Annotated in this window: 62 protein-coding genes (2 of these 62 cut by a window edge); 13 read left to right on the top strand and 49 right to left on the bottom strand. The window is 54.6% G+C overall.

Annotated elements, in window-relative coordinates; all coding sequences use genetic code 11:
* Positions 1-3,032 carry the 3' portion of an efflux RND transporter permease subunit gene (locus ACMGGQ_RS08290; protein WP_420289838.1) on the top strand. The gene continues 46 nt to the left of window position 1, outside the view, so the window shows 3,032 of its 3,078 coding nt (coding positions 47-3,078); the start codon falls outside the window, past its left edge; its stop codon occupies positions 3,030-3,032.
* 18 nt (positions 3,033-3,050) lie between these two features.
* Here the strand turns inward: ACMGGQ_RS08290 and ACMGGQ_RS08285 are convergent, their stop codons facing one another.
* The gene (locus ACMGGQ_RS08285; RefSeq protein WP_196352371.1) at positions 3,051-3,818 is read right to left on the bottom strand and encodes an arylamine N-acetyltransferase family protein; all 768 of its coding nucleotides are present in this window, start codon (positions 3,816-3,818) and stop codon (positions 3,051-3,053) included.
* 36 nt (positions 3,819-3,854) lie between these two features.
* Between ACMGGQ_RS08285 and ACMGGQ_RS08280 the strand changes: the two genes are divergently transcribed.
* Complete coding sequence (locus tag ACMGGQ_RS08280) at positions 3,855-5,369, top strand: PLP-dependent aminotransferase family protein (protein WP_420289837.1); 1,515 nt, start codon at positions 3,855-3,857, stop codon at positions 5,367-5,369.
* On the opposite strand, the gene ACMGGQ_RS08275 is transcribed toward ACMGGQ_RS08280, so the two are convergent.
* On the bottom strand, positions 5,341-6,225 hold the full coding sequence (locus ACMGGQ_RS08275) for a LysR family transcriptional regulator (protein ID WP_252077261.1): 885 nt from the start codon (positions 6,223-6,225) through the stop codon (positions 5,341-5,343). The two genes, ACMGGQ_RS08280 and ACMGGQ_RS08275, sit on opposite strands and share 29 nt — an antisense overlap.
* Before the next feature lie 134 nt (positions 6,226-6,359).
* Between ACMGGQ_RS08275 and ACMGGQ_RS08270 the strand changes: the two genes are divergently transcribed.
* Positions 6,360-7,340 (top strand): NAD(P)H-dependent flavin oxidoreductase, encoded by a 981-nt coding sequence (locus tag ACMGGQ_RS08270; RefSeq protein ID WP_196352374.1) that lies wholly within the window; start codon positions 6,360-6,362, stop codon positions 7,338-7,340.
* A 66-nt stretch (positions 7,341-7,406) separates the two neighbouring features.
* Here ACMGGQ_RS08270 and ACMGGQ_RS08265 read toward each other — a convergent pair whose 3' ends face one another.
* Positions 7,407-7,853, bottom strand: coding sequence for a hypothetical protein (locus ACMGGQ_RS08265; RefSeq protein WP_196352375.1), 447 nt, complete (start codon positions 7,851-7,853; stop codon positions 7,407-7,409).
* Between the two features lie 75 nt (positions 7,854-7,928).
* On the bottom strand, positions 7,929-8,984 hold the full coding sequence (locus ACMGGQ_RS08260) for an SDR family oxidoreductase (protein WP_232928812.1): 1,056 nt from the start codon (positions 8,982-8,984) through the stop codon (positions 7,929-7,931).
* A 97-nt stretch (positions 8,985-9,081) separates the two neighbouring features.
* Between ACMGGQ_RS08260 and ACMGGQ_RS08255 the strand changes: the two genes are divergently transcribed.
* Positions 9,082-9,978 carry a LysR family transcriptional regulator gene (locus ACMGGQ_RS08255; RefSeq protein ID WP_420289836.1) on the top strand — a complete coding sequence of 299 codons (897 nt, stop codon included), beginning with the start codon at positions 9,082-9,084 and terminating at the stop codon, positions 9,976-9,978.
* Between the two features lie 7 nt (positions 9,979-9,985).
* Here the strand turns inward: ACMGGQ_RS08255 and umuC are convergent, their stop codons facing one another.
* From umuC to ACMGGQ_RS08240, 3 genes are all read right to left on the bottom strand, one after another.
* Positions 9,986-11,248, bottom strand: coding sequence for a translesion error-prone DNA polymerase V subunit UmuC (gene umuC / locus ACMGGQ_RS08250; protein ID WP_045910358.1), 1,263 nt, complete (start codon positions 11,246-11,248; stop codon positions 9,986-9,988).
* Positions 11,232-11,666, bottom strand: coding sequence for a translesion error-prone DNA polymerase V autoproteolytic subunit (gene umuD / locus ACMGGQ_RS08245; RefSeq protein WP_045910357.1), 435 nt, complete (start codon positions 11,664-11,666; stop codon positions 11,232-11,234). The genes umuC and umuD overlap by 17 nt, the downstream gene beginning before the upstream one ends.
* A gap of 159 nt (positions 11,667-11,825) precedes the next feature.
* Positions 11,826-12,692, bottom strand: a complete 867-nt coding sequence (locus tag ACMGGQ_RS08240) for an aldo/keto reductase family oxidoreductase (protein WP_039025407.1) — start codon at positions 12,690-12,692, stop codon at positions 11,826-11,828.
* A 143-nt stretch (positions 12,693-12,835) separates the two neighbouring features.
* On the opposite strand from ACMGGQ_RS08240, the gene tcp reads away from it, so the two are divergent.
* Positions 12,836-14,497 (top strand): methyl-accepting chemotaxis citrate transducer, encoded by a 1,662-nt coding sequence (tcp, locus tag ACMGGQ_RS08235; RefSeq protein WP_045910356.1) that lies wholly within the window; start codon positions 12,836-12,838, stop codon positions 14,495-14,497.
* Between the two features lie 27 nt (positions 14,498-14,524).
* Here the strand turns inward: tcp and smrA are convergent, their stop codons facing one another.
* Together smrA and ACMGGQ_RS08225 are read right to left on the bottom strand one after the other, a co-directional pair.
* Positions 14,525-15,088 (bottom strand): DNA endonuclease SmrA, encoded by a 564-nt coding sequence (gene smrA / locus ACMGGQ_RS08230; RefSeq protein WP_252073406.1) that lies wholly within the window; start codon positions 15,086-15,088, stop codon positions 14,525-14,527.
* A gap of 357 nt (positions 15,089-15,445) precedes the next feature.
* The gene (locus ACMGGQ_RS08225; protein WP_023292606.1) at positions 15,446-16,357 is read right to left on the bottom strand and encodes a LysR family transcriptional regulator; all 912 of its coding nucleotides are present in this window, start codon (positions 16,355-16,357) and stop codon (positions 15,446-15,448) included.
* A gap of 175 nt (positions 16,358-16,532) precedes the next feature.
* On the opposite strand from ACMGGQ_RS08225, the gene ACMGGQ_RS08220 reads away from it, so the two are divergent.
* The 7 genes from ACMGGQ_RS08220 (at position 16,533) to ACMGGQ_RS08190 (ending at position 23,661) form a co-directional block, all read left to right on the top strand.
* The gene (locus ACMGGQ_RS08220; protein ID WP_420289835.1) at positions 16,533-17,843 is read left to right on the top strand and encodes a M20 family metallo-hydrolase; all 1,311 of its coding nucleotides are present in this window, start codon (positions 16,533-16,535) and stop codon (positions 17,841-17,843) included.
* A complete protein-coding gene (locus tag ACMGGQ_RS08215; RefSeq protein WP_420289834.1) occupies positions 17,843-19,288 on the top strand; it encodes a M20 family metallopeptidase in 1,446 nt (481 codons plus the stop codon). Before ACMGGQ_RS08220 ends, ACMGGQ_RS08215 begins: the two co-directional genes overlap by 1 nt.
* A gap of 49 nt (positions 19,289-19,337) precedes the next feature.
* The gene (gene abgT / locus ACMGGQ_RS08210; RefSeq protein ID WP_045910351.1) at positions 19,338-20,864 is read left to right on the top strand and encodes a p-aminobenzoyl-glutamate transporter; all 1,527 of its coding nucleotides are present in this window, start codon (positions 19,338-19,340) and stop codon (positions 20,862-20,864) included.
* Positions 20,865-20,874: 10 nt separating this feature from the next.
* A complete protein-coding gene (gene ogt, locus ACMGGQ_RS08205; RefSeq protein ID WP_048222832.1) occupies positions 20,875-21,390 on the top strand; it encodes a methylated-DNA--[protein]-cysteine S-methyltransferase in 516 nt (171 codons plus the stop codon).
* A 183-nt stretch (positions 21,391-21,573) separates the two neighbouring features.
* A complete protein-coding gene (gene fnr / locus ACMGGQ_RS08200; protein WP_006174991.1) occupies positions 21,574-22,326 on the top strand; it encodes a fumarate/nitrate reduction transcriptional regulator Fnr in 753 nt (250 codons plus the stop codon).
* A 135-nt stretch (positions 22,327-22,461) separates the two neighbouring features.
* Complete coding sequence (locus ACMGGQ_RS08195) at positions 22,462-22,656, top strand: hypothetical protein (protein WP_044596726.1); 195 nt, start codon at positions 22,462-22,464, stop codon at positions 22,654-22,656.
* Positions 22,657-22,989: 333 nt separating this feature from the next.
* Positions 22,990-23,661, top strand: a complete 672-nt coding sequence (locus tag ACMGGQ_RS08190; RefSeq protein WP_252073409.1) for an SOS response-associated peptidase — start codon at positions 22,990-22,992, stop codon at positions 23,659-23,661.
* 565 nt (positions 23,662-24,226) lie between these two features.
* On the opposite strand, the gene ACMGGQ_RS08185 is transcribed toward ACMGGQ_RS08190, so the two are convergent.
* The 3 genes from ACMGGQ_RS08185 to ACMGGQ_RS08175 form a co-directional block, all read right to left on the bottom strand.
* Positions 24,227-25,495 (bottom strand): Y-family DNA polymerase, encoded by a 1,269-nt coding sequence (locus ACMGGQ_RS08185; protein ID WP_248221246.1) that lies wholly within the window; start codon positions 25,493-25,495, stop codon positions 24,227-24,229.
* A gap of 2 nt (positions 25,496-25,497) precedes the next feature.
* Positions 25,498-25,917: a translesion error-prone DNA polymerase V autoproteolytic subunit gene (locus ACMGGQ_RS08180; protein ID WP_248221245.1), complete on the bottom strand. Its 420-nt coding sequence runs from the start codon at positions 25,915-25,917 to the stop codon at positions 25,498-25,500.
* A 179-nt stretch (positions 25,918-26,096) separates the two neighbouring features.
* The gene (locus ACMGGQ_RS08175; RefSeq protein WP_420289833.1) at positions 26,097-26,414 is read right to left on the bottom strand and encodes a hypothetical protein; all 318 of its coding nucleotides are present in this window, start codon (positions 26,412-26,414) and stop codon (positions 26,097-26,099) included.
* Positions 26,415-26,787: 373 nt separating this feature from the next.
* On the opposite strand from ACMGGQ_RS08175, the gene ACMGGQ_RS08170 reads away from it, so the two are divergent.
* Positions 26,788-27,852, top strand: a complete 1,065-nt coding sequence (locus ACMGGQ_RS08170; RefSeq protein WP_248273611.1) for an acyltransferase family protein — start codon at positions 26,788-26,790, stop codon at positions 27,850-27,852.
* 32 nt (positions 27,853-27,884) lie between these two features.
* Here ACMGGQ_RS08170 and ACMGGQ_RS08165 read toward each other — a convergent pair whose 3' ends face one another.
* The 37 genes from ACMGGQ_RS08165 to ACMGGQ_RS07985 all read right to left on the bottom strand — a co-directional run.
* Positions 27,885-30,299, bottom strand: coding sequence for a GDSL-type esterase/lipase family protein (locus tag ACMGGQ_RS08165; protein WP_420289832.1), 2,415 nt, complete (start codon positions 30,297-30,299; stop codon positions 27,885-27,887).
* 58 nt (positions 30,300-30,357) lie between these two features.
* Complete coding sequence (locus tag ACMGGQ_RS08160; protein ID WP_420289831.1) at positions 30,358-32,835, bottom strand: host specificity factor TipJ family phage tail protein; 2,478 nt, start codon at positions 32,833-32,835, stop codon at positions 30,358-30,360.
* Entirely contained in the window at positions 32,822-33,238 is a 417-nt protein-coding gene (locus tag ACMGGQ_RS08155; protein WP_248221241.1) for an NlpC/P60 family protein, read from the bottom strand. The genes ACMGGQ_RS08160 and ACMGGQ_RS08155 overlap by 14 nt, the downstream gene beginning before the upstream one ends.
* Positions 33,201-33,671 (bottom strand): hypothetical protein, encoded by a 471-nt coding sequence (locus ACMGGQ_RS08150; RefSeq protein ID WP_420289830.1) that lies wholly within the window; start codon positions 33,669-33,671, stop codon positions 33,201-33,203. Before ACMGGQ_RS08150 ends, ACMGGQ_RS08155 begins: the two co-directional genes overlap by 38 nt.
* Positions 33,671-34,174, bottom strand: a complete 504-nt coding sequence (locus tag ACMGGQ_RS08145) for a hypothetical protein (protein WP_420289829.1) — start codon at positions 34,172-34,174, stop codon at positions 33,671-33,673. Before ACMGGQ_RS08145 ends, ACMGGQ_RS08150 begins: the two co-directional genes overlap by 1 nt.
* A complete protein-coding gene (locus tag ACMGGQ_RS08140) occupies positions 34,174-36,495 on the bottom strand; it encodes a tape measure protein (protein WP_248221239.1) in 2,322 nt (773 codons plus the stop codon). Before ACMGGQ_RS08140 ends, ACMGGQ_RS08145 begins: the two co-directional genes overlap by 1 nt.
* A gap of 57 nt (positions 36,496-36,552) precedes the next feature.
* Positions 36,553-36,927 carry a membrane lipoprotein lipid attachment site-containing protein gene (locus ACMGGQ_RS08135; protein ID WP_420289828.1) on the bottom strand — a complete coding sequence of 125 codons (375 nt, stop codon included), beginning with the start codon at positions 36,925-36,927 and terminating at the stop codon, positions 36,553-36,555.
* Between the two features lie 72 nt (positions 36,928-36,999).
* Positions 37,000-37,743: a DUF6246 family protein gene (locus ACMGGQ_RS08130; protein WP_420289827.1), complete on the bottom strand. Its 744-nt coding sequence runs from the start codon at positions 37,741-37,743 to the stop codon at positions 37,000-37,002.
* Between the two features lie 50 nt (positions 37,744-37,793).
* Positions 37,794-38,549: an Ig-like domain-containing protein gene (locus tag ACMGGQ_RS08125; protein ID WP_420289826.1), complete on the bottom strand. Its 756-nt coding sequence runs from the start codon at positions 38,547-38,549 to the stop codon at positions 37,794-37,796.
* Positions 38,550-38,607: 58 nt separating this feature from the next.
* Complete coding sequence (locus ACMGGQ_RS08120; protein WP_248221236.1) at positions 38,608-38,991, bottom strand: hypothetical protein; 384 nt, start codon at positions 38,989-38,991, stop codon at positions 38,608-38,610.
* Entirely contained in the window at positions 38,988-39,356 is a 369-nt protein-coding gene (locus ACMGGQ_RS08115; RefSeq protein ID WP_014883994.1) for a hypothetical protein, read from the bottom strand. The genes ACMGGQ_RS08120 and ACMGGQ_RS08115 overlap by 4 nt, the downstream gene beginning before the upstream one ends.
* A 397-nt stretch (positions 39,357-39,753) precedes the next feature.
* Positions 39,754-40,104 carry a hypothetical protein gene (locus ACMGGQ_RS08110; protein WP_420289825.1) on the bottom strand — a complete coding sequence of 117 codons (351 nt, stop codon included), beginning with the start codon at positions 40,102-40,104 and terminating at the stop codon, positions 39,754-39,756.
* Complete coding sequence (locus ACMGGQ_RS08105) at positions 40,104-40,277, bottom strand: hypothetical protein (protein ID WP_420289824.1); 174 nt, start codon at positions 40,275-40,277, stop codon at positions 40,104-40,106. Before ACMGGQ_RS08105 ends, ACMGGQ_RS08110 begins: the two co-directional genes overlap by 1 nt.
* Complete coding sequence (locus ACMGGQ_RS08100) at positions 40,277-40,678, bottom strand: DUF7370 family protein (RefSeq protein WP_006820519.1); 402 nt, start codon at positions 40,676-40,678, stop codon at positions 40,277-40,279. The genes ACMGGQ_RS08105 and ACMGGQ_RS08100 overlap by 1 nt, the downstream gene beginning before the upstream one ends.
* Positions 40,679-40,740: 62 nt before the next feature.
* Positions 40,741-41,034, bottom strand: a complete 294-nt coding sequence (locus ACMGGQ_RS08095) for a hypothetical protein (protein WP_248273623.1) — start codon at positions 41,032-41,034, stop codon at positions 40,741-40,743.
* Between the two features lie 9 nt (positions 41,035-41,043).
* Complete coding sequence (locus tag ACMGGQ_RS08090; RefSeq protein ID WP_248273624.1) at positions 41,044-42,120, bottom strand: major capsid protein; 1,077 nt, start codon at positions 42,118-42,120, stop codon at positions 41,044-41,046.
* 17 nt (positions 42,121-42,137) lie between these two features.
* Entirely contained in the window at positions 42,138-42,587 is a 450-nt protein-coding gene (locus ACMGGQ_RS08085) for a phage cement protein (protein WP_248273625.1), read from the bottom strand.
* 12 nt (positions 42,588-42,599) lie between these two features.
* A complete protein-coding gene (locus tag ACMGGQ_RS08080) occupies positions 42,600-43,865 on the bottom strand; it encodes a hypothetical protein (RefSeq protein WP_248273626.1) in 1,266 nt (421 codons plus the stop codon).
* 2 nt (positions 43,866-43,867) lie between these two features.
* Positions 43,868-44,794, bottom strand: a complete 927-nt coding sequence (locus ACMGGQ_RS08075; protein WP_420289823.1) for a phage minor head protein — start codon at positions 44,792-44,794, stop codon at positions 43,868-43,870.
* Positions 44,754-46,103, bottom strand: coding sequence for an anti-CBASS protein Acb1 family protein (locus ACMGGQ_RS08070; protein WP_420289822.1), 1,350 nt, complete (start codon positions 46,101-46,103; stop codon positions 44,754-44,756). The genes ACMGGQ_RS08075 and ACMGGQ_RS08070 overlap by 41 nt, the downstream gene beginning before the upstream one ends.
* 67 nt (positions 46,104-46,170) lie before the next feature.
* Positions 46,171-46,587 carry a hypothetical protein gene (locus tag ACMGGQ_RS08065; RefSeq protein ID WP_420289821.1) on the bottom strand — a complete coding sequence of 139 codons (417 nt, stop codon included), beginning with the start codon at positions 46,585-46,587 and terminating at the stop codon, positions 46,171-46,173.
* Positions 46,588-46,654: 67 nt separating this feature from the next.
* Positions 46,655-47,902 carry a PBSX family phage terminase large subunit gene (locus ACMGGQ_RS08060; protein WP_420289820.1) on the bottom strand — a complete coding sequence of 416 codons (1,248 nt, stop codon included), beginning with the start codon at positions 47,900-47,902 and terminating at the stop codon, positions 46,655-46,657.
* Positions 47,899-48,354 (bottom strand): DUF2280 domain-containing protein, encoded by a 456-nt coding sequence (locus ACMGGQ_RS08055; protein WP_252073423.1) that lies wholly within the window; start codon positions 48,352-48,354, stop codon positions 47,899-47,901. Before ACMGGQ_RS08055 ends, ACMGGQ_RS08060 begins: the two co-directional genes overlap by 4 nt.
* 32 nt (positions 48,355-48,386) lie before the next feature.
* On the bottom strand, positions 48,387-49,025 hold the full coding sequence (locus ACMGGQ_RS08050) for a putative metallopeptidase (protein WP_420289819.1): 639 nt from the start codon (positions 49,023-49,025) through the stop codon (positions 48,387-48,389).
* A gap of 274 nt (positions 49,026-49,299) precedes the next feature.
* A complete protein-coding gene (locus ACMGGQ_RS08045) occupies positions 49,300-50,160 on the bottom strand; it encodes a DUF6236 family protein (protein ID WP_420289818.1) in 861 nt (286 codons plus the stop codon).
* 39 nt (positions 50,161-50,199) lie between these two features.
* Positions 50,200-50,400, bottom strand: a complete 201-nt coding sequence (locus ACMGGQ_RS08040; RefSeq protein WP_420290560.1) for a hypothetical protein — start codon at positions 50,398-50,400, stop codon at positions 50,200-50,202.
* On the bottom strand, positions 50,357-50,629 hold the full coding sequence (locus ACMGGQ_RS08035; RefSeq protein ID WP_420289817.1) for a hypothetical protein: 273 nt from the start codon (positions 50,627-50,629) through the stop codon (positions 50,357-50,359). The genes ACMGGQ_RS08040 and ACMGGQ_RS08035 overlap by 44 nt, the downstream gene beginning before the upstream one ends.
* On the bottom strand, positions 50,626-51,168 hold the full coding sequence (locus ACMGGQ_RS08030) for a glycoside hydrolase family 108 protein (protein ID WP_420289816.1): 543 nt from the start codon (positions 51,166-51,168) through the stop codon (positions 50,626-50,628). The genes ACMGGQ_RS08035 and ACMGGQ_RS08030 overlap by 4 nt, the downstream gene beginning before the upstream one ends.
* A complete protein-coding gene (locus tag ACMGGQ_RS08025) occupies positions 51,165-51,446 on the bottom strand; it encodes a phage holin family protein (protein ID WP_420289815.1) in 282 nt (93 codons plus the stop codon). The genes ACMGGQ_RS08030 and ACMGGQ_RS08025 overlap by 4 nt, the downstream gene beginning before the upstream one ends.
* Positions 51,443-51,841 carry a putative holin gene (locus tag ACMGGQ_RS08020; protein WP_420289814.1) on the bottom strand — a complete coding sequence of 133 codons (399 nt, stop codon included), beginning with the start codon at positions 51,839-51,841 and terminating at the stop codon, positions 51,443-51,445. The genes ACMGGQ_RS08025 and ACMGGQ_RS08020 overlap by 4 nt, the downstream gene beginning before the upstream one ends.
* 321 nt (positions 51,842-52,162) lie before the next feature.
* A complete protein-coding gene (locus ACMGGQ_RS08015; RefSeq protein WP_235140766.1) occupies positions 52,163-52,351 on the bottom strand; it encodes a hypothetical protein in 189 nt (62 codons plus the stop codon).
* 173 nt (positions 52,352-52,524) lie between these two features.
* Positions 52,525-53,214, bottom strand: a complete 690-nt coding sequence (locus ACMGGQ_RS08010; protein ID WP_420289813.1) for a bacteriophage antitermination protein Q — start codon at positions 53,212-53,214, stop codon at positions 52,525-52,527.
* The gene (locus tag ACMGGQ_RS08005; RefSeq protein WP_252073430.1) at positions 53,211-53,327 is read right to left on the bottom strand and encodes a hypothetical protein; all 117 of its coding nucleotides are present in this window, start codon (positions 53,325-53,327) and stop codon (positions 53,211-53,213) included. The genes ACMGGQ_RS08010 and ACMGGQ_RS08005 overlap by 4 nt, the downstream gene beginning before the upstream one ends.
* The gene (rusA, locus tag ACMGGQ_RS08000; protein WP_252073431.1) at positions 53,324-53,686 is read right to left on the bottom strand and encodes a crossover junction endodeoxyribonuclease RusA; all 363 of its coding nucleotides are present in this window, start codon (positions 53,684-53,686) and stop codon (positions 53,324-53,326) included. Before rusA ends, ACMGGQ_RS08005 begins: the two co-directional genes overlap by 4 nt.
* The gene (locus tag ACMGGQ_RS07995; RefSeq protein WP_252073432.1) at positions 53,683-53,973 is read right to left on the bottom strand and encodes a DUF1364 domain-containing protein; all 291 of its coding nucleotides are present in this window, start codon (positions 53,971-53,973) and stop codon (positions 53,683-53,685) included. Before ACMGGQ_RS07995 ends, rusA begins: the two co-directional genes overlap by 4 nt.
* Complete coding sequence (locus ACMGGQ_RS07990) at positions 53,966-54,136, bottom strand: NinE family protein (RefSeq protein ID WP_063139436.1); 171 nt, start codon at positions 54,134-54,136, stop codon at positions 53,966-53,968. Before ACMGGQ_RS07990 ends, ACMGGQ_RS07995 begins: the two co-directional genes overlap by 8 nt.
* Positions 54,136-54,586, bottom strand: partial view of a YbcN family protein gene (locus ACMGGQ_RS07985; protein ID WP_420289812.1) — the 3' portion only. 5 nt of this gene lie beyond the right edge of the window; 451 of the gene's 456 nt are visible here — the last part of the coding sequence; the start codon falls outside the window, past its right edge — the gene reads right to left on this strand; its stop codon occupies positions 54,136-54,138. Before ACMGGQ_RS07985 ends, ACMGGQ_RS07990 begins: the two co-directional genes overlap by 1 nt.

Here is a 54,586-nt window from a genome sequence, read left to right as displayed (position 1 = left end):
TGAAGAACCAGCAGATGGTCAGCTTTTTCATGCTGCTGGTGATTGCGATGGGCGTGTTCTGCTATGAGAAGCTGCCGCGTAACGAAGATCCAGCATTCACCATTAAAACGGCCGTCGTCTCCGCACAGTGGCCGGGAGCCTCCGTGACGGATACCACCCGCCTGCTGACCGATACGCTTGAAAAAAAGCTGCAGGAAACGCCCTGGCTGGACTATCTCGAAAGTGAAACCCGTGCCGGACGCACCGTTATCCACGTCAACCTCCGTGATGATACGCCCCCGCAAAGCGTGCCCGATATCTGGTATCAGGTTCGCAAAAAAATGCAGGACATCGCGCCGTCCCTGCCCGAAGGGGTGCAGGATCCTGCCGTGGATGACGAGTTTGACGACACGTTCGGCACAATTTACGCCTTTATTCCCGAAGGCTTCACGTTGCGGGAGGTGCGGGATCGCGCAGAGACAATACGGCGCGAGCTCATGTCTCTGCCGGATATGGGTAAAACCACCCTGCTGGGCGAACAGCAGGAGCAGTGGGTTCTCGCCTTTTCTCCGGCGCGCCTGGCCGGTATGGGGCTGGATATTCAGGAGGTTACCGACGCCCTCCGGGCGCAAAACACCGTTGTCCCCGCAGGAACGATGCGTACCGGGCAGGAGAACATGGCGATAAAAGTCAGCGGAGCGCTCACCACCGAAGAGAGTTTACGCGCCGTCACGCTGCACGTTAACAATCGCTATATTCCGCTGACCGACATTGCCACCGTCACTCGGGAAATCGCCGAGCCACCGGCCCCGGCCTACCGGGTGAACGGCAAACCGGCTATTGGTCTGGCGGTGTCGATGGCGCCGACAGGCAACATGCTGCATTTCGGTGTTGCGCTGAACGCAAAAATGGCGGCCCTCAGCGCCGGGCTGCCGCACGGTATCGAGATGGTGAAAGTCGCCGATCAGTCAGCGGTGGTCAGTGACGCGGTAAGCGGGTTTATCCGGGTACTTATCGAAGCCGTTGTTATCGTGCTGGCGGTTTCATTTGTCTCGCTGGGTTTGCGGGCCGGACTGGTGGTGGCGACGGCCATTCCGCTGGTACTCGCCATGACGTTTGTCGGCATGATGCTCGCCGGTATTGGCCTTCAGCGTATCTCGCTCGGGGCGCTGATCATTGCCCTGGGCCTGCTGGTGGATGACGCCATGATCGCCGTCGAAACGATGGTCTCCCGACTGGAAGCGGGGGATTCCCGTCGACACGCGGCCACCTATGCATTCAAAACGACGGCCTTCCCGATGCTCACCGGTACTCTGGTGATGATTGCCGGTTTTATTCCCGTTGGTTTTGCGGCCTCCAGCGCTGGTGAATACTGCTTCTCCCTGTTTGCGGTGGTGCTCATCGCCCTGCTCTGCTCCTGGGCCGTCGCGATCCTGTTTTCGCCACTAACGGGCACGTGGCTGCTGCCGGAAAAAGTCAGACATCACGCGGCAGGACCGGGAAGGATCGCGCGCGGGTATGGACGGCTTTTACGCCTGGCGCTCCGCCACCGGCTCGCTACCGTACTGATTGCGCTTGCCGCGCTGGGGCTGTCAGCGTACGGCACGACGTTTATGCAGGGCGAATTTTTCCCCGCCTCGGACCGGCCCGAGTTGCTGGTCAGCCTGACGCTTCCGGCCAACGCGTCGCAGCCGGAAACGCTCAGAGAGGTGGAAAAGCTGGAAAAAGCGCTGGCCGACAACAGCAATATCGATCGCTTTTCGACGTACGTTGGCTCAGGCGCCATCCGTTTTTACCTGCCGATGGACGTGCTGCTGGAAAATGAAAATATCGCCCAGATGGTTGTGGTCGCAAAGGATCTTGCGGCGCGGGATCGTCTGCACGCACAGCTCAACACGATCCTGGCGACGCAATTTAGCGACATCATCACGCGCGTGTCGCCCCTTGAGCTGGGGCCTCCCGTCGGCTGGCCCATCAAATACCGGGTGAGCGGGCCGGATTATCTGCAGGTCCGGGCGTTTGCGAACCGTCTCACGGACGCGATTGGCCGCTCCCCGTTCTCACGCGACGTTAACCAGACGGCCGGAGAGCCGGAGAGAGTCATTACCCTTGAGGTAAATCAGACGGCGGCCAGAGCGGCGGGAATATCGTCAGAAAGCCTCGCCCGCACGCTGAATACCATCTGGTCCGGCAGCGTTGTCACGTCCATAAGAGATAATGACCGTCTTGTCGACGTGGTGCTCAGGGCCGAGGACAGCGCGCGCCAGAGCACCGCCACCCTCTCCTCACTCACGATTCAGGGGAATGACGGTAAAAAAATTCCGCTCAGCGCCGTCGCAACGCCGGCTTGGGGCGTGGACGATCCGGTCATCTGGCGTCGGCAGCGTGTGCCCTTTATCACGGTGCAAACCGACCTCGCCCCGGGGCTGAGGGCTGAAGCGGTATCCGCCGCGCTGCTTCCGACGGTGGATAAACTGCGCGCGAGCCTGCCCGCAGGTTACAGCATTGAAGAAGGCGGCGCGGTTGCCGAATCGGATAAGGGGAACAGCTCCGTCTTTACCGTTCTTCCGGTAACGCTGGTCATCATGCTGTTGCTGCTGATGCTTCAGCTGCGGCGATATTCCCGGATGCTGCTGGCGCTCCTGATGGCCCCGTTTGGTTTACCGGGGATCGTGCTGGCTATGCTGCCTGGCGGAACGCCGATGGGGTTTGTCGCGCTGCTGGGCGTCATCGCCCTGGCGGGGATGATCGTGCGTAACGCGGTAATATTGATTAGCGAGGTTGACAGCAATCTTGCCCAGGGGATGGCAAATGATGCCGCGATTATGGCGGCCGCGGAGCACAGGGCCAGACCCATCTGTCTGACTGCCTGTGCCGCCATTCTGGGGATGATCCCCATCTCTCACCAGGTCTTCTGGGGCCCAATGGCCTATGCCATCATCGGCGGGCTGCTGGCTGCGACGCTGGTGACGCTGACCGTGTTACCCGCGTCGTTTAGCCTGCTGTTACAGTGGGGGGCTCAGCGCAAAGCCACAGCCGACGGGCCGGGCTGAGTCTCCATTTTTCTCCGATTACGCGGCGGTGAGCGCAAAACGGTCTGTCAGGACATGGCGGATTTCATCCTCCGCCAGCCGCCGCGTTTCAGTGCCGTTCGCCGTGATGGTTTTCAGCATATCGCCCAATAAAATCTGGCGTCCTTCCGGGCTGTGCTGCACCACCACCCGCTTCTGCACAAAGATCGCATCCGGGTGCGTGGAGTTCAGGTAGTTGGCCGGGACGAAATCAATCCACTCCTGAGGCGTGAGATCGAAGCCGTATTGTCGGGCCCATTCGCCTTCCACCTTCGCCTCGAGTAGATACTCACCCTCTGCGCTGCGGCTCAGGCGAAACGTGTCGAAATCCTGGGGGATATCCACGTCAAGCGTGTCCAGCGCCATTGGCGCGCGGATGCCGTAGCTGCCGAACCCGAGATCGCAAAGCCACTGCCTGCTCTCCACTTCAGCGATTAACGCCATATGGGTTTTTGGCCGCCGTGCAGGGTAGAACATCGGACGCGCCGCCACAAAACGGTAAGGTATCCCTAACGCTTCCAGCGCCATGGCGAAAAGCCCGTTCACCTCATAGCAGTAGCCGCCGCGCCCTTTCTTTAACACCTTATCGGCAATGTCGTCTGGCGCCAGCGAGACAATTTTACCCGCCTGCACGTCCAGATTTTCAAAGGGAACGGAAAAGAGCTGATGACGCATCAGCGCATGCAGGGTGGTCGTATCGGCCGCCGCCGGTCCGGTGTAGTTTATGCGTTTGAAATACGAGGAAATGTCGAAATTATCGCTGTGCATAATGCCTCCTTGTCCTGAACATGCCGGACACTATAGATGGCGCGCATCATTGGCTGTATAGTCAGTTTTATCGAAAATTTGCCTGAACAGATACCCATGTCTGCCCCGTCCACCTCCTCACCACACTATCGCCGGATTGCTGAGAGTCTACGCCTCACGCTCTCTTCAGGAGCATTGCGAGCCGGTGACCGGATGATCTCCGCGCGAAAACTGGCCGAGCGCGAGCACGTTAGCCTTCCGACAGCGCTGGAGGCCCTTCGCTGCCTTGAGGCCGAGGGGCTGATCGTTGCGCGTCCGCGTTCGGGTTATTACATTCGCCAGATCAGCCAGCCTCAGCGTGCGGAGCCCGCGCGTTCCCCGGCAGGCCCGGTCCCCGTCACCCTGTCCGCCGTGGCCCGGTCTCTGTTCAGCAGTGCAGAAGCCCGTCTTGTCCCGCTGGGCGCCGCCCTGCCCGATCCCGCGTGGCTGCCCGGGGAGGCGCTGCAGCGGGCGTTGCACTCCGCGGGCCGTCGTCTGGACGCACATGGGCAGAGCTACAGCCTGCCTCCGGGAAGAGCAGACTTGCGAAGTAAGATTGCCGCGCGCGCTGCGCAGTGGGGAGCCCGTTTCGGCGCGGACGATCTCATTATCACCGCGGGCGCGACACAGGCGCTGCGCCTGGCCCTGCGGGCCGTGTGTCAGCCAGGTGATGTGGTGGCGATTGAGCAGCCCGCCTACTTCGGCACGCTCCTGCTGCTGGAGGATTTAGGCCTGAAGGCCTTAGAAATCCCCACCGATCCTGCTGAAGGCCTGTTACTGGAACCGCTGGCTGACGCCATCCGCTGCCACCGTCCTGCGGCCGTTCTGGCCTCGCCCACCGTGCAAAACCCATTGGGTGCCAGCATGCCCGTCGCGCGCAAGCAGGAACTGGTTGCTCTGCTTGAAGAGGCCGGTATTCCTCTGATTGAGGACGACGTTTACGGTGACCTGGTCGGTGACGGGCAACGTCCTCCGGCCTGCAAAGCCTTCGACCAGAGCGGGAATGTGATTTACTGCAGCTCCCTGTCAAAAACGCTTGCGCCGGGGTGGCGAATCGGCTGGATTGCCGCCGGACGCTATTACACGCAGGTCTTGCAGGCCCGTATGGCCGGAGAGTGGGCAGGTGCGCCGCTGCTGGAAGCCGCGACGAGCGAGATGCTGGCAAGCGGCGACTACGACCGTCACCTGCGGCGGCTAAAGCGGCGGATCGCAGAGGGAATCGCCGCCGTCGTGGCGCAGGTCGGGGCCAGTTTTCCCCCCGGTACCCGCGTAAACGTCCCCGCAGCTGGCTTTCTGTTGTGGGTCGAACTTCCTCCGCAGGTCAACGCGCTGGAGGTGCATCGTCGCGCGCTGGCGCGGGGTATTGGCGTCAGCCCTGGTCCCCTGTTTTCTCCTGGCGCAGAACTCTCGCACTTTCTGCGGCTAAACTGTGCAAACGAACCGACGCCCCGCCTGCTCAATGCCGTGGAGCAGATTGGTGCGCTATGCCATGAGCTGGCCGCTTTCACACCAGACTCTCCAGCCACTCGGTAAATACCCGCACCTTGCGGGAGAGATGGCGGTGTGGGTAGAGCAGTGACAGTTTGCGGTCCGGCGAGCGATAGGCTGGCAAGACCTCAACCAGCAGGCCGCGGTCAATGTAAGGCTGGAGAAAGAGATTCATCCCCTGCATTACCCCAAGCCCAGCCAGGCCTGCCGCGATGTAGGCCTCGGAGTTATCCACCACCAGCTTACCGGGTAGCGCGATCTCCGCGACGCCCTCTGGCGTGGTAAACGTCCACGGCTGAATGTGCCTGCTGCTGTTGTTAATCCAGTTGATGGCCTGATGCTTGCGTAAATCCTCCAGCGTTTCTGGCGTACCGTGTTTTGCCAGCCAGGCCGGGCTGGCACAGGTCGTGATTTTAATGTTCCCGACTTTACGCGCGATATAGTCGCCGTCATCCAGCTCGCCCACCCGCAGCACGCAGTCCAGGCCATCCCGCAGCATATCCCGACGGCGGTCAGAGCTGCTCAGAATGATCTCGATCTCGGGATGCTGACGATAAAAATCAGGCAGATTGGGTATCACCCGCAGCGTTGCAAAAGAGACAGGCATATCGACTCGCAGCTGGCCGTGTATTGCACGGTCCGAACCAAACGACTCCAGTAATTCATCCGCCTGCGCCAGCAGGGGTTTACTGCGGCGATAAAACGCTTCCCCATCCGGCGTCAGGCTAATCCGACGCGTGGTGCGCTGCAGGAGTCGCGTGCCACTGTGTTGTTCCAGAAGCTGCAGCGCTTTGGTCACTGCCGGTCGATGGACCTGCAGATTCTCTGCCGCCTGGGTAAGGCTCCCCGAGTCGACAATTTCAATAAAAATCCGAATAGATTCAAAGAGGTTTATTTGCATAAGGGATGTCTTGCCGCGAGCGGGAGAAAATGATTGTTATTGATTTTATAACAGTGATGAATCTTTCTGGCTATTTTTCCTAACAATCTTACTCTCTACACTCTCCCTCATTCAAACGTAAGGGAGAGTCTGCTATGAAAAATAACCGTATCTGTCAGATCCTGGGTATCGAAAAGCCCGTTATTCAGGGACCGTTATCCTGGCTTACTGATGCCCGTTTAGTGGCCGCGGTCAGCAATGCCGGAGGACTCGGCGTGCTGGGCCCCAACGCTGGGTTAACCGCCGATACCGCGGTCTCCACGCCGGAAGCAACCGCTGAAAAAATGCGGGAAGAAATTCGTAAAACCAAACGGCTGACCGAAAAACCCTTCGGCGTCAACCTGATCCCCACCGCCGTTAATGACGTCTGGACCGGGCCAATTCTTAAGGTGGTAAAAGAGGAAGGCGTCAGGGCCGTGGTGTATACGGGCTATGGGGAAGGCAGCATTATTCCCGCGCTGTTCAATGAGTTAAAAGAGGCAGGTATCGCCATTATCTACCGCGACATCAATCCCACGCCGGAAAACACCCTTCTGGCTGAAGAGATGGGGGCAGACATCATCGTCGCCACCGGTTTTGACGAGGGTGGGACGTTACCCGCGACGGCGCTGGGGACCTTTTCCATCGTGCCGCTGATTGCCGACGCCGTGAAGCACGTCCCGGTGATGGCCGCGGGCGGTATTACCGATAATCGCACCGCCAGAGCGGCGCATGCATTGGGGGCGGAAGGCGTGTTTGCCGGTTCCGTATTTATCAGTACCGAAGAAAGCCGCGTGCCGCAGGGGGTCAAAGAGAAAATTGTTGCCGCCAACGGCCTGGACCTGCTGCTTTTCCGCACCGTCCCCCACTACTATCGTTCTCTTCCCGGCAAGCTGGCGGAAAAACTGGCGGCGATGGATAAAGCGGGCGCAAGCAACGAAGCGCTGGGCAAGGCGATGGGCGGATTACGGGGCCTGCGCCTGGGCATGCTGGAAAATAATACCGATGAAGGGTATATCGCGCTCGGCACGGGGATCGGGAATATCCGCAGCGTGAAAAGCGTGGCCGAGGTTGTCGATGCGTTAACGGTTGAGTAAGCCCTTAACCCTGATGCTATGGACGCTGCCCGCGTGCGGCGTCCGCAAAGCGTCTGCGGTTCTTTTTCATAGATTGAGGATTGCGCGTTCTTTAACCACAGCGTCAGGATTGGCACGTTTTACCGCTACCAGAAAAGCCGTGAAGTTATGATTCCAGAGGGTGAGATTGTTATAAAACTGCACCTGCTTTTCATTAACACCATCACGGTAAATAACAATCCAGACCCGTCTGCTGTTTATCTCGGTATTCCCCGGCCCGATTTTAATGATGTTAGCCAGCGCAATTTTACGGGTGGCGTTGTTTTTAACTTCATATAAAAACTGGTCATCATAAAACCAGGTTTTACCTGCATTCCCGCCAAATATTGAGGGACTGGCAGAGATCTTTTTCATCCCGTTACGGTCTGTAATGATGCGTTTTGCCTGGCGAATGCGTCTGACCAAAAAGCTTAACAGAATGAGAAGCGCAATTTGGGGCAGAGCAACTGATATCATTTTTAGACTTTCGTGCATATCCCTGCCCCACAATACATTCATTTTAACGCGTGAGTATAACGCGCCGATCGTTGATGACAACAACCCTTACGGTCAGGGAATAATCCGCGCGGCTCTCAACTGCGCGAACAGGTGGAAAAACATCTCATCCGTCGCCTGCATTTGCGTAAAGCCCGCCCTGCGCAGCTTGCTCCCGTCACCAAACATGTCGTAGTTCCAGCTAAAGACAAAATCGGCAAACCGCCCGTCGCTCAGCTGCAGAATATCCGCTTCCACCAGCCGCTCTCCGGCAAGCTCGCGCCATACGCCGCGATAGTCCGTAAACAACTGATGAAATGACAGCCTCACCGGCGGTGCAGAGTCCAGGTCAAACCAGCGTGCGATGCGCGGCCAGAGCTCGCTCCAGCGCCAGATATCGCCATTATTCACGTTGAACGCCTGATTCTGTGCCGCAGGTGACGCGGCGGCCCACAGAGTGGCGTCGGCCAGCAGCCCGGCGTCGGTATGGTCAACGATACTGTGCCAGGTCTGTTCCGAACCGGGAAAACGCAACGGTAAACCCAGCGCCTTGCACAGGGAGGCGTACAGGGCAATGCTCAGCGCAAGGTTCATGGCATTGCCCGGTACCGCACTCCCTACCACGCCCGGCCTGATGGCATTCCAGTGCCAGCGCTTTCCCCGCTGAAACTGGCTGAGCCACGCAAGCTGCGCGGCGTTAAATTCGGCACCCGGTACGCCGGGATCGCTTTCGCGCGCCGGGGTTTTAAACGGTCCCAGATGCGCGCCGTAGACCTTGTACCCCTGCATCAGGCTTACCGTCTGCAAAGGTGCCGTTTTTTCGAGGATGCTGACCAGATTACGCAGCATGGTGACGTTCGGCTCAACCATGTCTTCCCAGTTCGCCGCGTTCGCCCAGGCGCTGTAAAAGAGATGGGTGGTACCGTCCAGGGAGCGCAGCGCCCGGGCGCTGTCCTTTTCATCCAGTAAATCGATCTTGACCATCGGAATGCCGTCAGGATGCGACCCGGCATGGCGGCTAAGGCCGATCACCTGCCACTGATGGTGCAGGAGCGTGTTGATCATCTGTCTGCCGACAATGCCGCTGGCGCCCGCGACCAGGGCGACGTTGTGTTGCTGCCTATTATTCATGGTATTTCTCCGGAAAGGGTGACAGACGCAGTGTGATATATTATTTTTTCTGGAGATATCCCATGAAACCGATGGCACTTATAAGCAAAATCATTAAATGAATAATAAGCTCAATGCCATTTCTACTTTTCTGCGCGTCGCTGAAGCGGGCTCGTTTTCAGCGGCTGCCCGTCAGACCGGTATTAAGCAGTCCGCCGTCAGTCAACAGATCGCGGCGCTTGAGGAATCGCTGGGTGTGGTACTGCTGCACCGTACGACGCGTACGATGAAGCTGACCGAACAAGGGGAACGCTACCGGCGTGATATGCAGCTCGTGCTGGACGCCATGGGGGAAGCGGAGAGGCGTTTACATCCTGTCGATCATAGCGTTCAGGGACGCGTCCATGTCCAGTTGCCGAGCGGCCTGGGACAGATCATTTTGCCGCATCTGCTGGCGTTACAGCGCCTGCATCCCGAACTGCATCTGATGCTTTCCCTTGATGATCGCCTTGCCGATCTGGTGACGGAGGGCGTGGATGTCGCGATACGGCTGAGCAGTGAGCCCCCGCAGGCGCACGCGGCTCGCGTGCTGGGACGGATTGAAGCTGCACTGTTTGCCGCTCCCGGTTTTCAGGCGGTACACGCGGTCAGCGAACTGGCGACGCTCCCACACGTGCGGTTCAGCGGCATTCCGCTGGATGCCCCCCTGCGCCTGATTTCTGACGAGGAAACGGTCGAGGTCAACGTGAATACCGTTTTCCGTGCCAACACCAGTGAGGCGCTGCTGCAGGCGCTGGAGTCAGGCATCGGTATCGGCGGCATGCAGCGACCGCTCGTGGCCAGGGCTCTGCAGGCGGGCACGCTGGTACCGGTGCTGCCCGACTGGCGGTTGCCCGATCGCTTCCTCTATGCCGTTTATCCTGATGCCCGCTTTATTCCGCAGCGCGTCAGAAAGGTCGTCAGCGTGATTGAGCAATTACTGCCTGAGATCGCGACCCACAACGCCACAAAATAACCGCCTTTTACCTCGCCACCGGTAAATCCGCGTACCGCGTCGTATAGGCCGGTGACAACATTTCCCGCTTCATCGCCCACGGTTTCTCAATCCCCTGCCCGGCGAACCATATCTTCCCTTTGCCGGAGTGATTGACGCTGTCGATCATCTCCATCAGCGCCGCGCTGTTGGCGCGCAGGCGATTGTCGTCAAACAGATTAAGCTGAGCGACACCGCTGCTGAAAAAGTCCGCCAGCATGACCCCAGCCTTCATATAGCGATACCCGTCGAGCCATATCCGCCCCAGCGCCTCCGTGGCGGCACGGATGATATCCCGCGAGTCATTGGTGGGCGTCATCAGGGTGACCGAAGCCTGATTACCGTAATAAATTTCGTTGTCCGCATGCGGGCTGGTGCGCACAAACACGCTGATAAAACGACAGTATTGATGCTCGCCGCGCAGTTTCTCTGCGGCGCGTTCCGCGTAGGCGCAAATCGCCTGGTGCATCTCTTCATATTGCGTAATGCGATGACCAAACGAACGGCTACAGATGATTTGCTGCTTCGTGGGGGTGTACTCTTCCAGGTCAAGACAGGGCTCGCCGCGAAGCTCGCGCGCCGTACGCTCCAGCACCACGTTAAAATGTTTGCGAATGACCCACGAGGAGGCCTCCGCCAGCTCCAGCGCCGTGGTAATCCCCATCGCGTTCAGTTTTTTCGTTATGCGCCGCCCTACGCCCCATACCTCCTCTACCGGAACCTTTGCCAGCAGTTTACGCTGCCGCTCGCGGCCCGACAGATCGACCACGCCGCCGGTACTGGCCCACCGTTTCGCCGCATAGTTGGCCAGCTTCGCCAGCGTTTTTGTCGGGGCAATGCCGACGCCAACGGTTAAGCCCGTATTTTTAAAGACCTGCGTGCGCATCTGGTGTCCGAACGCTTCCAGTGCAAGGCAGTTACCGATCCCTGAAACGTTCACGAACGCCTCGTCGATCGAGTAAATTTCTATGGCCGGAGCGAGATCGGTCAGCGTCTGCATCACCCGACTGCTGAGGTCGGCATACAATGCATAGTTTGAACTGAAGACGTAAACCCGTTCCGGAAACCGTTTTTCTTTGAATTTAAAATAGGGCTCACCCATTTTTATGCCGAACTGCTTTGCCTCCCGCGACAGTGAAATAATGCAGCCGTCGTTGTTGGACACCACCACGATGGGCTTCCCCTCCAGATCGGGGCGGAATACCTTCTCGCAGGAGGCATAGAAGCTGTTCACATCAACCAGCGCGAACATGTTTATGCGTTTTAAGCGTGTGGGTGACGACGCCGAAGATCTGCAGCTCCTCTTCGGACTGAAAGGTAATCGGCTGATAGCGGGCATTATGCGGCAGAAGTCTCAGAGCCGGGCGAGTCTGTAGCTCCTTCACCGTAAACTCACCGGCGACCGACGCCACAACGATGTCCCCATGTTCGGCATTTAACGAACGATCGACCACCAGCAGATCGCCGTCGCCAATCCCCGCGCCAATCATGGAGTCTCCACTCACCTTGATAAAATAGGTCGCACTGGGATGTCTTACTGCCAGCCGGTTAAGATCGAGACGATCCTCCACATAATCCTGAGCCGGACTGGGGAAACCACAGGCTACACGCTCTGCAAACAACGGTAATTCAATAGATTGGTTTGGATGATAAGAAAAGAGAGTGTCCATAATGCCTTTCTCGCCAGATACTGTATATAAATACAGTATTACGGATTATGGCCAGGGATCAAGGTCATTTCCGGAAGCGAACCCAAACGCGTTGAAGTGTCAGAAGATTTAAAACGCGCAAAGCCCGGAAGTGCATGTCGGGCTTTGCGCCTGTGACGATCAGTCCATCAGCGTATTCAATGTTTCCAGCGCGTCAGGCGGCAGCTGCAGTTCCCCCGCCGCGAGGTTTTGCCGCAGATGCGCCACGGAAGAGGTGCCCGGGATCAGCAGGATATTCGGAGAACGCTGCAGCAGCCATGCCAGCGCAACCTGCATTGCCGTGACGCCCAGTGAATCCGCGACAGCCTTCAGCCCGGACGATTGCAGCGGCGTAAAGCCGCCCAGTGGGAAGAACGGCACATACGCGATCCCCTGCTGCGCGAGCAGATCCACCAGCGCATCATCACCCCGGTTCACAATGTTGTACATGTTCTGCACGCACACCACCGGCACCATCTTCTGTGCTTCCGCGACCTGGGTGGCCGTGACGTTGCTCAGGCCAATATGCCGCACCAGCCCCTGCTGCTGTAATTCTGCCAGGGTGGAGAGCGGTTCAGCAATCGACCCTTCCGCTGGCCCGTGCGCGCTAAACATGATCCGCAGGTTCACCACGTCCAGCACGTCCAGCTGCAGATTACGCAGGTTGTCATGCACCGCCTGCGTCAGCTCCTGCGCGGAAAAGGCCGGCAGCCAGGCGCCTTTGTCGTTGCGACGGGCACCAATCTTGGTGACGATCGTCAGATCGTCCCGATAAGGATGAAGCGCCTCGCGGATCAGCTGGTTGGTGACATGAGGGCCATAAAAATCACTGGTATCAATGTGGTTCACCCCCGCCGCCACGGCCTCGCGTAACACGTCCAGCGCGGCCTGCTTATCCTTCGGCGGCCCAAAGACGCCCGGCCCGGCCAGCTGCATCGCGCCGTAGCCCAGCCGTTTCACCGTCCGCGTCCCAAGCGCGTATGTCCCGCTTTTATCAATGCTGCTCATGTTGACCTTCCTCATAAAAATGATCCGGATTTACAACAGGTTCCCTCTGGGAGCCTTTAGTTAAGCGCGAGTTAATTAAAGTTTACATTCTCTACGACGATAGTAATGAAGTAACCCTGCATCTTCTCTAACGGACGACCGCTATGCTGAAAAATCTGCACGTGATTACCGGTATTATCTTTGCCCTCACCATATTCTGTCTGCTGCAAGTTGTCACGGGAGGGTTGTTCTACTCTGCCGTCAGCAACGATCGCCATAACTTCCAGAACTCCGGCGTGCTCAACGCCCAGCAGGAAAGCCTGAGCGACAGCGTGAACACGCTGGTGAAAACGCGCGTCACCGTCACCCGCGTGGCGATCCGCTATCTGAAAAACCAGCGTGACCCGGCTTCCCTTGCGGCGATCAATAAACTGCTGGGCACCGCAAGCGACTCGCTGGCAAAAGCCGAAGCCTATAACAAAGAGTGGCAGAAACTGCCGCAGGTTAAGGGCCAGGAGGCGGCATTGACCGACGAGATGCAGAAATCCTGGAACCAGATGCACGAAGTCATGCGTTTATCGATTGAGTATCTGCGCGCCGATAACTATCAGGCCTATGGCGATCTGGACGCGCAGCAGGCGCAGGACGATATGGAAGCGGTCTATAACCGCTGGCGCGCCGAAAACAACACCCTGCTGAAGGCCGCAACCGAAGAGAATCAGAGCAGCTTTACGCAGATGCAGTGGACGCTGGCGGCAATTCTGCTGGCCGTTATCGCGGTTCTGGTGGTCATCTGGCAGGGTTTACAGCACCTGCTGTTAAAACCACTCCACTCCATTATGAACCATATTCGCGCCATTGCAGGGGGCGACCTGACGCAGGATATCGCTATCTCGGGCCGCAATGAGATGGGTCAACTGGCCGCGGGTCTGCATGAGATGCAGCAGTCGCTGGTAACCACCGTCAGCGCCGTGCGCGGAAGCACCGATTCCATCTACACCGGCGCAGGCGAAATTGCCGCAGGAAGCAATGATCTTTCCGCCCGTACCGAGCAGCAGGCCGCCTCGCTCGAAGAGACCGCCGCCAGCATGGAAGAGCTGACCGCGACGGTTAAACAGAACTCCGATAACGCCCGTCAGGCCACGCTGCTGGCGAAAAACGCCTCTGAAACGGCCGCGCGCGGCGGTCACGTCGTGGATAACGTGGTTCGCACCATGAACGAAATCGCCGACAGTTCGCAGCAAATTGCGCATATTACCAGCGTGATCGACAGCATCGCGTTCCAGACAAACATTCTGGCGCTTAACGCCGCGGTGGAAGCGGCACGCGCCGGGGAACAGGGGCGTGGCTTTGCGGTTGTCGCGGGCGAGGTCCGTACGCTGGCGAGCCGCAGCGCGCAGGCGGCGAAAGAGATCAAAGGGCTTATCGAGAACTCCGTCAGCCGGGTGAATACCGGTTCTGAGCAGGTTAGCGAGGCGGGCACCACCATGAAGGAAATCGTCGCCGCTGTTACCCGCGTGACCGATATCATGGGCGAGATTTCCTCTGCCTCTGACGAGCAGAGCCGCGGCATTGAGCAGGTGAGCCTGGCCGTTTCGCAGATGGACAGCGTGACGCAGCAAAACGCCGCGCTGGTGCAGGAGTCCGCCACGGCGGCAGCGGCGCTGGAAGATCAGTCCGAACAACTGCGCCAGGCGGTAGCCGCGTTTCGTCTGAACGGCAAAGAAAAAGCAGTAGCTCCACGTCCGGCCAGCGTGAAGACGCCTCAGCTGTTGCGCCCGGCAACCGCAAACGCCGCCACCGACAACAACTGGGAAACCTTCTGAGTTTCAGGCGGGCGAGAATATCGCCCGCTAGCGGCTGCGCTTGGCGTGCCGCTCCCAGTTCTCCTGTTTTGCTTCATCGGATTTACGCAGTGAAACGTAGCATGCCCCGCTGCCGCCGTGATGCGGCAGCGCCACGCAGAAGGCCTGTACATCCTCGAACTCGGTTAACCAGCGCGCCAGATAGCTGCGCACCACATTAGGATGTGAGTTCTGCTCCCGCCCTTTCCCGTGAATGATAATCAGATTGCGTAACCCGTCACGTCTGGCCTGGCAGATAAAAGAATAGAGCATCTGACGGCAGCGTTCGGCGGGCTGGCGCAGGAGGTTTAAGCTGGCCTGGCGGGCATATTTACCCGAACGCAGCTTATCGATAACGCCCTGCTGCACCCCTTCGCGCTGGAACGCCAGCGGTTCTTCCAGGGGAAGAAGGTCTAGAAAATCCAGCGTCAGGAAGTTATCCAGCTGTTCACTATTCACCTCCTGGCGCGTCCGCGTATTGCGGCTGGGCTGCCAGTGAATATCCGGGCCACGCTTCAGCGGCTGGACATCTTCCATGGCGTCAAGAAAAAAGGATTTGTCGTCAGGGTTCATGGATATCCTCCGGCTACAACTGAGGACGGTACTATACCTGCGCCCGAGACAGGCCTCAATCACCGTTACAGGCCGTCGTGCGCAACAAATATTAACCTGATGAATATATATAGTATTTATAAAATAAAGTTAAATATGACTTAACTAAAATTTCAGCAAAGATAAAATAAGTGATTTGTGTTAAATTTTCGTAAAATCAAACACTCAATATCCTTTCATTTTGCGGGAAAGGTGTTATACCTAAATATACCTGCTTCATGGATATAATACTCAGGATTGGCGAAAGGACGCACTGCTGTGTGTACTGGAGGATCTGTCTGATGTCGGGCAGATCCTGTTTTTTTTATTATCTCACTTTCACGCCACGATTATTTTCCTCGCTTCCCGCCTGAACTGTGTAATTAATGATTCAGCCAGGGGCGTCTGACGTGAATCGCGGCGCTGAATTAAATAATATGCTGCTTTCGGAAGCGATTCGACAACCGGCAGCATGACCAGGCGGTGCGCCAGCAGCGGGTCACACCCTAGCTCCTGCGGCAATATGCTTAGAAAATCACTTTGCGCAACCAGGCTAATACAGGAGGAAAAGGTTTCGCAGACCACACCGATTCGCGGTATTTGCGAGCGATGGCTAAATACCTCTTCTAACTGCTTATAATAACTTCCCCGCGGCGTCGGCATTGTCCAGTTATAATGCAGAAGTTCATTAATCGACGTTGCCCCTGTTGCCGGATGCCCTTCGCGACAAAATACCGCAAACGGCTTCTCGAAGAGTTTTTCAAACGTAAATTCCTGGTCGTAAGGTCCCTGATAATAGGTGTTGATGGTGAAGTCCAGTTCGCCCTGCCGTAATTCGTTAATCATCGACACCAGCTGTCCTTCCATTATCCGCACTTTGACCTGCGGATGTTGGGCATGAAAGCGGGTGATGACGGCGGGCATCAGACTGCGCGAAACGCTGGCCCCCATCCCGATGTTGATCTGCCCGGCCTGTTCCCCCTGCCGCTGCCGAATGTCATCCTGCGCCGCTCGCAGCTCTTCCAGAATTAGGCGGGCGCGCTGGTAAAAGCCCTCGCCGCATTCGGTCAACGCGACGCCCTTACTCCTGCGCACGAAAAGCTGCGCCGCCATGCCCTCCTCCAGCTCTTTGATGGATTTGGTCAACGCCGGTTGGGAAAGATTCAGCGTCCTGCTGGCACCGCGAATGCTGCCCTGACGAGCAACTTCAACAAACGCCCGGAGATGATGGAATTTAACCTGAAATGACATAGCCCGACCGATAACCGTTGTTTATCAGAGTAAAGAAACTGTCATCTACTTTACTGGAAAGGGATGTGCGAGGGTAATTCCTGAACGGTTAAAACTGTGAAAAATCGGTTAGTGATAAGTAAAAACTATCACAGCGTGAAGCAGTTCACATATTTTAATGATGACAGGAACAGATATGGACACACTGGCGCACTACATCCAGACGTTAACCCCGCAGCTGAGCGCGTGGCGTCGCGATTTTCACCATTTTGCGGAATCCGGCTGGGTAGAGTTTCGTACCGCCGCGAAAGTCGCGGAGACCCTGGACTCGCTGGGTTACGCGCTGGCGATGGGGCGCGACGTCGTCGATGCCGAAAGCCGGATGGGGCTGCCCGATGACGCGACCCTGGCGCGAGAATTTGCCCGCGCGCGCAAGCAAGGCGCGCCTGAGAAATGGCTGGCGCCGTTTGAAGGCGGCTTTACCGGCATTGTTGCCACCCTGAATACCGGCCGCCCTGGCCCAACCGTGGCGTTTCGCGTGGACATGGACGCCCTTGATTTAAGCGAAGCGCTCGAGGACAGCCATCGCCCGTTCCGCGACGGGTTTGCCTCCTGCAATCCGGGAATGATGCACGCCTGCGCACACGACGGCCACACTACCATTGGTCTGGGGCTGGCACAGGTGCTTAAGCAGAATGAAGCCCGGCTGAACGGCACCATCAAGCTGATCTTCCAGCCTGCCGAAGAAGGAACGCGCGGCGCGCGCGCCATGGTTGCCGCCGGGGCGCTGGATGACGTGGACTATTTCACGGCCATTCATATTGGTACTGGCGTGCCTGCCGGGACGGTAATCTGCGGCAGCGATAACTTTATGGCCACCACCAAGTTCGACGTGAGCTTTACCGGCGTGGCCGCACACGCGGGCGGTAAACCGGAGGACGGCCGTAACGCCCTGCTCGCCGCCGCGCAGGCCGCCCTCGCCCTGCACAGCATCGCCCCTCACAGCGACGGCGCATCCCGGGTAAACGTCGGCGTGATGCAGGCGGGCAGCGGACGCAACGTGGTCCCCGCGAATGCGCTGATGAAGGTTGAAACCCGCGGTGAAAGCGAAGCGATTAATCAGTATGTCTTTGAACGCGCGCAGGCGGTGATTACCGGCGCAGCGGCGCTCTACGGCGTGAGCGCGGAGATGCGCCTGATGGGGGCAGCCACCTCCAGCGCGCCGACGCCGGCCTGGGTTGATTATCTGCGCGAACAGGCGAGCCAGGTTTCCGGGGTTGTTCACGCCATCGATAAGGTGAAAGCCCCGGCCGGATCCGAAGACGCCACGCTGATGATGGCCCGCGTGCAGCAGAACGGCGGCATGGCGTCCTATATGGTGTTTGGCACGGATTTGAGCGCCGGACATCACAACGAAAAATTCGACTTCGATGAGCAGGTGATGCCTGTCGCCATCGAAACGCTGGCGCGAACTGCGCTGAATTTCCCGTGGACGCGAGGTGTGTAATGCAGGAGAACTACGCTTTTATTGCCGATGCGATCGATACGCGATGTCGGACGTTAACCGATATTGCCGACGCGATCTGGGATCGCCCCGAAACCCGTTTTGAAGAGTTCTGGTCCGCCGAACGGCTGGCCAGCGAGCTGGAAGCCGAAGGCTTCACGCTGACCCGCGAGGCAGGCGGTATTCCAAATGCCTTTATCGCCAGCTTCGGCAGCGGAAAACCGGTTATCGCCCTGCTGGGCGAGTACGACGCGCTGGCCGGGTTAAGCCAGCAGGCACACTGCGCGACCGCGCAAACCGCCACGCCGGGGGCTAACGGCCACGGCTGCGGACATAACCTCTTAGGCACCGCGGCGCTTGCGGGCGCGGTGGCGGTGAAAAGCTGGCTGGAGCAGCACGGCGGCAGCGGAACGGTGCGTTTTTACGGCTGTCCCGGTGAAGAAGGCGGCTCCGGGAAAACCTTTATGGTGCGCGAAGGGCTGTTTGATGATGTCGATGCCGCCGTCACCTGGCACCCGGAAGCCTTTGCCGGGATGTTTAACGTCAGCACGCTGGCGAATATTCAGGCCGCCTGGCGTTTTCACGGCGTGGCGGCGCACGCGGCCAACTCCCCTCACCTGGGACGCAGCGCGCTGGACGCCGTGACGCTGATGACCACCGGCACCAACTTCCTTAACGAACACATCATCGAGAAAGCGCGCGTCCATTACGCCATTACCGATACCGGCGGGATTTCGCCCAACGTGGTGCAGGCGCAGGCCGAGGTGCTGTACCTGATCCGCGCCCCGGAGATGGCGGATGCGCAGCAAATCTACGAGCGCATCGAGAAAATTGCCCAGGGCGCGGCGATGATGACCGAAACCACCGTCGAATGCCGCTTTGATAAAGCCTGCTCCAGCTACCTGCCGAACCGCACGCTTGAGGCGGCGATGTATCGCGCCCTGCAGCACTACGGCACGCCGGAGTGGACCAACGAGGAGCGAGAGTTTGCCCGCGAGATCCGCGCCACGCTGACGCCCAACGATTTGCAAAACAGCCTGAAAAATATTGCCGCCACGGGTGGCGAAGCGGGTAAAGCGTTTGCCCGTCGTCATCAGGCGACGCTGCTGGTGGATGAAGTCGCGCCTTATACCGTCACCGACAACGTGTTGGCAGGTTCAACCGACGTGGGTGACGTCAGCTGGAAAATGCCGGTCGCACAGTGCTTCAGCCCCTGCTTTACCGTCGGCACGCCGCTGCACACCTGGCAACTGGTATCTCAGGGGCGAACCTCTATTGCCCACAAAGGCATGCTGCTGGCCGGGAAAGTGATGGGCGCGACCGCGCTCAATCTGCTGCAGGACGCCGCGCTGCTGAAAAAATGCCGTGAAGAGTTCGAACAACAAATACAAGAAAAACCGTACGTGTGTCCGATCCCAGGAGGCGTGACACCGTCACCTTTAAAATAAAAAAACACAACACAACAACACAACAACACAACAGTCCCGAGGAACGCCCATGAGTATGTCATCCATACCTTCGCATTCCCCATCCGGTAAGCTCTATGGCTGGGTTGAAAGGATCGGCAATAAAGTGCCGCACCCTTTCCTGCTTTTTATCTATTTGATTGTGATTTTGATGGTCGCCACCGCCGTGCTCTCCGCCTTTGACGTCAGCGTGCGCAGCCCAGCCGACGGGAGCCTGGTGGCGGTGAAAAACCTGCTGAGCATTGAAGGGCTACACTGGTTTTTACCCAACGTGATTAAAAACTTCAGCGGATTTGCCCCGCTCGGCGCCATTCTGGCGCTGGTGCTGGGCGCCGGGCTGGCTGAACGCGTCGGCCTGTTGCCTGCATTGATGGTGAAGATGGCTTCTCACGTCAGCGCGCGCTACGCGAGCTACATGGTGCTGTTTATCGCCTTCTTCAGCCATATCTCCTCCGACGCCGCGCTGGTGATCATGCCGCCGATGGGGGCGCTGATCTTCCTCGCCGTCGGGCGCCATCCCGTGGCGGGGCTGCTGTCCGCGATTGCAGGCGTGGGCTGCGGCTTTACCGCCAATCTGCTGATCGTGACCACCGACGTGTTGCTCTCGGGCATCAGTACGGAGGCGGCGAAAACCATTGATGCGGCCATGCACGTCAGCGTGATCGACAACTGGTACTTTATGGCAAGCTCGGTGATTGTCCTGACGATTGTCGGCGGGCTGATTACCGATAAGATCGTCGAGCCGCGGCTGGGTAAATGGGAAGGCCGCAGTGATGAAAAGCTGGAAACCCTGAGCAAAGAGCAGCGCTTCGGCCTGCGCGTGGCGGGGATTGTCTCGCTGGCGTTTATTGCCGCGGTGGCGCTGATGGTGGTACCGGAAAACGGCATATTGCGCGATCCGGTTAAACATACCGTCCTGCCCTCGCCGTTTATTCAGGGCATCGTGCCGCTGATTATCCTTTTCTTCTTTGTTGTTTCGCTCGCCTATGGTATCGCCACCGGTAAAATCCGTCGCCAGGGCGATCTGCCGCAGCTGATGATCGAGCCGATGAAGGAGATGGCGGGCTTTATCGTGATGGTATTCCCGCTGGCCCAGTTTGTGGCGATGTTTAACTGGAGCAACATGGGCAAGTTTATGGCCGTGGGCCTGACCGACGCGCTGGAGGCGGCCGGGTTAAGCGGCGTACCGGCGTTTGTCGGCCTGGCGCTGCTCTCCTCCCTGCTGTGCATGTTTATCGCCAGCGGTTCCGCCATCTGGTCGATTCTGGCCCCGATCTTCGTGCCGATGTTTATGATGCTGGGGTTCCACCCGGCTTTCGCGCAGATCCTGTTCCGCATCGCGGACTCTTCGGTCATTCCGCTGGCGCCGGTTTCGCCGTTTGTTCCGCTGTTTTTAGGCTTCCTCCAGCGCTATAAACCCGAGGCCAAACTGGGTACCTACTATTCGCTGGTTTTACCCTACCCGCTTATCTTTTTAGGGGTATGGCTGGTGATGCTGGTGGCATGGTATCTTGTCGGCCTGCCGATTGGACCGGGGATTTACCCGAGGCTGAACTAAAGGAATGAGGATGCTGAGATTACTCGAAGACAAGATTGCGACGCCGCTTGGCCCGCTGTGGGTGATCGCGGACGAGCAGTTTTGTCTGCGCGCCGTTGAGTGGGAAGAGCACAGCGACCGCATGGAAGAACTGCTTGCGATTCACTACCGCTCACAGGGGTATGAACGTATCCGCGCCACCAATCCGGGTGGACTGAGCGACAAGCTAGCGGCGTACTTCGAAGGCGATCTCAGCATCATCGACACGCTGCCCACCGCCACGGCAGGCACCCCTTTTCAGCGCGAAGTGTGGCAGGCGCTGCGGGCCATTCCCTGCGGACAGGTGATGCATTACGGCCAGCTCGCGGAGCAGTTAGGTCGCGCAGGGGCCGCACGCGCCGTAGGCGCCGCGAACGGCTCTAATCCGGTCAGCATCGTGGTGCCTTGCCATCGCGTTATTGGCCGCAACGGTACCCTGACCGGCTATGCCGGTGGCGTGCAGCGAAAAGAGTGGTTACTGCGTCACGAAGGGTATCTTTTGCTCTAGTTCCCAGGCTTTTTGTGCTTAATTTTCTACCGGTTAGGCTAAAAATCCATAATCAAGCTGTGGAATTTCAAGAAGATGGCGACGCATTGTCGTCTCTTGTCCTTATTGAGGGTTTGTCAGGCTTACGTACTTACCAAAAAGATGTTAAAATTGACCAATATCAATTAAGGCTTGAGCAAACCTATGATCCCGGAAAAGCGAATTATACGACGCATTCAGTCTGGCGGTTGTGCTATCCATTGCCAGGATTGCAGCATCAGCCAGCTCTGTATCCCGTTTACCCTGAATGAGCATGAACTCGATCAGCTTGATAATATCATCGAGCGTAAAAAGCCTATTCAGAAAGGGCAGACGCTGTTTAAAGCGGGAGACGAACTGAAATCGCTCTATGCTATCCGTTCTGGCACCATCAAGAGCTACACCATCACCGAGCAGGGTGATGAGCAGATCACCGGCTTCCATCTGGCGGGTGACCTGGTAGGCTTTGATGCCATCGGTACGGGCCATCACCCGAGCTTTGCTCAGGCACTCGAAACCTCGATGGTTTGCGAAATTCCGTTTGAAACCCTGGACGATCTGTCCGGCAAGATGCCTAACCTGCGTCAGCAGATGATGCGTCTGATGAGCGGTGAGATCAAAGGCGATCAGGACATGATTCTGCTGCTTTCTAAAAAGAACGCAGAGGAGCGTCTGGCCGCGTTTATCTACAACCTCTCCCGCCGCTTCGCCGAGCGTGGCTTCTCGCCGCGTGAATTCCGGCTGACCATGACGCGTGGCGATATCGGTAACTACCTGGGTCTGACCGTGGAAACCATCAGCCGTCTGCTGGGTCGTTTCCAGAAAAGCGGGATGCTGGCCGTTAAGGGTAAATATATCACTATCGAAAACGGTGAAGCGCTGGCCGTTCTTGCCGGGCACGCCCGCAACGTGGCGTAAACGCCTTACGTATACAGCCAGACCGATAAATTTTCCTGATTTAGCGGTCTGGCCTGTCACCCCGTCCTTTATCTGACCTTTTCACCGTAGCACGTCCCCACACAGCACCCAAAAGGTTCTCGTTGAGGTTATGAATTGAGAGAAAGTTTGTTTTTCGTTTCAGTCGTGATTGCCTCCGTGACCTTTATCTTCATCTGGATCATGCTTGTCGGCCCAATGAAGGGGGAGGAAAAAACCTACGTTCAGGATTCCACGACCTTTGCGATAGCGGTGATGGTGCTGCTGTTTATTGCGTTTGTTGCGGTAACGACCACGGTGCTTTTCCTCTGATAAATTTTCATGAATTATTGAGTGCAAATCATATTTTCCACACGCTCAATAACTTAGATGAATATCAATAAGATACCCCCAACAGCATAAGGATAATGTCGGAGTATATCGGTTAATTTGTCGCCCCCAAATTAGCCCACAAGAGTAAACCGCCCCCAAATCCGCCCCCAAAGCCCTCATCTTTTGCGTAGCTACTTCCAGTTTCGCGAAGCCCTGCTTTACCGCCTCTCCGATTTACATCATCATGCCCCTGTTTCAAAATCATAGACTTCCGGTGCGCACCTCTTTTTTCTCCCTGCCCTATACTTTCAGTCTGACTGACTGGAGGTTTCTATGTGTGGACGTTTTGCACAAGCCCAAACCCGTGAAGAATATCTTGCTTACCTGGCCGATGAAGCCGATCGCGATATAGCATACGACCCGGAACCCATTGGCCGGTACAACGTCGCACCAGGTACCAAAGTTCTGCTGCTGAGCGAACGCGACGAGCAGCTGCATCTTGATCCGGTTCTATGGTCCTACGCGCCCGGATGGTGGGATAAACAGCCGCTAATTAACGCGCGCGTCGAGACGGCGGCCACAAGCAGAATGTTCAAACCTCTCTGGCAGCATGGCCGTGCGATATGCTTCGCCGATGGATGGTTCGAATGGAAAAAAGAAGGCGACAAGAAACAGCCCTACTTCATCCATCGCGCCGACGGCCAGCCGATATTTATGGCGGCGATCGGCAGCACGCCGTTCGAGCGTGGCGATGAAGCAGAAGGTTTCCTGATAGTGACGTCTGCAGCTGACAAAGGTCTGGTCGACATTCACGACCGTAGGCCACTGGTTCTGTCACCGGAAGCAGCCAGGGAGTGGATGCGTCAGGATATCGGCGGGAAAGAAGCTGAAGAGATAGTGGCCGACGGCACCGTGCCTGCCGACAAGTTTATCTGGCACGCCGTTACGCGCGCCGTGGGAAATGTGAAGAACCAAGGGCCGGAGCTAATCGAGGCATCAAGATAGTAAGGTCAAAAGAGACCTGTCACGTCCGTAATGAGCGAGAAGCGGACAAAATAGAGATGATTATTCGACAATGTTTACGTCTAGTTCCGGTTGTTTGTAGTCCAGGGCATAACTTTTGTTAGAAAACCAATTTTAATGTTTGTTGAAAGCTGGTTGCTCCGAGACGCAACACCTATTGTCAACTTGCAGGTGAATTAATAACAGAAGGCCTATCCAATGCGTGTTATAAGCGAGTTAGAAAATCTCCACACTGGTGGTTTAGAGGCAAGCCATGAAATTACGAATCACAAGAGCAATCGGGCGCAGCAAGTTCTCGCCACGTTGGGTTAAGGTTATCTGTTTACGGTTAACAAAAAATTGTATTGAGCGCTCCCTCAATGCTCTTCTGGCCAACATTGATGAATCTGAACTCTCTCCGGAGCAAGTCAAAGCATTGAGGGAACGCGTTGACAGGATTAACCTAGCAAGGAGTAATGGAATACAGGCGTGAGCACTTATTATTACGTTTGTTTCGAGCTAGTAATGTCTGCTTCTGACACAAAGCGGACCAAGACATCAGAAAAATTTATCGGACTCTAAGCAGATCTGAATATCTCGTCGTATACCGTGGTGAAAGCATTTCTCGCTTCATCTGCCACTGCTGCTGTATGCCCTGCCCGGCAAAGTAGAGCGTGCCTTTTCCATCTTTAGCATTTAGGTGATCAAGCACTTCCATCAACCTTTCGCTACCTGCCCGCGGTGCGTTCTCATCGAACAGGTTGAGCTGGGCCACCCCTTGGCTGAAAAAATCTCCCAGCATAATGCCAGCTTTCTGGTACCGGTGTCCGTCTTTCCAGATTTTGTCCAGGCACTTTACCGCGGCGTTGATGATGTCGCGGGAATCCTGAGTGGGGGTAAGAAGCTTCACTGACGCGCTGTTACCGTAATACGGCTCATTAAGCGCAAAGGGAGAGGTTTTCACGAACGCAGAGATAAAGCGGCAGTACTGATGTTCACCCCGAAGTTTTTCAGCACCACGAGCAGCATAGCTGCAGATAGCCTGGCGCATCTGTTCATACTCAGTAACGCGTTCGCCGAATGACCGGCTGCAGACGATTTCCTGTTTAGCTGGTGCAAACTCCTCCAGATCCAGACATGGTTCGCCGCGCAGCTCCCGGACAGTTCGCTCCAGGACGACATTGAAGTGTTTGCGAATAATCCATGTACTCTGCTCAGAGAGATCCAGAGCCGTTTTGATGCCCATGGCATTCAGCTTCTTGCTGATACGCCTGCCGACGCCCCATACGTCCTCTACCGGCACGATAGCGAGCAATCGGCGCTGACGGTCGATATTGGACAGGTCAACTACCCCGTCAGTCTGGCGCTGCCATTTCTTTGCAGCGTGGTTGGCCAGCTTAGCGAGTGTTTTTGTCTGCGCAATGCCAACCCCGACAGTCAGGTGCGTACGCTTCAGAACTGTAGCGCGGATTTCCTTGCCGAATTCGGTAAGGTCCCGGCAGTTCCTAACGCCCGTCAGGTCGCAAAAAGCTTCATCGATACTGTAAATTTCTACCCTTGGGCTCATTTCTTCGAGCGTCGTCATTACCCGGTTCGACATATCAGCGTAAAGCTCATAGTTGCTGCTGAAACAAACAACGCCAGCGCGCCGGAAAATTTCCTTTTGCTTGAAGAATGGCTCCCCCATGGTGATTCCAGCGGCCTTGGCCTCGGCGCTGCGCGCGATCACGCAGCCATCGTTATTTGAGAGAACGACAACTGGTCGCCCTCTCAGGTCCGGCCTGAATACAGTCTCGCATGATGCGTAGAACGAATTAACATCACAGAGAGCAAACATATTCAGCTCGCAGATTTAACGATGAAAGTCACGACGCCGAACACATCGAGCGTGTCCTCGCTGCCAACAACGATCGGACTGTAGGCGCTGTTCATCGGAATGAGCTGGACTGTCGGGCGCAGTTGCAGGCGCTTAACAGTGAACTCCCCTTCCACCGCCGCGATTACGATATCCCCATGCTCAGCTGTACGCGAACTATCTACCACCAGCAGATCGCCGTCGCTGATCCCTGCCTCTATCATCGAGTCGCCGGCAGCCTTGACGAAATATGTCGAACTTGGGTGAGATACAAGTAACTCATTGAGATCGATACGCTGTTCAACGTAATCAGCAGCCGGGCTGGGGAACCCGCATTGCACCAAATCGCTGAAGAGCGGGATAGCAATAATTTCGCGTAACTCTGCCGGTCTGAAGAACTCCATGATGCATACCTCGAACACTGTTTTTATATACAGTAGTTTTAACTGAGGTACTGATCAAGATCGCCGCTTGTTTATGTTTGGCTACTTCCTGGCCGCTTCGTTTCTAAGCCTGTAACGCTATTGGTTTTTTGGTATTTGTAAATTTCAGAAGGAAGAGTGTCGATTGCTCACTTTGAATACTACATGAAGGGGTTTTCGTCTGAACAGACTGGGCGAATGGTATGCGTAACTACACCTACCAGGCGAACATCATCTAGCGCCTCACCTTCGATTGCCTCACCATCATCAGTAATGAGCGCCTCACCGGCCCAGTACGCATGTTGCTGGCGTCCGCAAAACCAGATGAGCAATGTGTCACCGCGCTTGCATGCCGATGAGCTATCAATGACATCATAGCCCTCCTGCGTTTCAACAATGCATGCAGAAGCAGGAAGAAATTGTTCTGCTACAACTGCAAATGCGGCCGGAGTGTTTACTGCTGGCGAGGAGGACACCATTTTGCACCTCAGAAAAATACTGTATACATATACAGTATGTCAATTATTGAAATGCATCAAGTTTTGATGGCAAAAGTAGCATTAAGCTTATGCAGGCTGTCGCGTTCATGCTAAGATGAGAATAATCTTATATTTTTTTACGTTATGCTTGGTTTAGACGAATGTTTAATAAACTTTTTGTACTTACGTTATTGAGGATAGGAGCCGTCGTGGTTTTTGTGTCGGCATTTAGGCAGCCTGGATTTTCTATGACAGGAGTTATTTTAGATATTGTATATCTAGGTATCTGGCTTCAGGCTGAGTATGAATATATGCCTGATACAAAAAAAACAATTAATATGATTGTTAGCAAAATTTCACGGAAGGATCATTAATGTTCTTTAATAATATCCAAGCAATGCGAGGCATAGCATCTCTTATTGTTTTTATAGTTCATCTTTTGAGCACTAAACCAGGCATGGCTCCTGATTGGCTTGAGAAAGGTGTTTATGTTTTTGGTCCAGGTGGCGTAGACATATTCTTTGTGATATCAGGTTTCGTTGTCACGCTTGCTGCTGCAAAATCCGCTGGTTCAGCTAACACTAAAAGCTCATCTTTAACTTTTATGCTTAAGAGGATATTTAGAATCTACCCAGCTTACTGGATAGTATTTGCATTTGCATCTTTGCTCCTTCCGTATGTATGGCTAGCGCCTGACTGGCTACCAAAAGCATCAGAACTCTCTCTGCTTACGCTCACATATACATATAATTATAAAGTGATGGTGGCGTGGACGCTGGTATATGAGATGTTTTTCTATGTAGTTCTCGCCATATTGGTATTGTCAGGGAAAAAGTTTTGGCATTGTTTGTTTATCTGGATCTTTGTTGAGATTGTATTGATAGCAGTTTCAAATACTTATAACAAAAATTTGGCTGGATATGTCCCGCTTAGCCCACAAATTTTGCAGTTCTGCTCTGGTTGCGTCGTGGCTTTTATCTGCACAAAATTTGAAACAAGATTTGGTAAAGAAATTCTTATCGCCGGTGGAATTCTTTTTGCTGTTATGTGCTGTGTAAACATAAATCTTGCAAACTGGGATCCATGGAACAGAACGCTTACCCTTACCTTGCCTTCAGCCATGATGATTTATGGTGCAGTAGTTTCTGAGAGGGAAAAAAGATTTAACTTTGGTAAACCACTTCTTTTCCTTGGTAATATTTCCTTCTCCTTATATCTATGGCATCAACTTACGTTCCAGACTATGCTAGCATGGTTCGAGCACTCAGGGCTTTTACAGCAACTACCTCACGCATTAAGTCTTGCGATTTGGGCATTATGCGGAATAGCCGTTGGTTACACGAGCTATGTTTTAATTGAAAAACCTTCAATTAAATTCATCAATGGAATTTTAAAACCAAAAACTATACAACTGCCTGTTGATGAAAAGGTTGCGTAATAGAAAAGGCCGCTACAGCGGCCTTTTTCATATCATTGCTTAATAACCCAAGTCAAACCAGACACACCAACGAAGTTTGTTGATGTTGTCGCTCCATATATTTTCACCGCTCCTGTAGGCAATACCTGAAGGCTCACCCCAGCAGTATCTGAATATACAGAGAATTGCATCTCGTATTGAGGTGCAATATTCCTTGGAAGTTGCGCAATCTGAGTTCCTGCCGTAACTGCGCCTGTCGATTTAAAAATTATTCCAGATAAAGATACTACCCCTCCGTCTGATACATCAACCCTTACAGGCCGATCCCCGGAATTTATCGACCAGTTATTCATTGCTATTGGAGTGCGCATTCCTGAGGCTTTTCTTTTCCTTGAAATAGAAAGAAGCCCCATGATTGACCTCGCTACAGACCGGGCAATCACTTTGGTAGCCATAGTTGTCGGATGAATATTGTCATGAACAAAACTATCACCCTTCCCAACCATACTTACATACAGCCCAGAGTTGACATAGTAGGCTGCTATCGGCCCTTCAACCTCCGTGAAGTCCAGCAACTTTGCTCCTGTCTCTGCAGCGACTCGGGCAACAATGTTTCGGTAACGAAATGCCTTATCGTAGTTTGCTGACGGCTGCCCTTTGCCTGTTCCAGCCTGAGTCTGCGTATACCAAAGCCCAAACTTACACAAAATGACAGGTTTTCCTGCAGTAACGCAGATGTTAACCATCGCAGAAAGGTTGGATTTGAATGCGGTGTAATCAGTCTGGCCTTGTCCGTCATTCGTACCGATCGCAATAACTACTACGTCAGCATCAGCAACCCCGACGGACTGCATTACAGCAAGTTGCCCGGCAACATTATCTCCCGGAACCGCCTTGTTGATGATGTTCCAGGCCCGAAGCCCCTCAGAAAACTCTAACTCCCTTTTGAGGTATGTTGGCCAGCAATCCACCCGCGGCGCAGATATTGAATCGCCAAACACTTTAACAGCAAGGAATGAGTTTCTGCTGTATTTAGCATTGACTATTTTTACAGGGTTAAAAATATTAACAAGAGGGTTGCTTAGCCCTGAATTGAAGAATGCACCAAAGCCAGCATCAAGAATATAACCAGGTGTATTAATAGTAATAACAGTATAGCCGTTGAACAAAATATCATAATTGTTAAAACTGTTAACCCTGATTTTCCATTCACTGTTAATTGGGAAATACGATGCATGATCATTAAGCATGGGGAACTGAATAACCGTCTCGACAGGTGACGCTCCGGTATTCTTAACGAAGTACTTAACGACTATCCCAGAAGTTGTTGAGGATGCAAAAACGCCTGAATACCCGCCTGAAGAACGCACAACAGCGCTCAGCTGAGGCGTGCCATTAACTAATAAGCAGGCGCTGATCTCCTGCCCAGGCAGAACATCCAGGAAACCGATATGAAACGAGTTGTCTCCAGTCGCAACTGTCATAGAGGCAGAGCTCTGATCAGCTGCTGAGAACGTATCGGCAACCCAGGTATCAGAAGACGGCCAAGATATTTTTAAAGGGAGCAGGTTCGCCGCTGCATCAATAACCTGAACCTCAGAGTTATCGAACGCGTAGCTTTCCAGAAACCCATCCTTTGCCGCGTAAACTTCATTGTTCCCGGGCATCGCCGTGTATTCGGTGTTAAGGCTTCTGAAAACAAACTGTGTTGCCCGTATAAATTTAATGTTCTGTGCTGATGCCTTTCCTGCCAACCAGTCGTTTGGTACGGATAACTTCACACCTCTGTCCACATCGAATGTAACGCCCTGCAATGCATCAGGATCAAAGGTTGAAAAGTAGTAAACATTTGCCGTGCCAGGGATGAAGGGCAGACGCACAACAGGGTTGACAGTGGCTACAAGCCCCAACAATGCAGATGAGCAATCAGTGACACCATCAGGCTCAGCACCGGAAGACGAGCCATCGTTGATCGCAATGATTTCTCGCATTTTTTGGTGAACCGTTGTCGCTTTTGAGCCTGTGAATGGTTGCTTAACTGCCACTAAGTTGTCACCCATACCATCTGCAGCGCTGGCTAATTGTTGCTTCAGTGCAGCATACCCAACGCTCAGCCAGGCACCAGGACCAATACCGCCCGTTGATTCTGGAGTGGATGATGCCGGTACATTCTTTGGAAGCAGGCCATCCCATCGGTAATATTCACCAGTAGCCTCTAGGCGCAGAACTTGGTTAGGAAGAGTAAGCGTGTTGCCGTCTTCGAAGCTGTCGATCGTGATATAGCCGAATCCCGCGATCGCTTGCTGCGCAATCCAGCGCATGCCCTCTATGGTGTAATGCTGCACACCGAATCGATCGGTATATGTCCATCCCATTGATGTGACGAACTCATCAATTTTCCCGGCGTTAAACTTCAAATCGCGAGGAGATTCACTTGGAACAGGCAAATTAGTTGGTTGCGTAGCCATATTGATTCCATAAAAAAGCCCGGCACGGCGTCCGGGTTCGGTTGGTCGGGGATGGTTCTTATTGGTAGATGGCGTCGCTGTATTCCGCGACGGTCAAAGATACCGTGTTATCGGTGTTCGGTTTGATGCTGCTGACTTTCCATAGTTGGCTGTCCAGTTCCTCCACCGTCGCAATGAGATAGCGCGACGGGAGCTGGATAGTGTCTCCATTCCAGATATTTAGCTGAATGTCGGGTATTGCCGCGGTGAATCCGTACTTCGTGTCGCTGCGGGCCGTCGCCGGATAGCGCAGGGTCGGGTTGCCCAGGTTGTCGGTCACCAGCACATACATCGAGCCGGTAAACCTGATCGGCTCGCTGGTATCAAAGTTATTCCCGGCGCGGCCGGTGATGTAACCCTGCTGCTGGTTGCTGTCGTAGATGTCCGGCATCTGGATGACGCTGCCTACCTGAATGATCCCATCCTCGAACACTTTGGCGTTCATCTTCACGCGCGAGTAAATTAGACGCTTCGTTTCACGCAGCGCGCGCTCCCTAGCCTGGTACTCGTTACGGAAGCCGACAATCTCGAGCTTGTTCGGGTTCTCCGCTTCCTGTTCGACGATAGCGCCGTTCAACACGCGGTAGTTGATGTAAGTCTTGTTGTTGGTCGTCGGGTGAACATAGGACACCTGGACGCCGTCGTAACCGCCAGGAAGAGTTGCCTCGTACGTCATTTTGTACTCGTCCGTCTTCATGTTGGCCCGGTTGAATACGGCAGCTGGGTAATCAACCTTCTGGTCACGAGTAAACGTCAGCACGCCGTCGTCCCAGTACGCCACCACCGACGCAGCATTACAGATTGCCTGCACGCGGTCGCCCAGTGAGTCGTTTTCGTCGTCAAAGGTGTAGTCGAAGTAACCCAGGCGCTCATCCGGCAGGCTTTCGGCTATCGAGTACAGCCCATAGAGGTCAATGCTGCTGACCGGCTGTTCACCCATAATCAGCCATGTGTGCGCCACCGCATCAGCGAACGAGCGAGACGGTCGCAGTGTGTAATCCACCGTCTGCGTGTCAAGGTTGTATGTGATGGTGTAGCGCGTCACCAGAGCGTTATATTTGCGCTCACGGCTTCCAAGCGCGTTCTCCGTCGCCCTCACCTTCACCCTCACCAGCGTGTCTGTCGGGTGTACGACATTGGTCCTGATGTTGATTGCGTGAATCTCTTCAACTTTCAGAACTGACGCGTCGCTGGAGTTATCCGTGCGCTGGAAGCTGATCGCATACTTACCGAAGCCTGCGGCTGGCGTTAGTTTATCGGTGCGGTAAAACACTTCGCTGGTGTGGTCGTGCGGCGTTCCCTGGTAATAGGTAAACGTCTGCGTAGTGCCGGGGATCTGGTTGTAATCGTCGTCGATTTTCCAGATAACGACTTTCCAGTTAGTCTGTTTCTTCCCGCCCAGGCTCGACTGTGTGTGTAGCCATAGCTGAGACGACTCAACCGGTGAGAAGAATGGGCCCACAACCAGCGCTTCGTTGTCGTTCAGAATGAACTTCGTGGTGTTGATTGTCGCCGTTGACGGGATGTCCTGGGGACCGTCGAGTTGGTTCATTGTAAACGTGTACCAGCGCACCGGATTAACCACCGCGCCGTCATTCGTTTCCACAGCTGAGATCAGCGTTCCGGAGAATGTCGCATCAGTCGTTACGGATCCGGATGCTGTGCTGTACGTCACATTGATAGTGAACGTGACGGCATGCGGCAATACCAGTCCCATGAAGTAATCGAACTCGGCCTGCTTGATGATTTTCATCGCTATCTGCCCGCCGGAATATGTCCCGCTGACGACGGTATTTGCCGTCGCCGTCTCTATCGGGAAATCACCCGCTTCGTTCTGCCCTGGTACTTCCTGCCCGTCAACATCATCGAAACCATAGCCCTCGACGATCTGAGGGATGACCTCACCAGGCTGATAAAACTGGTATTCAGCACCGGCAAGAGAGCCAAGGCTCGATTCAGAGTATCGAACGGACTCGTAATCGTACTTCCCGATCCCGATACACATCCACTCCGTTACATACTTTAGACCACCGTCTTTATCGTTCTGGCGGACGTATTCGAATACAGACTCCTGAATCAGATCCGGAAATGAACGCACCTGGCCGTAAATATCCGGCTTGGCTTTGTAGACGCGCGCGGTATTTGTCTGACCAGTCAGGCTATTGTTTGGGGAGTCGACGGTGTTGCCACCAGTGTTTGCGATAGCGGGCTTCGGCGCAAGGAATGCGAATACTGTCCCGACGACTTTGAAGATCGGGCTCAGGATGTCGCTGACGATACCTTTTGGCTGGTCGAAAATCTGGATGTTGTCCAGCTCACTCAGCTCAAACGCCAGCTCGTCGTCGTCGCCCAACTTCACACCGTTTCGGACGATCAGCAGATCGCGGTGAAAGGTAGCGTCATTGCCCTTCAGCCAGTCATAAAAAAGGGTGCCGTTTGGCACCCTGCAACGCATCTTAGGCGTTCCTGGAAAGTTCGATATCTCAACCAGCGCCATATTCGAAAAACTCCACTTTAGTGAATGCCCGCTGAATGACCAGCAACGAGTCCATGCGCACGCTTCCGTTCTCGCCGCGCGAGTGCAGAGCCTGTCTGTTAAGCACGAGGCCAACGTGTGCCGGTTGCGCACCGCGGTATCCGACGAATATCCCGCCCTCGACCGGTTTGTCGACCTGGTGCCAGAACACGACATCACCCTGATAGCAGGTGAAGAAGTCCTCACCGGCTTCGTAGTCCGGCGTCTGGTGCAGTTCAATGCCGAGAACGTGCCGGTAATACAATACGCACAATCCCCAACAGTCTACTTTCTCGAACGAGCAGGCCCGGTTAGCCCACGGCACGCCGATAACCTTCCTGACAAAATCAGAGGTACTGAAGTCCCGTGTACTCGACTGGATCATAAAGGCGACCAATATTGTTGTTCAGAGGGTTGGTGATGGAGAGAGTCACCGATGCGGATTCGGCGTCGATATCGACCGTTTTGACGTATAGTTGCCACGACTTAATCGGTACCGACACGTCGCCACTGTCGAATATTTGCCGCGTGGCCGTGATGGCCGTCAGTCTGGCGGCCCCCTTCCACTGTTTCATCAGCGCCTTGATGTCCGACGACAGCCGCCCAAGCTTCACGGTCGCGTCGATGACCGGCGTGCCGCTCTGCTGGCTCTCTTCGATTTCAAAGCGCGCTGGCGTGTAGGACTGGCCGCCGAGCGTCTTCGGGAAGAACTGCTTATCGACCAGGCGCACATAGCCAAAGGATGGATGGTAGAACGTGATGGTGTCGTACAGCCCTCGCGTCGGGCGCTGCTGCTTATATTCCCTGAAGCTAGGCATTACGGCACCCTCGGCAGTGATTCTGGGTCCCTGTTGTCCGGATAACCCGTGACAACGATATCAAGCACTGAAGGCCATGGCGGCGGCAACTCAACAATCACGTCGTCGAATTCGTCGTCAGCGTTGTACAGATGGTTGGCCATAACGGTTCCTGTCCATGTCACCACCCCGCCAGAAATATTGGTCTGGACAGGGAAACCATCTTTCGTAAAGTGAAGCTCCTGAACTTGCAAGCCACTACCGCCAAGATTGATATTCATCCTGAACCAGTTAAGGCCGCGATTGAGATAGTTAGGGCTGCGCAGCCACTGCTGGAATGCGCGCTCCTGATCAAGAGTGAAGATCCACGTCAGTGACCATGTCACTTTCAGGTCATCAGTAAGGTTCTGGAAGATAGCCGGGCCGACCGCTGGCTGATCGGTCTGGAACCCGGTATCAAGCGTCATGTTTTTGCTGGCCTTCTGCGCCAGCGGCAGCCAGTCGGGATAGTCGATAATTGGCATCAGCCCTGCCCCCTTGGCGTGCGCTTAACGTTCAAATTGCTGGTAATAGCCTGGCTTGCTGGTCCACCATTATTCATGTCCGCGATGAATGCATCGATAGTCCAGGTGCCGTCACTGCCCTGCGTAGCCTGTGCATCGACCGAAGCTGAAGAGTAATTGTTGATATTCAAAATCACCCCGCCACCGCCGCCTGCATTCATTTCCTTGTTGCTGATCACCTTGCCGTTGTCTCCCGGTATCATGTACTGCTTACCGGTGCTAGCCTGGTAAATCTCTGGCATGCCGCCTTCGCCGACCTGGTACATTCCGCCAGCAGTCACCGGCCCGCCGTTCTTACGTTTACCGAGAAGGTTAGCGCCAATAACGCCTGCCACCGCGCCGAGACCGATCGCTGCAGCCGTACCCATTGAAGCGATGGATGAAAGGATCGCCGCGGGGGTCCATGCTGCAGCAGTCGTTGCCGCCGCCGCAGTACTGGTAGCAGTCTGCGTAGCCACCGCTGCAGTCTGAACTGCAGTTACCGTGCCGATAGCCGCCGTTTGTGCCGCTTGGCCCATGATGGCTGACTTAACCCACTCAATTCCCATCTGGACGAATGAGTTAACCACGCTGTTCAGGACCGTCATGCCTATACTGCGCATTGCGTCGCTGGCAGACATGCTGCCTGTTATGATTCCTGTCAGCGCGTTACTGGCTACAGAACCGAGAGAGTCGAAAGCCGCAGCTGCAGCTTGTGTGGCCGCGTTCTGCTGCGCCCACTCTTCCCACATCGCCGCGTTGCGCTGATCACGATACTGCTGCTCGATAGCAGCGCGCGCCGCTTCCGCCTCGCCTATTTTCTGCGGGTAAAGCTGGGCGTACTGCTGGATATCAGCAATATCTTTTTGGTACTGACTGTCCAGACCGGCAGTTTTACTGGTTTTGCCCTGAATGGTGCTGAACTTATTGGCCGCCTCAGTACGTTCTCTTTCAGCCTTCGCTTGCTCACGTAATGCGTTGGCATTGTCCCAGGCCTTACCTGCCAGTTGACCAGCAAGCATGAGTTGCTCCTGCGTGGCGGTATTCCCGAGAGACTGCTGCGCATTAAGCACGGCCTGCGCACGAGATAATTCCCCTACGCTTCCTGCTGATAGCTCTGCCTTTTGCCGCAGTTCCTCCAGCTTTTGGTTAACCGCCTCCTGAGCCTTAGCGTACTTTTCAGCGTCCTTTTCGGCTTGCGTCTTTTTCTGCTTTCCTGTGCCGGCCACTGCCTTTATCTCGATTGGCTTGGTGTTTGCCGCAGCCTGGGATGCTTTTGTTACAGCGGCAAGATCACCAACCAGCATGGCCGCCTTATTGCTCAGCCCGGCCAGCGCTTTGTTTTGCGCTTCCCAGCCATCAAGCCCCAGCCATGACCAGGTGCGCGCGCGACGCGTGAACATTTCCGCTGTGCTGTTCAGATCTGAGATCTGAGCATCTGCCGATGCCGCTTTACCCACCAGGCGGTCGAGCGCAGCCGTCATTGAGTCTATAACCGCAACCAGCCCTGTGCTTGCACCCGTTGCCTGGTTAACTGAGTCAATCATCGACAGGAATGAGTTGGTCAGTGCGGTATTGGCCTGGGAAAGAGTGCGCGGAAGCTTCTCGAACTCAGCATTAACTGCTCCGGTTTGCTTCTGGATAGCATTTAGCGCGTCTTCTGCCGACAGTTTTCCATCAAGCATCATTTGACGGAGTTCACCTACGCCGACCCCCATGCCAGTAGCAATCTGACGAACAAGCTCCGGCATTTGCTCAAGGATGGAGTTGAACTCCTCTGCCCGGACAGTGCCGGAGGAAATTGACTGGCCGAACTGACGAAGAGCGTTAGCCATCTCCTCCGCAGAGGAGCCACCGATACGCCCAATTTTCTGAAGAGTCTCGGTGAGCTGGATTATCTGGCCGTTAGTCGCGCCGGTATCGCGCAACGCCGTGCTGAGAGTCTCCCAGAGCTTTTCTGTATCCTGCAGCGAACCACCCGTTGCCGAACTGATACGCATCAGGCTCTGCATTGTCTGCGACGCTGCCGCAGCGCTACCGGTCAGACGCTCAATGCGCGCGTTTAACTGACTCATATTGTCAGCGGCAACGAGAAACGCCTTACCCCAGTCAACAACGAGTGACGCCGCAATAGCGCCGGCCACGCGGTTGATATTGGTCTGCAGCTCATCCATCTTTTTGGCTGCATTCGTCGCCGAGTTGCCGATTGAGTCGAGTGACTTATTGGCCTTCCCCTGCGCCTTCAGCAAGCCAGAAACATCGGCCTCGATGTCGTAATAAATCTCGCCTGCTTTTTCAGACATCACTTTTCTCCAGGCATAAAAAAACCCACCGAGAGGTGGGTTAGTTATTCGTGTCGTTTATTGGCATCGTTCGGTGTAGACCGGCGGTGGAGGCGTATCTTTCGAGCTGAGGAAGTGATCACCAAGGGTGTAGTCGACACCTTTTGAGAACATCCCCTTCGATTTCATTTTCAGCTCAACGAAGAACGGATGAAACCCTGCATAGGCACCGAAACCATTCTTGCCGTTGATTTCTCCGCAGACAACAGCGACGACGCGACCATCTTCGGCATCAGTCATCTTTGATACTTTTACGTTCCGAAACTGTGCGCTGGCCGGGTCTTTAAGATTTGCAGCAACTTCAGATTTCGCTAAAGATATTGCCTTTTCCTCGCCTGGCTTGCAGCCAGCCAGAACCAGTGGAATCACCAAAGCCAAAAGTATTTTCTTCACTCTTATCCCCTGAGTATTATTGTCGTGCCATCATACGCCCGGCAAGGCGGGGCTGGTACATCCATTATTAACTCAGGCCGCTTTCTTTGCTGATTTTTCGCGCTCAATCATTTCCTTCCAGCGGCGATCGTCATCGTCCATAACAGCGTCGTACTCTTCCCTGGTGAAGCCCTTCTGGTCAGGGTATTTGGCGTTAAGCATCATAGCGAATTCGGTCATGGTAAGGTTTTCAGCCTCTTCCCTGCTGATCCCGAAATGGTTTCTCGCCGCCATGATGTATTCAGTCGCATGAAACTCCGGCGTCGTTTCCTTGCTTTCGTGCTTCTGCAGTTTTCGAACCCTGGCCCGACCGATAACTCCATGCATGATCAGGGACTGGGCTATGAGGATCAGGTTTTCTGGCGGCAGCACGCCGCGGCGCCAGACGAATGTTCGCCTACCAGTACGTGAAGGTTCATGCCATCCTGTCAGTTCAGAAACGTCCTCGTCACAGCATGACTGAATGACGTTAATAGCCGTGAGCAATGCCTCGCGCACAAAAGCAGCTGAACCTGCCGCATCCAGAGCCCACCTGGGCAGGGAAACATCACCAAAGTAGTAAGCATAAAACCTGCGCTGATGCTCTGGTATAGCACTGTGAATTTCCCGGGCCGCTTCAAGCATCTTTGCCACATCGTCATTGAACAGTGCGTAGAAAGTGCGGACGATATGCTCTGGCTCGCCTATTCTCGTCATGTTTCGGAAAGACGGGCGGAAATAGTATTCACGTCCGCCAGCGCCGATCAGACACTCACCAATTTCTTTCAAAGGGGTCATATCGTTCTCCATAACCAGTATCAAGGGCAGCACGCCGCCCTTTGTAATGATTACGGCGCAGCAGTGACGGTAACAGCGCAGGTGTCGGTGAAGTCTCCGTCTGCGGTTGTAGCAGTAATAGTCGCAGTGCCAGCGGAGACGGCTGTTACAAGGCCGGTTGAGCTGACAGTGGCGATAGATGCCGCCGAAGTCGTCCAGGTGATCGCCTTGTTAGTAGCATCGGTTGGCTGAACTGCACCGCTCAGCTGCTGGGTTGCGCCAACGACCAGAGATGAAGTTGCAGGGGTAACTTCAACTCCAGTGGCCGCGATGGAATCAGCGACTTCAAACACAACGGTGTCGGCGTCGTAGACCTTCCACTCTCCAGAGAAGGTGGAGATATCGTTGGTACCGAAATCACCAGACCATGAAGTTGTGTTCATGTAACCCTGGATGTAAGTACCGGCGTTCTCACCAGCAAAGTCGAACCGCACCCACAGGTTAGGCTGACGGCCTGCCTGTACTTCGTCAAAGATGTACTTCGACAGACGCCACGCGCCGATCTCGTTATCTTTGTCAGACTTGCGAAACTCCCCTTCGCCGGAGATCGTCAGATCCATGTTGTTGACCAGGTTCTCCACCAGCCCTTTAGCATCATCTGCCTCGGAGTTGATGGTGTTCATCGAATAGTCGATGCCCTTGGTCGTCATAGCGCCGAGACGCTTCCACTCGGAAAGCGCTGGCACTGCGTCGGGGCAGCCAAAGGCCATGCGTAGCACAGCTACTTTCCCGATCAGCTTGCCAAAATCATTAGCACAGCCTTGCATGTGTACCTCTCAAATAAAAAAGGCCGCCGGATGGCAGCCTGATGGGTTGGTGATGGGGTTATTCGCCGTAAACGCACATGAACTGGAGTCGGAAGACCAGGCGGCCCTCTTCAGTAAGGATGGGTGCCGGCATGTTGCCGAGATTTTGAATCAGGCCAAGACACTCATCCGTAATGTCGTGCTGTTCGACATGATTAATGATCTCCTGCGCCTTCTCTGCTGCTGCGCGGCGCTTGTCCTTGGCGGAGATGACATCCACCAGCACGTAGTGGTCAGATCCGAGGTCATTTCGGATGTCGCTACCGCCGTTAGGCCGGAACACGATGAATGCGTCGGTTTGCTTCTTTGTGTCGTCCCACGCCAGCAGCTGAACGATGAAGCCAGTGGTAAGCCCGGCATCAACAAAATAGTTACGCACGCGCTCGTACATGGCTGGTGTCATACTGAAAGCTCCTTGCGCATTACGGCATCAATCTGGCTACGGGTGTCTTCAAAGCCTTTGGTCAGAAATTCTTTCTGCGCAGTAGCGCGGCGGAAGGTTTGCGGCACGTTCGGATCGTGAACGAAAACAGCGTAGTTCGCGGTGTATCCAACCCGCCCGGTGAGTCGAACGCCGTTGTTAATCAACTCCCGATACTGACTATTAAGCAGCGTTGAGGTGTCGATTGGCGTATAAAGCGCGGCCTGGGAGCTGCCGATTATCATTGCTGACTGTAGCGCCCTGACAACCTTTCGCCCTTTCACATCGTTGATGATGCGGTTGAGCCCGGCTTTCGACTGCTTAACGCCACGCACTTTGATGCCCATGGTTTTCTCCAGGCAATAAAAAACCCCGCCTGAGCGAGGTTTGGTGTCATTTAAAAGGTGAATCAAAAAGGGAGCATTGCGCGGATTTCAGTGTACCAACTATGAAAAGCAGGTAGGTCATCTAAAAACCAGAAGCCTAATCCAAGCACTGCAGCACTCATCATCATTTGAGCAATAACGCTGAACCAGAATTCAATAGGTTTAGTGTCTTTGCGGATATACTCCTTCCGCATCGTCCCCTTAAAGGTTTTGGTGTAGACACCTCGTCGCAAAAAGATTATCGACTGAACAAACATAATGGGGCATGTCAGAAAAATTGCGCACACCGTGAACCAAAATTGAAAGCCCATCACCTGTCATTCCATTCAATGTTTTAGGCCATTATTGCACAGGTTTATCAGACTCCTGTAAGGATGGCGTAATCATCCGCCAGGCGCTCGAACGTGTCGGCGTAGCGGATAACCTGCCGCACCTCGTCGGCACCGGCCACAACCGGGTCGGCTTCGGTCGAAACGCCAATCAGCAGGTAATCACCTGCAGCAGCCAGCGCAAACTCCGTCCAGACGGTATTCTTCACGACGATTTCGGCGCCCAGGCTGGCTAACTTCTTACTGAGCCCGCCCTCGTAATCACAGAGGATTTGCTCAGGTTCGGCATAGCCCAGCGGATCGCCGTATTCGTCATTGCCTTCCAACTTGCGCCAGATAGTCGCCGTCGAGGTATAGCTCCAGTTCGCTACCGATGACATCAGCCCTCCTTCCAGCGCAGCACCTTCGCGCCAGTCGCCCGGATTCGCGGGCAGTTGATGAACCACTCGCCGTTCGACTTAACGTAGCCGGTAGTTTCCCGCCCAGTGTCGGTCATTACCCAGACGCGGGTGAACGCGCGCGGAAGGCCGTGCTTAACTGATTTGTACGTCATCACTTATCTCCGCACATACAGCCGCCTTTGCCGATCCAGATGCCAGCGAATGCCGGGGCGGCAGTAGGGTCGGCAGGAATCAGCGAGGTGGCGCAGCCGTACTTATCCAACCCGCGCAGCAAGTTCACTGAGGCTTTCCAGCGATCGGTGAACGACTGATACCTGAACGAGCGCGATGCACCACTCGGAGCTGTCTGGCTTGAGATATATTTATCACCCTGACCGAGCCCCATAAGCGCCAGCAGATAAAGCTGAATCAGCAGCGCGGTCGATGCAGGATAATGCGCATCGAGACACTCCTGAATGCTGTTGGCCTGGTCGACGAGAGCCTGAAGAACAAAATCGGGAATGGTAATTCCCTGGCTCTCCAGATACTCCTTCGCCTGTTCGAGAGTTACCATTATCGACTCCGTGAAATACCCCGCCGGAGCGGGGCATAAAAAAACCGCCTTAGCGGCGGCTGTTATTCAGCAGGGAAAAGCTTTTCGAGCTCGCCATCAGGCAACAGCTCACTGAGCTTTTCAGCGCCCAAATTGCCTTTGAACTCAATACCCAACTCAGTAAGGCGGCCCTGAATAATCTCTTTGCGAGATTTCTCACTGGTACCGGCATCAGGCGTCGACGGGGTGAGTTCTCCGCCTGCCTCACCATTCATGAGACGGACGTTAGACTTCAGCGCCGGGTGCAGCTCTTTCAACTCCACCACGTCGCCAATCTTCACGCCGAACCACGCGCGCACAACTTCGTATTTAGCCATGCTGTTTCCTTACGCCAGTACAGCGCCGTAGACAACGCCAGACAGGCCCTGATCGTCTGCGGTGATTTGCAGACCTTCAGCAGACATGATCTGGAAGTTGTAGTTAACGTTAGGCAGTGGACGTGGCAGAGCAATAACGCCCTGAGCCATACCTACCAGGGGAGAGATCACGTCACGACGACGAACGTACGCGATAAACTCGTTACCCGTTAGCGCGAAGGTCTGCCGAATTTCCTTGACCGGAGCAAACGGTAGGACAGCCTGCAATACATTGCCACTGATCACGCCGTTTACTACATATGGTTTTGCCAGGTTCGCCCAGATCTCATCAGATACCCACATGACATCATAGGAAGAAACCTTGTTGGCGCGAGCAGTAGTACCGAAGGCTCCTTTACCGAAGAATTCAATGATCTGCTCTGTGGTGGCGGTTGTCAGATCGATGTTTGCCCCACCAGCTCCAGAACCAAGGTTAATTTTCTTCGTATTTCGATGGTTTTTCATGCCCTGAGCTGGATAACCCTGCACCTGAATTTTCGCATCACCGGAAAGGTAATAAGCCACACGGCGCTTATTTACCTTTTTAAGCTTAGCCATCTGCGAGTCCAGTACCAGATCCACGCCAACTGAGTTCAGGCCTGCAGCGTGACGCCAGTTTACGCCGTAGCCAGCAGTAAATACCGGAATTGGGTCACCATCATTAGCGTAGTCAGTGTGATCGAAGGAGAACGGAGCCTGACCGTCGATGCTCACAGAAACATCATCAGCAATGTCGCCGACAACGTTATATAACTTCGCCGTCTTGCCAACTGAAAGCACTGTCTGGACGCCCATCAGGTCATTGATGATTTCCATGCCATCTTCCTGATCGCGTAGCTGCAGGATCTGGTTATCAATTTCAGCCCAGAAGTCACGAGCGAAACCACCGACAGCGTTACATGCCAACATTTCTGGCGTCATGTGCGCGCGGTTTACGGCAATCATAGAGTCATGTTGCGCGTTCCACATGTTGCGGTTAGCCCACAACTCATTCCAGTGAGCGCCAAGGCGAGCGTTAGTCGCCAGTGTCTCTTTAGAAAAGTACATATGCGTTTATCCTTTTGTTACGCGCCAGCGGCGGCTACGGTGCCAACGCGCATACGCACGCGAATGAAGTCGGTTGTGCTTGCCGCGATGGTGTATTCATCCTGGCTGTAGCCGATCACCGAATCAGTGTCGGAAGTGGCGAGGGTGAACTGGCCGGCGGTTCCCAGCTTGATAGGGCTGTCTTTCTTATACGCACCAGGCAGGCAACGTAACGCCAGCTCACGTCCTTCTTCGACATAGTTGCCTACAGCTGAATCACCGGCGGGGATTGTTTCGGTGATGGTCAGGCCCTGGTGATAACCGACATCGATGATGTACAGGCGGCCGGTTAGCGCGGTGGCCTGAGCGAATTTATCGGATGAGTTAATGATTGCGGCGGTGCCCGGAAGCAGTGCAGCCGCCGTGGTGCGGGTTTCGGTCTTGTACAGAGACTGACCGTCGATATTAACGCGACGATAACGAGGCATTATTCCGGCTCCTTATTTGAAGTATTCGGCAGCAGAAGGCGCGCCGGTTTCTTTGTGCTGCTGTGCGTTGTTGGTGCCCAGCGGTGCAGCTTCGCCCAGCGACTTGAACATTGCGTCCAAGGCATCGCCAGAAAGTGCGTTGGCCACGATGTCGCCATGAACCGCAGCAACCGCATCACGCTTGGCTTTCTCTTCAGCGCGAGAATTGGCGGTCAGTGTTTCGGTAAGCTTGTCCTGATTGGCCTGCAGACCGGTGATCGCATCTTTAATCGGATTCAGGGCTTCGGCGAAGTTTGCGGCCAGGCCTTTACCGATTTCGCTGATCAGCTCTTGTTTCTCTTCAGTGGTTAAAGGCATGTCGCCCTCCGTTTTGTGGTTTGGTGCAGGCTGTTCCTGCGGTGTGAATAGAGCTTTCAATTTGTTGGCTACGACGGCTACCCACGATTCCTGACGCGCTACTACAGTGCCGGTATCGTCGATGGTGATCTTCCCGCCATCAGCGGAATAACCGTAAACCTGTGTATCACCGCCATTTCGCACGATGACCACCTGCGAGTCAGTGAAGTCAGCAACCCAGGCATATTCATCCGTACCCGGCGCAAACTTAGCTTTGGCTGCACGATCGAGGCGCTGTTCACGCTCCCGGTATGATTCACCCACCAGCGCGCCTGAGTTCGCTTTAAGCGGCTGAGCCAGATCAGCGTTAACCATCAAGCCAACGCCCTGCTCAGGGGTGGCGGCTCCGACTTCGTGCAGCAGGATCGCGTCGTGGTCCATGCCGTGGATATCTGCCACCCAATCAGCACCTGTGGCGCGCTGCTGATCGTTGGGCTCAAGCTGGTCGAGGAATGCGGCAACACTGGTATGAATCGGCGGAACGTCTTCACCGCGCTCAATGGCAGCGACGCGTTCAAGCAGCTCCCTGCCACCTTCAGATTCGCTGGCGCGGGCCACGTCAACCCACTTTTCGAGGTAGATGCGATTACCGGACTTCTTAACGTTGCGGTTCCACGCGCCGATATGGCCTGCGTTAATCCCCTCTGGGGAGAAAGCAGACACGAACTGACCGTTAACCTGAGGATGCCCAAGCGGTGCCAGGGTGCCTTCCAGCCCCTTATAGTGGGCGTCGATTTGCTCTTGCGTGTACAAGCCGCCATTCATGACGACGTTTGCTGGCAGCGTGTAGCTCGGCAACACCAGATGCTCACGCCCGTTGTATGTTTCGCGCCGGATAGACTGGCTGTTCACCTTCGTGGTGATGTTGACCTGCATAGGCATAGCTATTTCTCCGCCCAGGCGTAACCGCGCGCCTGCATCGATTTATATTCCTGTTTGAGTTTCGTGATGGTGTCCGGGTATTCCGGCTTGCCGTCGGCATCCACCAGCACCGACTGCTGGCTGCATTTGCAGTTGATGGAGTTGCCATCTTTGCTGTACCAGTCACGCACCTCTTCATTGGTGTAGAGGTGGGCATGGCGCACTGCGTGGGTATGTCGCGTTGTCGGCGACAGAGCTGAGATGTGAACCAGCCGCGTTTTAAGGCCGAACAGGTCATTCGCCTCCTGGTCTTCATCCCACTTGGCCCGGCGCAGCGCGGTAGTCACTTCAGTGCGTGCTATCCGGTTCGCCCGGCGTTTCTCGATGCCGGTCTGGTCTGTCAGGTTGCGGGCAATGTCCAACGGATTGAGCCCACGCCCCACCCCATCAGTCAGCACGCGCGCCATGTCGCGCTTAACGTCAGCACTCAGCCCCTTCATTTCCTCAAACACTCGCGCATGCACCAGCGCCATAAGTTGCTGGTACGGGTCGCTTGCGAGGATGGACGCTAACGACTCACGCCCGGCTGAGTACACCGGGGATTGCTGGCTGAGGTTGTAGAACGACTGCCCGGTCCCCTTCTCCGAAGCCAGATCGATGTACTCGTAAAACCACAGGTCGTAATCACCACCTTCAAGCAGCACCTGATCAACCAGGTAACTGGCATCGTTCAGGATGATGGAGAGTAGCGTTGGGTTTAACTGGTATTCGTATCTGGCATTTACTGCGAGGGAGGAAGGTATTTTGTAGAGTGCTGATTTGTACGCTTTGCCAATCTTATTCATCCGCCTGGCGAAGTCTTTCATTGCCCGGCGTTCCAGCGCATCGGCTCCGGTCGGATCCTGATAGTTACGCGGTAGAGTTGGTGGCTTCGCCTTCTTCGTCGCCATCCTCTTCTCCTAACGGGAATTCATCGACGTTTTCATAACCGGCTGCTGTGCGAATTTCTTCGCGGCTGAAAGCCGGATTCTCTCCGCTGCCCTGGAACGTCTGGTTAATTTCTGCCATGGTTTTGGCATTGGCGAGTTTCTCAGTGCCAGTCTGCTCGTTAAGGTCATCCCAGATCACCGTCTTCTCGCTGACAGCATCAATAATTTTCAGCTCGATGAGCTTGTCACTGAAGTCTTCAATTTCGAATGACAGGTCGCCGCGGCGTGACTGACAGCGCGCGTTGAAATATTTCTGATCCTCGGTGCTTGCCCTTTCACCCGTCTGCATCCCAACCAGAACTTTCACAGGGATATCAACAGATGCAGCGAAGGTTTGCAGGTTGACGTTATAGGTCGCTGACGGATCCGCTACAGCTGTGACCAGTGGTGCGACTGTAGCCCCTTGGGTTGTCATCAGAACATCGTTACCACGGTTCATTTCCCCGGCAACTTCGTTAAACTTATCCTGCAACTCGTCAATGCTCACGCCATAAAGTGATGCGAGATTATTGAAGTCGATTTCCTTCTCAAAGTTGACATTAAGCTGCCGCGCGGCGTTCTTTAGGAATGACTCACCAGAACCACCCTCGACCTTCTCAAGGCTGACGCAGGCGTTATAGCCAGGCTCAAGGAAGCCAATAGCATCATTAGAATAGTCACCAAGGATGAAGACGCGATCGGGATGTACGAAGCGCTGATTTGTCCCGCCATTTGGCAGGCTCTCAACGTATTTCCACTGCTTTGGCTGGCCGTAATCTGCCGATTTCTGGTCAGTAACCCACTCGCTGACTGTTAGTGACCCAGCCCATGCGATCGTAACCTTTTTTAGTGACTTCCCACGAAATACCGGCTGATCCCATGTTCTGGAATCATTGATGTGCAGCAGGATACCCGCATAACGTCCAACCTGGCGGCGGCGGTCTGCTTCAGCAAAAGCCCGCCATAGGCGCTTTGTGAAAACCTTTTTGGTGTTCTTCTCCCAAGCAGTTTCATCCTTACTCTCGTCGGCATCATCACCCTCGATGATTTCCGGGTTAGTCTGCCAGCACTTGCCCACCATCTTCTCTACTGCGCCGTGAGCTATGCCACCGCGCCGGTATAGAGCGTAGAGGTTTTCGTAGGTGACCTGCTCAGGGAATCCATACTCGCACCATGCAGAGTGGCGCTTATTGTCCAGCCCCATTGTAGGCGCCATCAGCCCCATACGGGCGCGCGCCATCCGCGCATCGTTCAACGCATGGTTGACGGCGAGAGTTAATTTGTCAGTCATGGATTGTCCGTTGGTGGATTTATGGCAATAAAAAAGGCCGCCGTGGCGACCTTACGATGTGAACTAACTAATCGAATACGAACTTATTCTTCAGTATTCCTATGCATGCTTGGCCAAGTAGTGCAGAGTCCAGATCACCACTGAAATACAACTTATTATTGTTGAATATAAAGTCCCAAGACTCTTTCACTTCTCGGTTACCGTCCAATAATCCTTCGCATATCATCCAGGCATTGTTGGCCGCAGCAAGCAATTCATTTAGTCTCTTGGTGCTATCTACGCTCTCATGCCTTATCACTGGGTTATTGAGCATTTGAGGCATTTGAGTTAATTGAAATGAGTAATTAGCTACGGCCATTTTGAAATTCAATTTGGCTTTCAATTCCTCTTGCTTCCGCCACCGGAACATTGCCCAAACAGCTATCAAAACTGTTAAGCCGGTAAAAACAGCAGAAACAGCAGACCAAAACACTGACCAGTTCATATCACTCTCCATTCGTTAGCATGCAGAAATGATACTGCATTCTGAATGAGCAAACCGAACCGGAGTTTTATCGCAACCTTTTTGGAATCATCATCCCGGCCATCTGGCCTTTACGCTTAATGTGCCCGCCTAGGCTATAGCGAATGCCATCCCAGCAGTGCTCATAGCCATCGGCAAGCTTCGGCAATACCTCGCCGGTGATGCGGTCAGTTTTGTATGACCACATGCGGGCCTCACGCGCTACGTTCTTGCAGCGCGGATGAATAATGATTTCGTCGAACCCGCGAAGATGCGCGATGCCGTCCTCGACGCTACCCTGCCATTTCTCGGCGGCCGAGATATTGAAGCCCTGCCGCTTGAGATAGCTTATTGTCTCAGGTCGTGCCGAGTCGGCCTTAATTGGCCAGTCACGCGATCCGGGGATGGTGTCGTATAACTCTGGCATGTGGTCGAGCTCTGTCTGCTGACCGTATGCCTCGTATTCGATGTACAGCCGGTTGTGCAGGATGAACGAACGCACCAGTGTGTTAGGATCTTTGGCGAAACCGAAGTCAGCACCGAAGAACAGGCGATCGGCCTCTTTCCATAGCTGGTCCGAGAACTCAGCGATCCGGTATTTCCCAGCCAGCACCTGCTTATCGGAGTTTTCGAGATAAGCCCCTTCCCACACCCATGCGTATGTTGCCGGGTCGAGGCGGCGCTGATCGTTCTGTCGCTCGCCTTCCAGCACGTCAGGGAACCACGGGTTATCCGTATAGTTCATCTCAACGGTTATGCAGTCGTCGCCAGCCTCTTTGCGGAAACGCTTATCCGTGGCGCTACCGTCGCGCTCCGGGTTCCATGTCACCCAAATCTCTGAACCTTCCTCACGAACGGTCGGGCTCAGCTTTTGCCAGGCTATTTCGCTGACTGATTCAGCCTCATCTACCCAGCAAAGCAGGATGCGCGCTTTCGACTTGATGCTGTCGAGGTTATGCCGCAGACCGCAGAACACGTAGTTAACGCTCTTGTCGATGGTGCGGATGTACTTCTCGCCGATATCAAAGTTGGAAGCCAACCATGGAACAGACAGGATCGCCTGTTTCACCTCCTGCATGCTCGACTCTTCCAGCGAGTTCATGAACTCACGCGCGCAGAGCACCACGCCGCTTTCACCGTTCATCATCGACTGATACGCCTTTACTGCAGTCATCAGCGCGAATGTGCGCGTCTTGGCGCTGCCACGCCCACCATGCGAGCACCGGTAGCGCTTATTCACGGCAGTGAACAGCGGCGCAAGCTTCGCGGGGATAGGCAGTTGAACGGCGTTACTCATGCTTTCGGCTCAACGGGTAGTAGCTGAATGATGGTCGGCTGTGGTGTCATGGTTCCGTCCGGGCTGGTGTGCTCGACCTTCTGTTTGTTGCTATACGCGTCGCCAACCTCTTTGGCAGCCTGCTCCATCAGCGAGGCAGCCAGCGCCATGTTTCGCATGCCCTCGGCGCGGGTCATCATCCGGTCAAGTGCACGGAGACGATATGCTTTGTTGGCGATCGGAATGTCGCTTAATTCGGTCTGGAAGCGCTTACGGGTTTCGTGGAATAGCTCAACCCACTTCTGCGCCAGCCCCCTGCCGTTTGCTTTCGTCGGGTCGTGAGATTCGACCTGCTGACGAGTGATGCTCAGGCCAAATTCTTTTTTGACCAGCTCAACCACCTGGGATGGGGTATCGAAACAGGCAAGAGACTGAACGATGAAGGCTTTGACCTCACCTTTCAGTGTCGCCATAAATTACCTGCCTGTCATAATCAGTCATATTGTTAGGCCAGCTTTAACATGCATGTCCCGCATGACCTGGCTATATCGATGTGAGCCACTTCTGCTGGCGAATTGGCCGCATCAACGAGCTCCTGTACTTCTTTGCTGGCACCGTATCGACGTACGACACCTGTGAACTCTTCGACGTCGTGGCCGCGCAGTGTAAGCACTGGCTGCCCGGTCTCTTTGTTGAACTTAGGCGCGCCGAAATCATCGGTGGCCTGAGCGATGTGGTAAAGCTCATGTTCTACCAGCGCGCAGAACTCGATGTCACTGCATTGTGAGCAGTAGTCGGCTGCCAGCGTAATGATGAACTTCGGAATGCGTCCGAACCATTCATGCATCTGCTGTTCCATTCTGGCTTTCTGCCAACCACCAGCGCGGAGCATTACCTGCTCGGCCTGGCCGAGGACGTAGCGCCCTTTCTTCGCGAATGAGTCAGACGCCCACATGAAGCAGAGGTCAGCTTCAAGCAAATGTTCGTGGTCTGGGTTGTGGATGTTGCCGGTATCGCTGAGGATCTGTCGGTTTACCCACTCATTAACTTCGTTGGCAGGTATCAGTCTGGTATAAGAATGCCAGTTCTCGGCGCTAATTAAGTTAACCGGTGGGTATGGCCTGCGCTCGTCATGTTCAGCCATTGATTAACTCCGGTTTTTGTTACGCCATTACGATGGGCCTGCCTATAGTGATGACAATAAAAAGCCCCGCTCAAGCGAGGCCTCATAAAGTATTGATTCTTCACTAAGTGTCATTATGCTTTGTAAAACCAAACATCAACGCTACCAGGAGGAATGAATAGTGCGTATATCCTGGATAATGGAATTGCAATACCGAGCCAATGCAAAGCATGGAAAATGATAATGCGAATTTTCTTCCAGACCACGCCAGTCTCATTGCGTTACCTCTGAACTGTTATTTTGCTATCACACCTTCGACCTTTACTTTTGCAAGGTAGGCAAGATTTTTATTGCCATTCTTCAATACGCTTTGTATTTTCGGAGTAACTTTGATGAATCCCCCGAGAACAGAGGCGACCGCACCAACACTTAACATCGCAAAAGGGTGCTCACTATTAATGGCAGCTACCCCTGCTGTAGCGGCAGTCATTACCTGACTCAGGTCGAACTCAAAAGAGGAAGAGATATCAAATTTGATTGGACTTCTCCAACCTTGCGAGTTTAATGCATCCAAATCAGCAATAGCTCTTTTGAAGCCATCAAAAGCTTTAGCTTTAGATAATTCAAAATCTCCAGAATTAATAACTTCAAAATAAAGCTCGTCGATATAAGAGTGAAGTGCTATTAATTCATCAGCTCTTCTTTCCTTAAACTCTAGAATATCGTTAAGATTGACGTCTGGACCCGGAACAGGAAGAAGGTTGCATAAATCAAATCTCAAAGTTTGCTTTACAACGGAATCACTGTCAGAAAAATTGAGTTCGTCATTGAGGGAGTGGATTCGCCAGTCAGTACTTTTATACTTCCCTCTCATTAACTCCAGTGATTTCGCCTGAGACAAAGCGTCAAATTCACAATAAAATGAGTCTTCCATATTTTTTGCCGAAAACTTGAGAACTTCAAGTTTCCCGAGACTGATTAACTCATCTTCACATGGTAAGCCAAAATGAACAATATTATTTGTGGGTGATACTAACCGGTCCCAGTATAGTAAAAAATAATTAATGTCTAATCTGGTAATTGCCTTACCAGTTCTAAAACCTTGGCCTGAGATTTTGATCAATTCACTTCGAGTGAAAATTACACCTCTTTCCATAACGCTAAGTCCTGAATGGGTCGGGGTCTCATATTAGCATTATGGAAGGTATCCATTAAGTTCTATTCTCGCGCAGTTCGCCTGCACCGATTTGTTGTGCGCCAGCACGTCTTTCTTCGTCTGGCGATCCATCACCTCGATGTCGTGCTCAGTGAGGCGGATGACGTTGACCCAGTCACAGCCGGTATCGACGAGTTCAACCTTTGCGGGTCCAGTTTGCCCGCAGCTCACGATCAACATCGTCATCAGGCATATGGCTAACCGTCTGCTGAACATTGCTGGCCTCCTTGGTGACTTCAACGCGGCGTTCTGCAGCTGCTTTGGTGGCCGCGGCGTTCTCGTCGGTTCGCTGCTTATCGGCTTTGGCTTCCGCCTTTTCCCGGCCTCGCATGCTACCAAGACCAAAAGCGACCAGTTCCACCAACGCAGCAGTAACGATAAACGCCAGGATGGCTTTCAGTTTCGTCATAGGCTCACTCGCTCAAGGATCCAGCCATAGGCGAATGATTCGTTAGCCGGGCGCTGCTCTGCCAACTCGAGATAACGCTGGCCCTGGCTGCAGTTCAATGCACGGAGCAATACGGTCTCACCCTCACTACCGCGTTTCGCCAGGAAAGACTTCAACGCGCTGATGCTACGGGGGCCAATCTGTCCGTCGGCGATCAGGTCGGGATAGAACTGCTGCTGGTTGTTGAATACGTTCAGCCAGCGCTGGAACCACTTCACCTGTACCGATGGCCCCATGTTCACGCCAGTGTCGCAGAGTTCCGCAGCGATGACTGGTGATACAGCTGCAACCTGGTCGAAGCGTGGGCCATACCAGTAATCAGCCTCGAGGATTTCCAGAGCTTGCTCGCGGGTCAGATTGCGCATATCACCGGAATAACCGTGGGCGCGTGCCGTGGCCTGGGTTATGCCCCAGTTCGTTGGGCCGCCTTTATCATCCGTGTGATTCACGTAGCCGCCCTCTTTTCCGAGGATGGCGTTGAAGATGTCGTCTTTGGTCATTGCCCGGCCTTCTGGAAAACTTTGGCGAGATTGCCGCGGGAGCGCCACACCGCGACGCATATAGCGACGTTCAGCATCAGCTCTCCCGGATCCACCTGCAGGTATTTGCCGTAGAGAATGCGGAACGCCGTGAAGCCGGCAGCCAGAATCATCAGGTACGCCATCAGCGTTACACCTGGTCTGTGCCGCTTACCGCTTTTACTGAAGAGCATCAGCCTGACGACGATCAGGGCACAGATTATGGCGTTTGCATCCAGAATGATGTTTTGCCATGTCATTGGCCTTCCTCCTCCAGTCCAGGCATCTTCCCCCGTTTTGATTTGGCGAGGATGCGAAGCAGGACTGCGACAGAGATGGAAGCAGAAACCAGCGCGCCGATATTCGGGGATACTTCGATGCTTACTGGCGGCTGTAGCAGGCCAAGGGCGGTGTTAATCACCCCGGCCAGTATCTTCGCCATTGGCACCGAGAAGAAAACCCCGCCGACAAAGCTGATGACGGCGAACAGGAACTGCTTCCATAGTTGGTGTGGATCGGATGTCAGAACGTACATTGCTGCACCAGCCAGCGCGCACAGCATTACGCCAGGCGTTGCTTCGGGGAACAGAGATGCGAACGTCACTCCGATAGCTGCGGATGTTACGCCGCCAGCAATGGTTAGAGGTTCAGACATAGAAGGTCCATGTGTAGAGAAGGCCGTCAGACACGGAGGCAACGTGGCATCTGGAATTGATTGTCTGCGGCCTGAATAAAAAACCCGGCGACAGGCCGGGAAGATGAGGGTAAGGCAATGTCGGCTCTCTGGCCGAAGGGTCCCAGGTAGTGGGTTCTGAGTGCGGCGTACCGCAAATAAGAAAGCCCCGGCGAGATGCCGAGGCTTCATTGTTTTGGACTGACCCCGCGGATAATTCCAACTTTCCGCCATCCATTGGCGACGAGGTCAGTGGCGCGGGATATTATAGGTATCAGTCATCGGCTTATTAACTATCAGTGCTCACAGGGGTGGTGATAACGGCCCGCTGATGAGCTCTGCCTCTCCATTGTTGCAGATGTCATCACCCCTGGTTAAATGCCAGACCCCGGTAATGGACTTGCCCGTTTCCAGGTCATCAACAACATCATTGGTGTAGTAGGCAACCTGTACCGTGCCGCAGTGCTGAATCCAGTAGTAACCTTCTTGCATACTCATCTCCTCAACCTAACGAGAGGAGTATAAATCTGCCGTGAACTGAGTGGCGTTAGAAATACTAAAAGGTGCATTGAGTAAAAAGCCCCGCACGATGGCGAGGCAATTAATTCTTTGTCGACCTACAAAGCTATGGCGACGGTATCAGATTTACATGAAATATATGCGTTTCAGTTCGGTTTTGCAAGACTTACGTCTAAATTTGTCGCCTTTTGTTGTGAACGTGATCGCGTTACTGAGATAAGCGCACCGCTGTCGAGTCGCTTAAAGCTGTTACGCATTGCCAGCCAGTGAGGCAAATAGGTTTCCGTCCAGGTCGATTTCGCTACGCCAGCCAGTTCCGCCAGCGCCTGGTATTCGTACGTCTCACGCCCTGACAGCTCCGCTTTGACGTCCTGCGCCGCCAGCCAGATAAGTTTCTTCAGCCGCTCAATGGTCTTGCCGGCCACCTTCTTTGCGCCGAGCTGTTCCCGGAACTCAGCCCACGCCCACTGGGTGATCGCCACCTGGTATTCGAAGCGGATATTCTCGCTGTAGCTCCAGAGCAGCCACGCTTTCTGGTGATCTTCAAGCGATAAAACAGCGCGGCGCCATGAGGCGGTGCCGAACTCTACCGGGCTGACCAGCGCGATAGACGATCCCTTGGCGCGGGACTGACTTCCACTCATCGCAGGGCCGTCCGGGTTCACTTTCCGGCCGGTTACCGGGTCAGTGACTTTCTTCCGGCCCCGGCTGCGCGCCGTATCGGTGAATTGCGCGTTCTCTGCGAAAGCTACCAGTTGCCCTTTCGTCGCCCCGCTCAGATCTGCGGTTGCCACAATGAGTTGCTGACGTACGTATTCCAGTTGCTGACTGTTCATGCGGCTTCCTTATGTGGCTGGTTGGTTTTGGTCTGGTTATGCTTTGCTACTGGCGGCAGGTTGGCGCGCTTAACGCTTTCTGCCTGGTACCGCAGGAAGTCTGTGTGGTTCATTCGGCCTCCAGTTCGGTGATGGTCAATTCAAGCCTGCCGCCTTTGACGATTGGCATCCTCTTCACGCTGTAGTAGTCAACCAGCTGGTCATCGAGCCAGAACCCGGATTTCGTCAGGGCGTCGAACGCGGCCTTTTGCAGATTGTCCAGGTCGCGGCGGCGGCGATCCGGCATATGGCACTCAATGCGGATTTTCACGGGTGTCGCCAGGCCGATATCCAGCATTGAGTCTTTGATGATTCTGGCGACACTGTCGCGGTACGCCTGCCCTTCTGTGCTGATGTGCGTGCGCCCGCGGTTATGACGGTAGTAGCGGTTGTTGCTCGGCGGCCACGGGAGGCTGATGCGGTACTCATTCATGTTTTTACGAGCCCCTCTTTAAGCCATATGACCTGCGTGCGAGCCATGCCTTCCAGCGCGCACTCCTTTGCATATTCCGCATCGACCAGACGGGTGCGGCGATCAATCTCGTCGTGGCAGCTGCTGCATGCGATGGTGGCGATCAGGTCAGGCGGCTTAATTCCGGTTCCGCACAGGCCCGCCAGGCGGATATGTGCCAGCACTGAGGTTTCAGGGTCGCCATTGCATACGCCTGGGATCCGCACCTGACATTCGCGGCCGCGTGCGGCCTTGCATAAATTAGCCATGCGCCCTCCGTGCCGCGAGACGCAGCCATTTCTGATCCACCAGGCGAGCGGTGTAGTCCTTGAAAGTCGGGATGTCGGACGGCTTAACCGCGGGCTTGCGCTGGCGGCGCGCCGGAACGCGAAAGATTTCGTTGGTGATGACGCGGGAAAGTGGAGTAGACATCACGCCTCCTGCTTATCGCGCAACTGCTGGTACTCGCAACTTTGGGGAATGGTCAGGTGACAACCGATATTCATCGCCCAGGCTTCGACTTTGCACAGGAAGATATACATCTCGCCGGTTTCCAGCTCTGACGTATGGCGGAGGGATTGCACGGAGGTGACCTCGCCGGACACAACGTCTACGCGGTCTTTGTTTTCGTAGCCGAGATAGGTGTGCTTCATTGCGTCTTTGACCCACTCAGGCGTAGCGAAGGTCTTGCCGTGGGCGATAAGGTATTCGCTGATTTCCGTGTACCACATGTGACTGAGCGCGTTCTGCGACAGGCTGCGCTTCTCGCGCCACGGCTTAACCTGCAGGCGGAAGCATTGCCCGGCATCCAGCAATGGCTGAATTTTCTGGCCTATGGCCGCGAAGTTGCCGCGATGGAGTTTGATACCGTCTACTGGCAAA

Source organism: Enterobacter sp. BNK-13, from assembly GCF_048685015.1.
Taxonomy (GTDB): Bacteria; Pseudomonadota; Gammaproteobacteria; order Enterobacterales; family Enterobacteriaceae; genus Enterobacter; species Enterobacter quasiroggenkampii.
Note: the sequence above shows the minus strand (reverse complement) of the source record. Positions and strands in the feature narration are given on the sequence as shown.

Excerpts from the sequence above, each read along its gene's own strand:
- ACMGGQ_RS08285 (WP_196352371.1), bottom strand. The coding sequence starts at position 3,818 with ATGCACAGCGATAATTTCGACATTTCCTCGTATTTCAAACGCATAAAC.
- ACMGGQ_RS08280 (WP_420289837.1), top strand. The coding sequence starts at position 3,855 with ATGGCGCGCATCATTGGCTGTATAGTCAGTTTTATCGAAAATTTGCCT.
- ACMGGQ_RS08275 (WP_252077261.1), bottom strand. The coding sequence starts at position 6,225 with ATGCAAATAAACCTCTTTGAATCTATTCGGATTTTTATTGAAATTGTC.
- ACMGGQ_RS08270 (WP_196352374.1), top strand. The coding sequence starts at position 6,360 with ATGAAAAATAACCGTATCTGTCAGATCCTGGGTATCGAAAAGCCCGTT.
- ACMGGQ_RS08265 (WP_196352375.1), bottom strand. The coding sequence starts at position 7,853 with ATGCACGAAAGTCTAAAAATGATATCAGTTGCTCTGCCCCAAATTGCG.
- ACMGGQ_RS08260 (WP_232928812.1), bottom strand. The coding sequence starts at position 8,984 with ATGAATAATAGGCAGCAACACAACGTCGCCCTGGTCGCGGGCGCCAGC.
- ACMGGQ_RS08255 (WP_420289836.1), top strand. The coding sequence starts at position 9,082 with ATGAATAATAAGCTCAATGCCATTTCTACTTTTCTGCGCGTCGCTGAA.
- umuC (WP_045910358.1), bottom strand. The coding sequence starts at position 11,248 with ATGTTCGCGCTGGTTGATGTGAACAGCTTCTATGCCTCCTGCGAGAAG.
- umuD (WP_045910357.1), bottom strand. The coding sequence starts at position 11,666 with ATGGACACTCTCTTTTCTTATCATCCAAACCAATCTATTGAATTACCG.
- ACMGGQ_RS08240 (WP_039025407.1), bottom strand. The coding sequence starts at position 12,692 with ATGAGCAGCATTGATAAAAGCGGGACATACGCGCTTGGGACGCGGACG.
- tcp (WP_045910356.1), top strand. The coding sequence starts at position 12,836 with ATGCTGAAAAATCTGCACGTGATTACCGGTATTATCTTTGCCCTCACC.
- smrA (WP_252073406.1), bottom strand. The coding sequence starts at position 15,088 with ATGAACCCTGACGACAAATCCTTTTTTCTTGACGCCATGGAAGATGTC.
- ACMGGQ_RS08225 (WP_023292606.1), bottom strand. The coding sequence starts at position 16,357 with ATGTCATTTCAGGTTAAATTCCATCATCTCCGGGCGTTTGTTGAAGTT.
- ACMGGQ_RS08220 (WP_420289835.1), top strand. The coding sequence starts at position 16,533 with ATGGACACACTGGCGCACTACATCCAGACGTTAACCCCGCAGCTGAGC.
- ACMGGQ_RS08215 (WP_420289834.1), top strand. The coding sequence starts at position 17,843 with ATGCAGGAGAACTACGCTTTTATTGCCGATGCGATCGATACGCGATGT.
- abgT (WP_045910351.1), top strand. The coding sequence starts at position 19,338 with ATGAGTATGTCATCCATACCTTCGCATTCCCCATCCGGTAAGCTCTAT.
- ogt (WP_048222832.1), top strand. The coding sequence starts at position 20,875 with ATGCTGAGATTACTCGAAGACAAGATTGCGACGCCGCTTGGCCCGCTG.
- fnr (WP_006174991.1), top strand. The coding sequence starts at position 21,574 with ATGATCCCGGAAAAGCGAATTATACGACGCATTCAGTCTGGCGGTTGT.
- ACMGGQ_RS08190 (WP_252073409.1), top strand. The coding sequence starts at position 22,990 with ATGTGTGGACGTTTTGCACAAGCCCAAACCCGTGAAGAATATCTTGCT.
- ACMGGQ_RS08185 (WP_248221246.1), bottom strand. The coding sequence starts at position 25,495 with ATGTTTGCTCTCTGTGATGTTAATTCGTTCTACGCATCATGCGAGACT.
- ACMGGQ_RS08180 (WP_248221245.1), bottom strand. The coding sequence starts at position 25,917 with ATGGAGTTCTTCAGACCGGCAGAGTTACGCGAAATTATTGCTATCCCG.
- ACMGGQ_RS08175 (WP_420289833.1), bottom strand. The coding sequence starts at position 26,414 with ATGGTGTCCTCCTCGCCAGCAGTAAACACTCCGGCCGCATTTGCAGTT.
- ACMGGQ_RS08170 (WP_248273611.1), top strand. The coding sequence starts at position 26,788 with ATGTTCTTTAATAATATCCAAGCAATGCGAGGCATAGCATCTCTTATT.
- ACMGGQ_RS08165 (WP_420289832.1), bottom strand. The coding sequence starts at position 30,299 with ATGGCTACGCAACCAACTAATTTGCCTGTTCCAAGTGAATCTCCTCGC.
- ACMGGQ_RS08160 (WP_420289831.1), bottom strand. The coding sequence starts at position 32,835 with ATGGCGCTGGTTGAGATATCGAACTTTCCAGGAACGCCTAAGATGCGT.
- ACMGGQ_RS08155 (WP_248221241.1), bottom strand. The coding sequence starts at position 33,238 with ATGATCCAGTCGAGTACACGGGACTTCAGTACCTCTGATTTTGTCAGG.
- ACMGGQ_RS08150 (WP_420289830.1), bottom strand. The coding sequence starts at position 33,671 with ATGCCTAGCTTCAGGGAATATAAGCAGCAGCGCCCGACGCGAGGGCTG.
- ACMGGQ_RS08145 (WP_420289829.1), bottom strand. The coding sequence starts at position 34,174 with ATGCCAATTATCGACTATCCCGACTGGCTGCCGCTGGCGCAGAAGGCC.
- ACMGGQ_RS08140 (WP_248221239.1), bottom strand. The coding sequence starts at position 36,495 with ATGTCTGAAAAAGCAGGCGAGATTTATTACGACATCGAGGCCGATGTT.
- ACMGGQ_RS08130 (WP_420289827.1), bottom strand. The coding sequence starts at position 37,743 with ATGACCCCTTTGAAAGAAATTGGTGAGTGTCTGATCGGCGCTGGCGGA.
- ACMGGQ_RS08125 (WP_420289826.1), bottom strand. The coding sequence starts at position 38,549 with ATGCAAGGCTGTGCTAATGATTTTGGCAAGCTGATCGGGAAAGTAGCT.
- ACMGGQ_RS08120 (WP_248221236.1), bottom strand. The coding sequence starts at position 38,991 with ATGACACCAGCCATGTACGAGCGCGTGCGTAACTATTTTGTTGATGCC.
- ACMGGQ_RS08115 (WP_014883994.1), bottom strand. The coding sequence starts at position 39,356 with ATGGGCATCAAAGTGCGTGGCGTTAAGCAGTCGAAAGCCGGGCTCAAC.
- ACMGGQ_RS08110 (WP_420289825.1), bottom strand. The coding sequence starts at position 40,104 with ATGTCATCGGTAGCGAACTGGAGCTATACCTCGACGGCGACTATCTGG.
- ACMGGQ_RS08105 (WP_420289824.1), bottom strand. The coding sequence starts at position 40,277 with ATGACGTACAAATCAGTTAAGCACGGCCTTCCGCGCGCGTTCACCCGC.
- ACMGGQ_RS08100 (WP_006820519.1), bottom strand. The coding sequence starts at position 40,678 with ATGGTAACTCTCGAACAGGCGAAGGAGTATCTGGAGAGCCAGGGAATT.
- ACMGGQ_RS08095 (WP_248273623.1), bottom strand. The coding sequence starts at position 41,034 with ATGGCTAAATACGAAGTTGTGCGCGCGTGGTTCGGCGTGAAGATTGGC.
- ACMGGQ_RS08090 (WP_248273624.1), bottom strand. The coding sequence starts at position 42,120 with ATGTACTTTTCTAAAGAGACACTGGCGACTAACGCTCGCCTTGGCGCT.
- ACMGGQ_RS08085 (WP_248273625.1), bottom strand. The coding sequence starts at position 42,587 with ATGCCTCGTTATCGTCGCGTTAATATCGACGGTCAGTCTCTGTACAAG.
- ACMGGQ_RS08080 (WP_248273626.1), bottom strand. The coding sequence starts at position 43,865 with ATGCCTATGCAGGTCAACATCACCACGAAGGTGAACAGCCAGTCTATC.
- ACMGGQ_RS08075 (WP_420289823.1), bottom strand. The coding sequence starts at position 44,794 with ATGGCGACGAAGAAGGCGAAGCCACCAACTCTACCGCGTAACTATCAG.
- ACMGGQ_RS08070 (WP_420289822.1), bottom strand. The coding sequence starts at position 46,103 with ATGACTGACAAATTAACTCTCGCCGTCAACCATGCGTTGAACGATGCG.
- ACMGGQ_RS08065 (WP_420289821.1), bottom strand. The coding sequence starts at position 46,587 with ATGAACTGGTCAGTGTTTTGGTCTGCTGTTTCTGCTGTTTTTACCGGC.
- ACMGGQ_RS08060 (WP_420289820.1), bottom strand. The coding sequence starts at position 47,902 with ATGAGTAACGCCGTTCAACTGCCTATCCCCGCGAAGCTTGCGCCGCTG.
- ACMGGQ_RS08055 (WP_252073423.1), bottom strand. The coding sequence starts at position 48,354 with ATGGCGACACTGAAAGGTGAGGTCAAAGCCTTCATCGTTCAGTCTCTT.
- ACMGGQ_RS08050 (WP_420289819.1), bottom strand. The coding sequence starts at position 49,025 with ATGGCTGAACATGACGAGCGCAGGCCATACCCACCGGTTAACTTAATT.
- ACMGGQ_RS08045 (WP_420289818.1), bottom strand. The coding sequence starts at position 50,160 with ATGGAAAGAGGTGTAATTTTCACTCGAAGTGAATTGATCAAAATCTCA.
- ACMGGQ_RS08040 (WP_420290560.1), bottom strand. The coding sequence starts at position 50,400 with ATGTTGATCGTGAGCTGCGGGCAAACTGGACCCGCAAAGGTTGAACTC.
- ACMGGQ_RS08035 (WP_420289817.1), bottom strand. The coding sequence starts at position 50,629 with ATGACGAAACTGAAAGCCATCCTGGCGTTTATCGTTACTGCTGCGTTG.
- ACMGGQ_RS08030 (WP_420289816.1), bottom strand. The coding sequence starts at position 51,168 with ATGACCAAAGACGACATCTTCAACGCCATCCTCGGAAAAGAGGGCGGC.
- ACMGGQ_RS08025 (WP_420289815.1), bottom strand. The coding sequence starts at position 51,446 with ATGACATGGCAAAACATCATTCTGGATGCAAACGCCATAATCTGTGCC.
- ACMGGQ_RS08020 (WP_420289814.1), bottom strand. The coding sequence starts at position 51,841 with ATGTCTGAACCTCTAACCATTGCTGGCGGCGTAACATCCGCAGCTATC.
- ACMGGQ_RS08015 (WP_235140766.1), bottom strand. The coding sequence starts at position 52,351 with ATGCAAGAAGGTTACTACTGGATTCAGCACTGCGGCACGGTACAGGTT.
- ACMGGQ_RS08010 (WP_420289813.1), bottom strand. The coding sequence starts at position 53,214 with ATGAACAGTCAGCAACTGGAATACGTACGTCAGCAACTCATTGTGGCA.
- ACMGGQ_RS08005 (WP_252073430.1), bottom strand. The coding sequence starts at position 53,327 with ATGAACCACACAGACTTCCTGCGGTACCAGGCAGAAAGCGTTAAGCGC.
- rusA (WP_252073431.1), bottom strand. The coding sequence starts at position 53,686 with ATGAATGAGTACCGCATCAGCCTCCCGTGGCCGCCGAGCAACAACCGC.
- ACMGGQ_RS07995 (WP_252073432.1), bottom strand. The coding sequence starts at position 53,973 with ATGGCTAATTTATGCAAGGCCGCACGCGGCCGCGAATGTCAGGTGCGG.
- ACMGGQ_RS07990 (WP_063139436.1), bottom strand. The coding sequence starts at position 54,136 with ATGTCTACTCCACTTTCCCGCGTCATCACCAACGAAATCTTTCGCGTT.